Genomic DNA, 47,130 nt, shown 5'->3' with positions numbered 1-47,130 from the left:
TATTTTTTATGACAAAAATTCAAAGCCGGTGAAATTTTACTGATCGTAAAATTTCACCGGCTTTTTAGTTTAGGGAGGGGTTTTGTCCCAGCCTCCTTTTTTACGATATATATGTTAAACGACACGAATTAGGACATTATATGGTAAGATGAAGAAAATTTGTCGTAGTAGCACCAAAGTTTGGTGGGAGGTTTGTGGATGGATAGAATTAAAGAAGTAGATATATTGTTGGAAAAAGCTGTATTAGTTGGTGTAAATCTACGGAATGATGAGCATTTTGATTATTCAATGGAGGAGCTAAAAAATTTAGCTGAAGCGTTGAATGTTGAAGTTGCCGGCATCGTCACACAAAATTTAGAGCGCATTACGCCATCTCATTATGTTGGTACTGGAAAAATTGAAGAAATAAAAAACTTTTATGATGAAGCACAAGCAAATTTAGTAATCTTTAATGATGAATTATCACCTTCGCAAATCCGTAATTTAGAACGCGATTTAGAGACGAAGGTTATTGATAGAACGATGTTGATTTTAGATATTTTTGGACGTCGTGCTAAAACACGTGAAGCACAGATGCAAGTCGAGTTAGCGCAATTGCAATATATGCTACCTCGTTTAGTCGGCTTACATGCATCTCTCAGCCGTCAAGGTGGTGGCACAGGGGGTGGCTTTAAAAACCGTGGTGCTGGTGAGACAAAGCTCGAGCTCGACCGTCGGAAAATTGAGGATCAGATTTCGAAAATAAAGAAGGAGCTAGAGCATGTAAAGGAGCAACGAGAGACGCAGCGTAAACAACGACGTAAAAATGCGATCCCTGTCGTTTCCATTGTCGGCTATACGAATGCTGGTAAGTCAACTATTATGAATCAGCTACTTTCGAAAATAGGGCAAGAAGATCATAAACAGGTGTTTGAGAAGGACATGCTTTTTGCCACACTTGAAACATCTGTCCGTCAAATAGAATTATCTGATAAAAAGACATTCCTATTAACAGATACAGTTGGTTTCGTTAGTAAATTACCGCATCATTTAGTAAAGGCATTCCGCTCAACATTGGAAGAGGCTCGTGACGCCGACTTACTGCTCCATGTTGTAGATGTTTCCAATTCTGAGCACGGCTTTATGATGGATGTAACAAATGAAACGCTTAAGGCAGTTGGCGTTGAAGGGATTCCGACAATTTATGTGTATAATAAAGCGGATATAGCAAACGTTCCTTATCCTGTTATTAGTGGTGATAATATTTGGATTTCTGCGAAGCAAGGGATAGGGTTAGAAGAATTATTGCAAATGGTACGTCAGCATATTTTCTCTGCTTATGTAACATGTAATATGCTTATTCCATATGAACAGGGGAATATTGTCTCTTATTTAAATGAACATGCTTCTGTCTATGAAACAGCGTATGAAGAAAATGGTACGCTTCTAACAATAGAGGTAAAAGAAGCGGATTACGCAAAATTCCAACAATATGTCATTAAATAAGCAATCACATCATTGTTCTAAAAGCATGCTAGAAGCGCTCCTTGTTTCTAGCGTGCTTTTTTGTAATCGTAAAGCGAATTTATATCGTTGTGAATGAAATTATAGATAATGCTAGCTTATTTGTTAATAAAATAAATAATCTGACTATAAAGTATTTTAGAATAATTTTGTGGTAGTTTGTAATTTAGTAGATATCAAAAAGTGAGAAAACTTAGGAATAGCAACAGGTTTGCTATAATTCTACAAAAATCATTCTGAATTTAGAGAAAAGGTGTAATATTTCAACATTTTTTAAAACTCTTGAAAAAGTTTTTTAAACACTTTAGTATGGTGAAATAAAGTTTTTATCCTTACTTTTGGGTAATAATATTATTATTGAATAATGAAATCGGGAGAGGATATTTTTATGTCTACTAAAGATGAAATTGTAAAATCCGTCCCTCAAAATGGCTTTGTCGGACACCCTAAAGGGCTCTTTACATTATTTTTCACTGAATTTTGGGAACGATTCTCATACTACGGTATGCGAGCAATTCTGATTTTCTTTATGTATTATGAATTGCATGAAGGCGGCTTAGGTCTAGATCGTGGACTAGCAAACTCCATTATGGCCATCTACGGATCACTGGTTTACATGTCAGGGATTATCGGTGGTTGGATTGCTGACCGAATACTAGGTACACGTAGAACCATTTTCTATGGTGGCGTGTTCATTATGTTTGGACATTTCCTGCTAGCGTTACCTGGTGGCGTAAGCATGTTATTTGTTTCAATGTTCTTTATTGTCATTGGGACAGGCTTATTAAAACCGAACGTTTCAAGCATTGTCGGAGATATGTATGCTGATACAGATAGTCGTCGTGATGCAGGTTTTTCAATTTTCTATATGAGCATTAACATGGGATCATTCATTGCACCATTAATTGTCGGAACAATTGGACAACAGTATAATTTCCACCTAGGCTTTGGTGCAGCAGGGATCGGAATGCTGGCTGGTTTAATTATTTTTAAATTAACAGAAAAAAAATATTTAGGGTTAGCAGGGTTACAGGTAAACAACCCGTTACTGCCTGAAGAACGAAAAAAAGTCTTTACACGATTTGGGATTATAGCGCTACTTATTATTATTGCTGGGGCAATTGGTATCAAAACTGGCGTACTAACAGTGAATGTTTTTGGTTTAATTATTACGATACTAGGTATTGTAATTCCAACGGTGTACTTTATTTATATGTATCGCAGTGAGAAAACAACTAAGGATGAGAAGTCTCGCATACTCGCTTATATTCCTTTGTTTTTATCGGCTGTAATGTTTTGGGCAATCCAAGAACAAGGGGCGACTATTTTAGCAACGTATGCAGATAGTCGTACACGATTGGATATTGGTAGTTTTCATATTCCATCTTCTTGGTTCCAATCGTTAAACCCTTTATTCGTCGTTACAATGGCTCCTTTGTTTGCCGTTTTATGGATGAAGTGGGGAGATAAGCAACCATCTACACCGCGTAAATTCGCTTATGCATTATTCTTTTCAGGATTGTCATTCTTAGTGATGATGCTTCCAGCGTATTTATCTGGTGGTACAGATTTAGTAAGTCCATGGTGGTTAGTATTATCATTCTTTTTAGTTGTAGTTGGGGAGTTATTATTATCGCCAGTAGGGTTGTCAGTTACTACAAAATTGGCTCCGAAGGCTTTTGCTGCACAAACGATGTCACTTTGGTTTTTAACAAGCGCAGCAGCGCAAGCAATCAACGCACAACTTGTAAAAGTCTATGAAGTGGTAAGTGAATTCACATACTTCGGTTTCTTAGGCTCATTATCAATTGTTTTCGGGATCATAATATTAGTACTTTCGCCATTCATTTCAAAAGCTATGCGAGGTATTAACTAATCAAAGATGTGAGTACAGTTATTCAAATAACTGTATTTGCATCTTTTTTGTATGAAGAGAAATCTTGTTGATACTTTGCACATCACATAACGTGTAGTTGATTTCCGTTCCGGTTGGCGCTTTGCCGCTGCCGCTTCGCTTTCGCGCAGAAAAAAACATTTGCCGCTGCCGCTACGTTAGCACTGCGCTTTCGCAAAAAAACATCTGCAGGTCTAAGCACAAAGCCGATTTCGGACGCAATTATGTCGAGGCATAATTAATCAAATATCATCCCTAATCTTCGAGGATGAGCCTTAAATTTAACTTATGTAGGCATATTATTATAACCTTTAGCGAAAATCAGCATCTTCTAATTATTAAAAGTGGATAAAAGATGATTAATCAATGTACTTTATGACTCGATATAATAAATTATCTACAGTCTGAACGTAATAAACTGTATCATGTAGGTAATTTTCTGAATGCGGGAATATGTTTTTTGTGTGAAAAGATTTCATTTTCGTTATAATAATCTTAATAGTATGATAATTTAAGGAGTTGGATGCTATGAAGGAAGCTTTAAGTCGTTTGAGGCCAAGATTAATGGAGATTTTCACGTATTTGCACGCGAATCCAGAAATAAGCTGGCATGAGGTAGAAACAACAAATTATATTGTTGATTTACTAACGCGTGAAGGTTTTTCACCAATACGCTTTAAAAACAGTACTGGACTTTATGTTGACGTAGGAAGTGGTAGTCCTAAAGTCGGTTTGCGTACGGACATTGATGCGTTATGGCAGGAAGTAGATGGTGAATTTCGTGCGAACCACTCCTGTGGCCATGACGGACATATGACGATGGCAATTGGTGCTCTATTACTTTTGAAAGAGCTTGCTCCTTCATTCAACGGTACAATTCGTGTGATTTTTCAACCAGCTGAAGAAAAAGGAACTGGCGCTTTATCGGTTTTAAAAGAAGGAATCATTGATGATTTAGACTTTTTATTTGGTGTCCATGTAAGACCTGTTCATGAGCTTGAAGACGGTACTTATTGTGCCGCATTGCATCATGGAGCCTCTCGATTGCTTGAGGGGGAAATCATTGGAGAAGATGCCCACGCAGCAAGACCGCATCTCGGCGTGAACGCCATTGAAGTAGGAGCAACTATTATTGAAGATTTAAGAACACTTCATACAGATCCAATGGTTCCTGTATCAATTAAGATGACCAAATTCCATGCTGGAGGAGAATCCGGCAATATTATTCCTGGAAATGCAGCGTTTACCATCGATATACGAGCTCAGCAAAATGATGTAATGGATGCCCTTGCACAGGGAATAAAAAGGGTTATTGATTCTTCCAAGATCTTGCATAAAGTACAGATTGAATTACGTACAGTAGCAAATGTAGTAGCAGCTGAAGTAGATCCAACTGCTCAATATATTATGGAGCAGGCAATCGTGCAAGCAACTGGGTTGTCGAATTTAAGAAAGCCAGTTCATACACCTGGAGGAGAAGATTTTCATCACTATACTGTTCAACGCCCGCATTTAAAATCTACGATGTTAGGCTTAGGTTGTGGGGTGACACCAGGCCTACATCATCCAAAGATGAAATTTAAGCAGGCGAGGCTTGTGACGGGAGTTGAAATTCTTACAAGAGCGGTATTGTTAGCATTGGAGTCGGGGAACTCAAAGGAGGGATCAGCATAATGTTAGAGAAAGTACGTATTCAAAAAATAATAGCACCTACTGAAATTGCAGAAGTACAAATTTTGAACGAAAGTATATGGGGGAGTCAGGCTATTCCCTCACATCAATTGTTAGCAGCTGTACAAAATGGTGGATTAATCCTTGGAGCATATTTAGAAGAAAAGCTGATTGGCTTTAACTACTGCTTTGTTGGCTATCGACATGGAAAAATGTATTTACACTCACACATGATTGGCGTGGAGGAAACATATCGTGAACAAGGTGTAGGTGAATTATTAAAGCATGCCCAACAGGAATATGCAAAAGAACATGGGTTTCAGCTTGTGATTTGGCTATTTGATCCGCTAGAAGCGTGTATGGCTAATTTATCATTTTTAAAGCTCAATGCCTTTAGTTTTCAGTACGAAAATGATTACTATGGTCCGCTCGAGGATGACTTTAACGATGGGCTACCTTCAGATCGAATCGTTGTTGAATGGTGGATTGAACGCGATCGAGTGGAGGATTCCCTAGATGAACTGGAAGAAGAAGCTGACGAAATTGTACCGTGGTCTTTAACGGTAGATGGCTTACCGGTGCTCGATGTTGATGGTGAATTTCAGCAAGAGCAATCGTATTATAAGGACGCCTATTTATTACCCATTCCTCAATTTTTACAAAAGATGAAAGTGGAAAGTCCTAGGCTTGCGGAGGACTGGCGTTATAAAGTACGTACTATTTTAACGACATTGTTTGAACAAAATTATGCAATTGTTCGAGTGAAAAAGAATAAGGAATATGTTCACAGCTATCTATTAGTCAGACGCTCCTTATTAGCTTTATAATAAGGATAAGGAGTGAAATCGTGTGAAACTAGAACAGATTACAGTGAGACATATAAAAATGCCTATGAAAGCACCGTTTACAACGAGTTTTGGCACAATTGATGAAAAAGAGCTCTTACTAATAGAAGCGATAGATCAATCAGGAACTGTAGGATGGGGAGAAGCTGTTGCCTTTGTAGCGCCGTGGTATACAGAGGAGACGTTAAAAACAACATGGCATGTGCTTGAAGACTTCTTAATCCCCATCTTGTTACATAAAGAGGTCGGGCATCCAGATGAAGTCAGTGCTTTGTTCTCTGCTATTCGTCGTAATTGCATGGCGAAATCCTCTATTGAAGGGGCTATTTGGGATATTTACGCTCAACAAACGAAGCAATCACTTGCTCAAGCGTTAGGCGGAGTTAAGGAACAAATAGAGGTAGGTGTTAGCGTAGGTATTCAATCTTCCACAGAGGCATTAATTGATTTATTAAAAGGCCATGTCAATAAAGGTTATAAACGAGTAAAAGTGAAAATTAAGCCCGGTCACGATGTAGGAGTTATTCGTGCTATTCGTGCTGAAATGCCAGAACTGCCATTGATGGTAGATGCTAATTCTGCGTATACATTGAACGATATGGATGTATTGCAGCAACTGGATGCATTTAATCTATTAATGATTGAGCAGCCGTTAGCAGTTGATGATATTGTCGATCATGCTAAGCTACAGCGAAAGTTAAAAACGCCTATTTGCTTAGATGAAAGCATCACCTCCTACGAAGATGCTCGAAAAGCTATAGAGCTAGGTAGTTGTGGTGTTATTAATATAAAAATAGGACGTGTAGGCGGTTTAACGGAAGCAAGAAGAATTCATGATTTATGTAAGGAAAATAATATCCCTGTTTGGTGTGGCGGTATGTTAGAGGCAGGAATCGGACGAGCACATAATATTGCATTAACAGCGCTCTCTAATTTTGTGTTGCCTGGGGATACTGCAGGCTCTAGTCATTATTGGTATGAGGATGTCATTACACCTGAAGTAATTGTAGAAGATGGTTATATTCGTGTGCCACAAACGGCTGGAATTGGATATACACCTAATATGAAGGTAATTGATAAGCAAACAATCAGTAAGAAGGTCTATCAATAATAGGTTCATCACCAAAGCGAGCATCGTGAATGAAGCGGCTCATCGGACGCCCCCAGGAAGTTCTGCTCTGTGTGAAAGCGAAGCGTCAGCGGCAAATGTTTTTTTCTGCGCGAAAGCGAAGCGTCAGCGGCAAATGTTTTTTTCTGCGCGAAAGCGAAGCGTCAGCGGCAAAGAGCCCAGTCGGAACGGAAATCAACCACACGTTTTGGTGATGACCCCAATAATAGGATAAACAGGGAGAGAACTGATTGAAAAAAAGTTTGCAAATCGGTGGTGCCTATGTAGGGATTATTGTCGGTGCGGGATTTGCATCAGGACAGGAAATCGTACTATATTTTACGAGCTATGGCTTTCAAGGGCTTTATGGTGCACTTATTGCTACAGTTGGGTTTGCCTTAGTAGGAATGTGCATTGCTCAAATTAGCTCAAGATTACGTACGACATCGCACAAGGATTTAATTTATCAAATTTCAGGTAATGCTGTAGGTTTGGTGATGGATTATTTACTGTCGCTTTTCTTATTCGGTGTAGCAGTAATCATGTTTGCAGGAGCGGGTGCTACGTTACATCAAATGTTTGGACTACCCGTTTGGCTTGGGAGCATTTGTATGATTGTACTTACTATAGCGACAGTTATGATGGATGTGAAGAGCATTATAAACGTTATTGCAATTGCTACGCCCTATCTGCTAGCAATTGTCTCGATAATAGCGATCTATTCATTAGCTACGATGGATTTAACCTTTGTCGAACAAGCTGTTATTGCACAACAAGCACAGTTAAGTTCTAAAAGCTGGTGGGTTACTGCTTTACTGTATTTGTCTTTTAATATCGGTGTATGTTTTTCTCTTTTAACTGTTATGTGTGGGTCTATTCGCAATGAAAAAGTGGCAGGGCTGGGAGGTATTATTGGTGGGATTTTGCTTGGAGCTTTAATTCTACTTATTAACCTGTCTCTTCTTGCAAAAATGAATGTTATCGTTGGCGTTGATATACCAATGTTAGCTTTGGCAAATGAAATTCATCCTCTTATTGGTCTATTGATGTCCTTTTCTTTATTAGGGATGATTTATAATACAGCAGTGGGGATGTTCTATTCATTTATGGTGAGATTTTTAAACCCTAATAAGGCCAGTTTTAAGGTAACTGCCGTTTTTATCGGTAGTTTGGCCTTTTTAGCAAGTCTCGCGGGTTTTACAACGCTTGTAGCTAAGCTATATGCTGTGATGGGATATGTCGGTTTTGTATTAATCGTGTTAATTATTTTTGCGTGGCTAAAAGGCGGTCGACGAATAACTTAACTTCTTTGGAGCACATCTCCCGCTTCTATGGTGGTGAGATGAATGGGGTTTTAAGTCACTTTTTAATGGTGTCCAAACATCCGCTTAAATAGAAGAACTCAGTCTAAAAACGCCACGTCACCTGTGGCAATACATCCATTGGCCCAAAGCCTCCGAACGCAATTATGCCGAGGTTTAATTGCTTTGATAAGGTAATTGAGAAGGAATTAGTATTTTATTCTCAATTACCTTTTTATTTGTGTAAAAAATGTGGAAATTTTTAACTTTAGAAATAACGCTGAAGGCAAATTTTTCGTTGAGAATTCTTGTTTGTAAGGATTCTCAAATAAAGCGAGAATAATTCTCAGTTGTAGGTTGACTGAGAATGGAAACACGCTTATAATGAGAATCGTGAGTAATGATAATCATTTTCAATGATTACGAGCAAAAATGAATCTACCGGGGATTACAATGAAAAAAAGATATCTTTTTACAGCAACTGTTGTTCTGTCTATAGTTTCACTATTTATCGGTGTAGTTGATATAAAACCGAGTGATCTATTAGATTTTGAATCAGAAGAAACTAGACTATTTTTTATCAGTCGTATACCGAGGCTTGTAGCAATTTTGTTAGCAGGTGCAGGTATGAGTATTGCTGGTTTAATTATGCAAAGCTTAAGTAGGAATAAGTTCGTGTCACCAACGACAGCAGGTACATTAGATGCTACAAAGTTGGGGGTACTAATTTCGATGATGTTTTTCACAAATGTCACGTACTTTCAAAAAATTTCCTTCGCTTTCATATTTGCTTTAGCCGGCACATTATTGTTTATGCAAATATTAAATCGAATAAAGTTTACAGATGCGATCTTTATACCGCTTATTGGCTTAATGTTTGGGAATATCCTTTCGTCAATTACGACGTTCTTTGCGTATAAGGCGGATATTATCCAAAACATTTCTGCATGGTTACAGGGAGATTTCTCATTAATGATGAAAGGTCGTTATGAGCTTTTATACATAAGTGTACCCGTGCTGATTTTAGCTTACATTTATGCGAACCGCTTCACAGTGGCAGGAATGGGTGAGGATTTTGCAAAAAACCTTGGTCTTTCTTATAAATTCGTTGTGAACTTAGGTTTAGTGTTAGTAGCACTTATTTCGACGACAGTGGTGCTAACAGTTGGTATGATACCGTTCCTTGGTTTAATCATTCCAAATATAGTTTCGCTGTTCAAAGGGGATAACCTCTCTAAGACATTGCCTCATACAGCATTACTAGGTATGTCGTTCTTATTATTCTGCGACATTGTAGGGCGTGTACTGATTTTCCCTTATGAAATTCCGATTAGTATGACTGTCGGTGTCATCGGAAGTGCGATCTTCCTAATTATGTTGTTTAGGGGGAGAGCATATGCGTAGCCGTACAAAAATGTTGATTTTACTAGGTTTGGCTGTAGCATCTATTTTACTGTATGTATTTTATGAGCTTAATGGTAACTATCATTATGCGTTTCCACGCCGCCTTATTAAAGTGGTAGCGATGTCGTTAACAGGAATTGCGATTGCATATTCAACTGTAGTATTCCAAACGATTACACATAACCGTATTTTAACGCCAAGTGTAATGGGACTTGATGCATTATATATGATGGTTCAAACGTTCATCTATTTCTTCTTTGGCTCTATGTCGATATTCGTTATTAACGCCAAATACAATTTCTTACTAGCTGTTTTAGCGATGGTTGTCTTTGCGGTAATATTTTATCGAGTATTGTTCAAGGAAGGAAAACGTCCGATTTATTTCTTGCTGCTTGTCGGTATGATTGTCGGAACGTTTTTAGGAAGCGTAACTACGTTCTTCCAAGTTCTAATAGACCCGAATGAGTTTTTAAGCTTACAAAGTAAAATGTTTGCAAGCTTCAACAATGTCAATTCGGATTTAGTATGGCTTGCTGGTGTTGTCATAATCATTACCTTTGTTTATGGCTGGCGTCACATGAACCAATTAGATGTAATGTCTCTTGGACGTGATACAGCAATTAATTTAGGGGTACCGTATGACAAGCTTGTACAGCGTATGCTCATATTATCTTCAGTATTAATTGCCGTTTCTACAGCTCTTGTTGGGCCTATTACTTTCTTTGGCTTAATCGTGGCAAATTTATCGTATCAATTTTTCAAGACGTACAAGCACTCTGTGATAATCGCAGGTTCTTGTGTAATGAGTATTGTAGCTTTGGTCGGTGGACAGTGGGTGGTCGAACGTATTTTTAATTTCGATACAACACTAAGCGTTATTATAAACTTCGTAGGTGGCGTGTACTTCATCTACTTATTATTGAAGGAAAGTAGGTCAGCGGGATGATCCAAGTAAAAGAAATCTCTAAGTTTTTTGGGAAAAAACCGGTCATTCAAGATGTCAGTGTGGACGTTGCACCAGGAAAAATTACGTCTTTTATTGGACCGAATGGCGCAGGTAAATCAACATTGCTTTCAATGGTAAGCCGTTTACTTAATGCAGACACTGGAGAAGTATTACTCGATAAATCAGATGTACGTCGTTGGAAATCGGATGATTTTGCGAAGCGAGTATCCATTTTAAAACAGTCAAACTATATGAATGTTCGCCTAACAATTCGTGAGCTTGTTTCATTTGGGCGTTTCCCTTATTCGAAAGGGAATTTGAAGCCTGAGGATGAGCTAAAGATAGATGAAGCAATTCAATATATGAATTTAAAGGATATTCAGCACAATTATTTGGATGAATTATCTGGTGGTCAACGTCAACGTGCATTTATTGCAATGGTTATTGCGCAGGATACAGACTATATTTTGCTTGATGAGCCGCTTAACAATTTAGACATGAAGCACTCTGTGCAAATCATGAAAATTTTGCGAAAGCTCGTTGATGAGCTAGGGAAAACAGTTGTCATTGTATTACACGATATTAACTTTGCTTCCGTATACTCTGATCATATTGTCGCATTAAAAAATGGACGTGTTGTCAAAGACGGTCCAACAAATGACATCATCAACTCTGATGCGCTTAAGGAAATTTATGATATGGATATCCCGGTTCAAGAACAGAATGGTTGTCGCATTTGTGTATATTTTAACTCTTAAAAAAATAATAGATGGAAATGTCCATCTGAAAAATAAAGGAGCAATTTTACAATGAAAAATTGGAAATTACTTACTGTGTTAATGGCAATGATGCTATTAGTACTAGCTGCTTGCGGTTCTAAAGACGAAGCAAAAAAAGAAGATAAAGGTTCTTCAACTGATAAGCCAGCTGAAGAGCAAAAGGAAGAAGCTACATCTTACCCACTTACGATCCCAGCTATCAAAGATGGTGAAGATACTTTTAAAGAAGTAACGCTTAAAGAGCAACCAAAGAATGTTGTTGTATTTGACTATGGTTTCCTTGATACTTTAGATGCTTTAGGTGTTAAAGTTGCAGGTGTTCCACAAAAATCAGTTCCAAAATACTTAGGTAAATATGCTGGTAAAGATTATGTTAATGTTGGTGCTTTAAAAGAGCCTGACTTTGAAGCAATCTCTTCTATGAATCCAGACATTATTTTCATCTCTGGTCGTCAAGCATCTGCTTACGATGAATTATCTAAAATTGCGCCAACTGTATATGTAGGTGTAGATGATCAAAATTTCGTGGAATCATTCAAAGAAAAAACTGAATTAGCTGGTAAGATTTTTGGTAAAGAAAAAGAAGCTGCTGATGCATTTGCTGCATACGAAGCAAAAGTAGAGGAAGTTAAAGCTAAAACAGCTTCAGCTAAAGAAAAAGCTTTAATCGTTCTAGGTTCTGAAGGTTCATTATCTGCATATGGTCCTGGTTCACGTTTCGGTGTGATCCATGATGTATTTGGTGTAAAACCTGCTGATGAAAAAATTGAAGTTTCTACACATGGTTCTAACGCATCATTTGAATATGTACGCGACACAAACCCAGATATTTTATTCGTAGTTGACCGTGATGCTGCTGTAAATCCAGAAGGCGAGTCTGGTACAAAAGCTGCAATTGAAAACGAAATCGTTGGTGCTACTAACGCTGCGAAAAATGGTAAAATCTTTTATCTAGATCCACAAGTTTGGTATTTATCTGGTGGCGGTTTAACTTCTGAAACTCAAAAAGCTGAAGACGTTTTAAAGGCGTTTAAATAATATGTTTGTACAAATTAAACGTATTGTCGTAACGGAAGGGAATTCGGATAAAGTTGTTGAGCGTTTTGGCGCCAAAAAAGATGGTCCGTCATTGCTTGAACAACAGCCAGGCTTTATCGATAAGCAAGTACTTGTAAAAAAAGTACGACGTGGTGATGAGGAAGTGCTAATTATGGTTCGATGGGAATCAGAAGAAGCGTGGAAAAACTGGGAGAAGAGTCCCGAACATATTGCTGGTCATAAAGCAAATGCGGGTAAACCTAAGCCAGATCATATCATCGAAAGCGGCCAAGAAGTTTATTATGTAAAAGGTTAATAATTAGAGGTGTCTCAAAGTTCATTTGAGGCACCTTTTTCTTATGAATAGTAGAATCATTGCATTGTCCGATAGAAATGCAATGATAGATAGTCGAAGCGACGGAAAGGAAGGCTGGAGCGACGGAAAGAACCGCCAGATCGTCGGAAAAAGTCAAAGAACTATAAAATGGCATAAAGAACGATATTAAGGAAGAAGGGCGAGGCACATAACTATATCTGTGCCATACCCAGTCTAATATTAATGCTTAATGGACGTTCTATTCCATGAATTTAATGTTGTAGTAATATTTAGAGAAAAACCATTGTCATTAATGGAAACCCCGGTGAAAGTGGCAGTCGATTGTTGTGGTGCCCATTTTGCTTTTTTTACAGCAGTAATGTCCCTTAAGGAGGACATTGCCATTTCTGAATTAAAAAGATAAGTAGGTAAACCGACTGTTTCCCCAATTTTAATAGCATTTCCAATGGACGAAGTGCTAGAGCAATTGCCTCTTGCATTTATAATACTAAAGCTTGGTGACATATAGAGTACAGGTGTATGTATGTTTAATTCGGAGGTAAATGGACTTACTAAAGGCAATATAGACAGGCTTTCTTCGGATACTCTTATAATTCCGTATTGTTCTATAAAACTGTCTAGCCTTTGCTGAAAAGTATCTTCAAATCCAGGAATATTGCAAATAAAATTTGAAAATGTAGATTTGCTTTTATACTCTGCTAATGTTTCTTTAAAAACCTGTTGCTCAGCATCAATAATAATTTGCTCAATATATTGTTGTTCTTTCGAAGGTTTTTTAATAGTGATTTCTTCTTCAGAGATTAAAATTGTACAGGAAAAATTAGCTGTAAGTAATAAAACGTTTTCATTTACTTCATTTTTCATTTCAATCACTCCCAGTGTTTCGAGAATTTCCTTGTTAATAGATTATGCGAAATGGAGGGGATTTCCATTCTGAGTAGGCGTTCAATGTAACTCTAAGCCCGAGAAGCGGCCGTCTTCTCCCCAATCAACTTATATACATAGTATACAATCTAGTTTCTCATGAGCTTTATAATTCAAAGATTAGTGTACGAACAGAATACAAATTGATCTTAGCTTACTATAAGCGTATCATCAGTGAGGACGCCATTTCAATGGTGAGTTTACGCCAAAAAATGGCGGGCAATAATATAACTCCGCCATTTATTTTACTATTCCTAAATAAAGAAATGGCGTGCTTTCCACGAATACCGCCACTTTTTGGCGGTATTTTGTGTTAATGATATATTGTAAAATATTACCTCGTGATTTCGGTGTCTAGTATTATTTCCCATTAATCTGTATAATATTTATTAATATACTTAAGGGAGGAGAGGACTATTGCAGGAGCTTGACGAACAAATTAATGAAGCATTGGACATTCTAATTGAAAACGAGATATTGATAAGTCATGAACTACGGTCGATGCTAAAAAAATTTAAAGAAGAAAAAAAGGCAGTTGGCTATTCATTTGGCAAGCTTTGTTATTGGCATTATGAAGCATTTACAGATTGTCTGAACGAAGACATTTATAAAGTTGCCGCAGCTATCGAACTTTTAATTTTATCGTTTGATATAATCGACGACTTGCAGGACAAGGATTCAGACTACAGTTGGACTAAAACACCTGAACTATCATTAAATGCTGCTTTAGCTATGCTAGTTATGGCTTCTAGAACTATACGTGAGTCTACCTTTGAACATAAAAGTACTGCTATTCAAATACTAGAGGATTATGCATTACGAAGTATAAACGGTCAGCAACTAGATTTACTCAATACTTGTAGGGATGAGCAATCCTATATACAAATGATTGAACAAAAGTCGGGTTCTTTAACAGCAATGGGTTGCTTAATTGGCGAAGTGCTTGCAAAAGGAGAGAAATCTTCTGAGATTGAGGAGTATGGGAAATATATAGGTATTATCCAACAAATTAAAAACGATATTCAAAGTTTAAAAACTTGGGGACCTAAAAATGATTTACTAAATAAAAGATACTCATTGCCTATTATTTATCTTTTATCGCAGGGAAATGATGTTTCAAATTCTGTTGTAAACTATTATAATGATGATATAGTTGCATTTTTGGATAATAATGCTACGGAAAATGAGTTGACAAATGGTGGCGCAATACGTTATGCAATTACTATTAAGAATGTTTACAAGTTTAGAGCATTAGATACTCTTGAAAATGTAGCTATAAATGAAGTATGTAAAGATTACCTAAAAAAACTAATACATTGAGGAGAGGTTAATATGATTAATGTCATTCAACATCTAGAAAAAAACCCTGACTTAGTTGCACTCTTAAAAGAACAAAAAGCTTCATTAATTGGAGTTTCAGCTATGGAGCAAAGAGCGATACTTGACTCGTTTGAAGAAGACGTACGCTTAGAAAATGGATTTTGGAATTAAAAATATTTAAACGTATATGGTTTCTGCTTGCTGTAAGTACTTACATATTGCTGGGATCTTACCTACTGTATATTACTTACAGCAAGCATTATTTGGGTATAGATTTAAAAGAAGCGAATGGGGAATGGGTAGTAACTAGTTCGTACAATAAACAATTAGAGGATGGAATTCGAATTTCTGAAGGAGATGTAATTTTAAGTGTAAATAACCTTCATACCGAGGATATCCCTAATATAAAACATGATCATTTATTACGTACGGCAAGCTTGCTAACAATCATGAAGCCTAACGGACAAATAATGGATGTGAGCGTTAGTAGATTTGATTTACCAGAGCAATATTTTCATTACATATTGGTAATACCTTCTTGTTACTTTTTTTTAACATTAATTATTGTGTTTTACTTATATTTAAAACAAAAAAATACATCTCTTTTATGTTTACTTATATTATTTATGCTCACTGTTTCTCTGGCTTATGTTAGCATTGGTGCATCCGGCAGTCTAAACAGTATTGGTGTAATCGTTAATCGTGGTAGCATGTTACTATGCTTAGTGTTATTACTCCACTTCTTAAGGAATTATTACACATTTTTAAAAACAAATTGGTTGCTTTCTAATAATATAAAATTATTTTATATACTTCCTGTGATAGCGATGATATTGGGCGGTATTGGTATTATATACCCTGCTGTTAATAATTTACTTTCGAATATTGTACTAGCTATGTTCTTCGTTTTCCTTATTATCATACTTAGTATTTTATTGCTAAGCTATTTCAAATATAAATCGCCTCAGTTAAAAATTTTATTAATTAGTATAATGATTCCGTTTCTGCCATTCCTTTTTCTATATGCGCTCCCTTACATTTTATTTCATCAATATATACTTTCTGCTGAAATTAGTGCTCTTTTTTTATTGTTAATTCCGTTTAGTTTTATTTTTACGCAGTTAGCAGAGCGGCTATTTGATATCGAATATCATATTACTAGATTACGTTATTATGTAATCTTTTCATTGATTTTTACTTTGTGGTTTATAGTTGGATTGTATTGGATTGCAGGAAAATATTTAACGATGACCGTCATATCAGGTGTTTCATTTTTTACTTTTACATCGTTAGTTGTTCTTTTTTACATAAAAGAGAAAGTCGATTATCGAAAACGAAAAATCTTATTTTCGACAAAAGGGGATTATATACATCAGTTATATACAGCTGTAGATAAGATTGGTAAAACAATAAAAATAGATAATCTTCTAGAAAAATTTGTGCAAGAGGTTTCTCTCCATCTTGAGCTCGAACATGTATTTGTATTAACTTATGACTATGACACAAAGCAATTTACATCAACGGTTGAGGGTAATCTTCCGATTAATCCAATGTTAATGGAAGATTTAAAATTAGGGGAAATTAAAAAATTTGATCAAGTCTATCTAGCTTTCCTCCATCAAGATGCTCATTATAAAAGAGCGTTAGTATTGCGACATAATAATTCAATTTATTTGAAAGATGAAGAGCTTCTATGGCTTGAATTGCTCTTATTATATGTAAATAATTTTATTGAAAATACAAAGATGGTAGAAGAGCTGTTAGAGGAATTAAAGCATATGAGGCAAGCAGATGATAGTCAATTACCTTGGTTAAGCAAATTATTATGGTTAAGGTTTGAAGAGGAAAAATATCAATTAGCTCAAGAATTACATGATACAAATTTGCAAGAGCAGCTCCATATTGCCCGGGAGGTTGATGTCCTAGTCAATATGAAGGATGCAACAGATATCCAGCCAAAACTTGCGAAAATTCATCAACAGATGGTTACATCTTTACATGATTTAAGAGCTTATTGCGAAAATTTGAAGCCCCCATTATTAGACACATTAGGATTGAATGCCGCATTAGAAAAGCTTATTCGCAAAGTAATAGAAAGAGCTAGTTTTATGTTAATTTATACGATCGATCGCCTTTATTTAGAAGATGAGCGTATGAATTTAATGATTTATCGACTATTTCAAGAATTACTCAATAACGCGTTAAAACATTCCTATGCAACAACAGTTGAAATTCATTTGCGGGAAATGGACGATGGTTTCGAAATTATTTACAGCGATGATGGTGTAGGCTGTAATATTGGGGATATAATTGTCGCAGAATCGATGGGAATTCAAGGTATGCAAGAGCGTGTAAAGGCCTTTAACGGGCAGTTTTACATCGATTCACAGGTTAGTGAAGGAATGTCTATTAGAATTACAGTAAAAGAAGGAAGTGATACACTTGATTACGATGCTCATAGTGGATGATCACCCTATTGTGTTAGAGGGAACGAAAAACCTATTTCAAGAAAATGAAGATATTATAGTTGATACAGAAAGCGATGCAACTCGTGTCATACAGAGAATTAAAAACAAGCCATATGATATCTACTTAATTGATATAAATATGCCGTTAGAAAATGGCATTAATGTAGGACGTAACATTAAAGCTATCCAGTCAAATGCTTCAATTATTCTTTATACTGGTGATGATATAACTGATTATTATCCACTTATTTTAGAAAGGAAAATAGAAGGTATTTTAGCTAAAACAGCATCTAAGGAGCAAATTTTACGAACTGTTCGAGCCATTGCAAATGGTGAAATTGTTTTACCTCAAAATTTCTTGGATTTTCTGGATAATAAATTTCAATTGCAGGATGCCAAACTCGATATTCACTTAAATGAAAAAGAAAAGAAAATTTTAAGATTGATTGCGGAAGGGCATACAAATAAAGCAATTGCGATAGAGTTAAATATTCCTCAGCGAACAACCGAAAGATATTTAACTCAGCTGTTCTCTTTATTGAATGTAGATTCACGGACAGAGGCTGTAAATCTTGCAGAAAGAATGAATTTACTATAGATTGTCTGTATGTTATACTAAACTTTCGTTGGTATATTTTCCAATAAAAAGGGAAAGTTTGGGTAGTTTCGCAACACTATATATTTACCTAGTTAATTACACCTGAATTTCAATTCTAAATACCTATATTTTTTAATAACACCGCCAAATTATGGCGGTGTTTTTTCTATGTCCGCCAAATCACGCCGAAAATTGGGCTAAAAACCGCCAAAAAATTGGCGTAAACCCAACGTTGAAATGTCGGTGTAAGTACTGGTACGCTTAAGATAATCGTGGTTAAGTAGATTTGCTATAGTAGGTAATACTATATAAGATTTCGTTTAAAATAAGAGCCTGGCTATCTATGAAGAAAGTAGAGATTGTAGATTTTTTTAAAGTTACTAGCTAGTCAACGTACTTCACCATAAAACTTTATATAAAGGTAGGCGTGTATTTTGAAAGTAGAACTTGAAAATTTATTTTCTATAGATGAATCTAGTCAAGATCAAGTTATTAATGTTTATAATCGCTATGGTATTTTTATAGGTGCACCTAAAATAAGAAAAAGAAATTTAAAGGCATCTTTTAATCCTATTTTTACATTAAATGAAGACGTAACATATGAACATGTAGCAGCACTCTACAAATCATTGGAACACGAATTAGGAATTGTTTCAATCGGAGAACGTTTTTACTTTGACTTTTCGGATAGCGAATATGAGCAAGCACCATTGTTCACACTAAACTCAACTGGTAACTCACCTGAAATGTTTATAGATGATAGAGGAACTTTATTTTCTATAAACACCCATTGCCAGCATTGTGGACTAATGGAAAAAGAGCAGCTTTCTCCATTAGTGATAGATACAACAGAAATGAAAGGCCGTCATCTAGTTCATGTGAGCGGATATTGGGTTGCTTCACAGGAATTAGCGACATTAATGAAGCAAGAGGATATGAAAGGCTATGAACTGTTAGAAGTTATTCATCAAGGACCGAAAGAAGGGAAGCAAAAAGCTTTTCAAATTATACCTACACAAGTATTACCGGAGAGTAGTGCTGAAAGAGTTAAGTTGTATTTTGCGACCGAGCAACCTCCATGTCGTTGTGGATTAAGTGGGGTAATCAATGGTCCGGATATTTATAATCGTAAAGATATAACCAATATAGAAAATGATGTTTTCTTATCAGCAGAATGGAGTCATGACGGTAGATATTTATATCGAAAGACTTTGTTCAGTAGAAAGTTTAGAGAATTAATTTATAAAAACAATATATCTCGTGAAGTAAGAGGAGAGAAGGATAAAAACTTTGGGCCGAAGGATTGGTTATTCGATCCAGTATTATTAAAATAATTTAAACTGAAGATGAGGAAGTGTATATTTTGTTTAGAAAAATAATACCTATCGTTGCAATCTTATTTATCGTTGCATTAGCTCTTTCAAATTATTTTAATAGGGCAGAAGAAAAAACATTTGTCCTACCCCAAGAAAGAGGGGGCACATTGGGTTAGATAAAGATTTACCAATCTGACATTTACGGGGAGATAATCTTGTACCTAACTTCTTGGTGTTATCTTTGCATTGGGAATTGTACACGGGATAAAAAGCCAAATTCACCTCTAGTTAACGTAAATATGATATGATGTGAAAAATATAACAGCATATTGTTCTTGAGGTGAAGTATTATATGAAAAAGTGGGCTTATCCTTTAGCGGTATTAACGCTCATTATCTTTTTTGTGTTACGAGTTACTTTTCAAAGTGAATTCATCAATACTTTTGATACAAAAATGGCAGATTTATTTTTCAGTAATCGTTTTATAGAATTTTTCCACTATATAGGAGAACCGATATTTGTAGTATCCGTAGCTATAGTCTTAATCGTGTATTTAGCGTGGAAAGCAAAAAATAACCGAGGTATATTATTTGTTTTGTTAACGGTTGCAGGTGGAAATGTACTTAACCAATTATTGAAAAAATGGGTGCAGCGGCCAAGACCTGAGATTGAAGAACAATTAACATCCTTTAGTTTTCCTTCTGGACATGCTATGACCGGTATCTTGTATTTATTTACAATAGCTTATATTTTTTCGGAGAACAATAGCAAGGGACGTAAGACATTGCTTTGGCTTGGGGCAATTGTTTTAACTGTACTTATTGGTTTGTCTCGAGTTGCTGGAGCCCGTCATTTTGCTTCAGATGTATTGGCCGGATGGAGTATGGGCTATACGTGGTTTATCATTTGTGTTATTTGGTATGAACGTCGGAAGAGAATTATCAATAATGCCTCAGCATAATTGCGTCCGGATTCCGTGATATCCGCCGGAGGAGCGGATGTTTGGACACCCACTGAAAAGTAACTTAAACCCGCATTCATCTCACCGCCTATAGAGGTGGGAGACTTCTGTACCTGTCGCTACGCTTTCGGTACAGAAATTAAAGAGAAAAATAAATCATGAACATGAAATGGGAGCCATCTAATTGTAGGTGGTTCCCTTTGTTATGTAGAAATAAGAGCGATCCGTATTAACAGACCGCTCTTATTGCTCTGATCTCAATTACATGGAAACAGCCTTTTCTGCTTCCATAAGCTTTTTTACAGCTTCTAAGCAATCATAGAATGTTTCAAACGGCTTATAAGGAAGATGAAGGTCTTTACAGCGTTTAATAAGATGATCCCTGGCAAGTACTAAATCTGCCTGTTTTGCTGCCTCAAAATCAGAAAGTGAGTCTCCAATTACGATTTTAAAATGATTACTCTGTGCAACTTTTCGCATAACGCTTGGCTTGCAGCAACCGCAACCCTGTACATCAAATTTCGCACATTCTTCATCACAGCTATTTGGAAAAACGAGCTTAATTTGCTGTTCAGAAAAATCAGCACTGTTACAATATATCCCGGAAAATGGACCGTATTTTTTTAATAGTGGCTCAATGAAAAAATCGACACCTCCGCTAACAATATAAAACGGAATATGGTTCTCTTGTGCATAACGAACGAAATCACCAAAGCCCTCACGTATAATGGCCGAATCTAATAAATATTGGATCACAGCATTCTTTTGTTTAGTTGAAAATAGCGCGAACATTGCTGAAACGCCATCTTTAAAGGTTATAGTTTGTTCCATCATTGCTTTAGCAATTTTCTCAGATTCCTCTGGAACGAATTGAGTCATTAGAGAGACGATATTATCTGTTTCTGTTATAGTGCCATCAAAATCACAGAAAATAATCGGTTTCAAGCTACTTCCCCCCTTCAAGAAAAAACGTCTACTTTTGCAGTAGACGTTCAAATTTTACTTGTACTCCGTTTTCATCGGCTTTTGTTAAGATAATTTCATGCTCTGGAAATTGATTTTTCATGGCATTTACGAAATTTTGTGCAATAGCAGTAGGAATGATAGAAATCAGTGTTGGTCCTGCGCCGCTTAAAGCTGTTCCAAATGCCCCATTAGCCTTTGCTGCTTCATGAATCTCTTTATATTGTGGAATTAAATTGGCGCGGAAAGGTTCATGGAATAAATCAGCCTCCATATAACGACCTGCACGCTCGAAATCACGAACCATTAATGATGCAGCTAGCATATTTGCATTTGCAGAGGCCCTCACTGCATATGTTCGATCAAATTGTTCTGGTAAAACAGAACGGGATTCACTTGTTTTTAGTTCGACATCGGGCACATACACAACGAAGGAAGCATCTAGATCATTAACATGAAATGTATCAACAACGCCATTATCATCCATTGAAGAAATTGTTAATCCTCCTAATACCGAGGCTGTTGCATTGTCAGGATGTCCTTCGATTTGTGAGGACAAATTGAGTTTATCCTGTAAAGTTAAGCCTAAGTCACAGACTTGATTAGCTAGTTCAATTCCTGCAACGATGACCGCTGCACTGCTCCCTAAACCACGGGCTAATGGAAGTTCACTTGCCATTTCAACACGGCAGGCAGGTAGTTGCTTCCCGTATTGCTCCACAATTTTTTTTGCAATGACGTATAGTAAATGCTCTTCCAGTTCAAACTCTTTAGGACCATTATCATCGAGGTGGATAATTTCCCAACTATCCTGTAAAGACACGGTTAACTTTAAGTAAAGGGATAAGCCAAGCCCTATTGAATCAAAGCCTGGACCTAGATTTGCTGTGCTCCCAGGAACCGTGATCTCCCACATGTTACTCATAGTACGCCCTCGATATATTTTCGAATTTCTTCTTCATCGTTTTTAAGTGAAACAACATCTACAGTCGAGACATTCATGGCAGTATCAGGATCTTTCAATCCATTACCCGTAAAAATTGTCACAACTTTAGAGCCCTTCGCAATTTTGCCATTTTCAACTGATTTAATAACGCCAGCTAATGATGCAGCTGAACCTGGTTCAACGAAGATTCCTTCAGTGCCAGCAATTAATTTGTAAGCAGCTAAAATTTCTTCGTCTGTAACTGAGTCAATAATACCACCAGACTCATCGCGAGCTGCTTCTGCAAATTTCCAACTTGCAGGATTACCGATACGAATAGCTGTTGCCACTGTCTCAGGATTAGCAATAGGTTCACCTTTTACAATTGCTGCTGCACCTTCAGCTTCAAAGCCGAACATTTTTGGTAAACCAGAGCCTTTTGCTGCATCGTATTCTTTAAAGCCTTTCCAGTATGCAGTAATGTTACCTGCGTTACCAACAGGGATGCAAAGATAGTCTGGAGCTTTTCCTAAAGCATCTACAATTTCAAATGATGCCGTTTTTTGCCCCTCGATGCGGAATGGATTTACAGAGTTTACAAGTGCCACTGGAGTTGTTTCACTTACTTGACGAACAATATTTAATGCATCATCAAAATTACCGTCGATTTCGATAATCTTTGCACCATACATTGTTGCTTGGGCTAGTTTACCTAGGGCTACTTTTCCTTTAGGGATAACGACTATGGACTGGATTCCAGCGCGAGTTGCATAAGCTGCTGCTGCGGCTGATGTGTTACCAGTTGAAGCACAAATAACACATTTGCTACCTTCTTCAATCGCTTTTGCAACGGCAAACACCATACCACGGTCTTTAAAGGAACCAGTTGGATTTGCACCTTCAATTTTTCCATAAAGCTCAATGCCTAGTTTTTTAGATAGATTTACTAAATGTATAAGAGGCGTATTGCCTTCGTTTAAAGTTAGAGCAGGTGTATTTTCTGTTACGGGTAAAAATTGTTTATATTCCTCAATTAGGCCTTTCCACATAACGTTTACGATCTCCTTTTGTTCTCATAGGAAGAACAGTTGTTTTTGTATAAAAGACATTTTAACGCAAATTGCCCCATGTTTTCAATAGAATTTCATAAATTGTCTAAACAATTCGGTAATTTGAATTTTTGCTTGTCACTTTCTTGAAACAACTGTATAGTAAACTTACGATGTAAAGTCAGGTGTAAAGACAGGTGGTTAAAATGACGATAAATACAGTATCAACGGATAAATTTCAACAATCTATTTCTCGCAATAAGCTTTTAGGGGTAGCGGGGGTAGGCTGGCTTTTCGATGCAATGGACGTAGGAATATTATCGTTCGTTATCGCAGCATTAGCAGTTGATTGGGGATTAACACCAAGTCAGTCGGGTTGGATTGGTAGCATAAACTCAATTGGTATGGCTGTAGGTGCTCTTGTTTTCGGCGTGCTTGCCGATAAAGTGGGACGTAAACAAATTTTTATGTGGACGCTTGTATTATTTTCGATTGCGAGTGGCTTGTCAGCATTTACCACTACATTAGCTGCTTTTATGACACTACGCTTTTTAGTAGGCATGGGGCTAGGGGGAGAATTGCCAGTGGCGTCGACGTTAGTTTCTGAGAGTGTAGAAGCTAAAGAGCGTGGGCGAGTAGTTGTTTTGCTAGAAAGTTTTTGGGCGGCGGGATGGTTAATCGCTGCACTGATATCGTATTTTGTTATTCCTTCATGGGGATGGCGTAGTGCTTTATTGTTAACGGCAATTCCAGCAATATATGCAATTTATCTTCGTTGGAACCTGCCAGATTCACCGCAATTTACTGTAAAGGCTGCGTCTAAGAAACGTAGTGTTATGCAAAATATTCGAGAAGTATGGTCGAAAAAATATGTACGCTCGACACTTATGTTATGGGTGCTATGGTTTACGGTTGTTTTCTCGTATTACGGTATGTTTTTATGGCTACCGAGTGTTCTGGTTGGTAAAGGCTTTGATATGATTACGAGCTTTAAATATGTTCTCATTATGACGCTTGCGCAGCTACCAGGTTATTTTACAGCTGCTTGGTTTATAGAAAAATTTGGGAGAAAGTTTGTACTTGTTTCTTATTTAATTGGTACAGCAGTGAGTGCGTTCATTTTTGGTAATGCGGAAACACTAGTAGTGCTATTAACATCTGGGATGTTTTTATCGTTCTTTAACTTAGGAGCATGGGGTGCGCTTTATGCTTATACACCAGAGCAGTATCCTGCAATTATTCGTGGAACGGGTGCAGGAATGGCAGCAGCTGTTGGGCGCATCGGTGGTATTTTTGGACCTTTGTTAGTAGGCTCTTTATTAACTGCAGGTTATGATATTGGTTTTATCTTTGCTATTTTCTGTGGAGCAATTATTATCGGTGTTGTTGGGGTAATATTCTTAGGTCGAGAAACGAAACAAATTGAATTAGAATAACAAAAATAATCATGTCTTGGATGAACTATAATCCAAGACATTTTTATCAATTGATTTACATAAAAATTAGAGGTTATTAATTTTTATACAAATATTTTTAAAAATCTGTTAAAATCACACAATAAGGTTCGTCACTGAAAATGGGGATGACATTTGGTTAAAACGTATAGTACATGGATCAATTGATTGCAGGCTAGGATTTATTGGTGATCACCATGGCTACAGATGTAACCTTGGAGCGAGCTTCGTTAGGAAAGCTTACAGTCGCAACTGAAATCAACGCTTGTCTTATAAGGTTGATTCAGCGATAAACTTTGATAATGGAAATAGAACGATTTTTTGTCTTTCCTACATTAGCGAGTTAAAGCATTGAAGATTTTTCAGAAAAGTCGTTGTATTCAGATTGTAATCGTGATACTGTATTTTTAACTTCTTTCAGCAATTATTTTCTGTACCGAAAGCGTAGCGACAGATACAGGTATCTAAACGTCCGATGAAAGAAGTTAAAGCCTCCAGCCGATTACGGATGCATTGTTTATCTGTGCGAAAGCGAAGCGACAGCAACAAATGTTTTCTGTGCGAAAGCGAAGCGACAGCAACAATTATGTTGAGGCATAATTGATCCGAATTTAGAGTCAGTAGGAAACAATCTCCGTTCGTGATAATTTCATTGAAAGAAAGGTTGTTAGAAATGAGCATTAATGAAGAAATAGAAAGAAGATTTGTTAGGCTGTCAAAAGGCCAGCGTAAAGTTGCGCAATTTGTTATGAGTAACCCTACAGTTGTAATAGGTAATGGAGCAGCAGAAGTTGGTAGACAAGCGAATGTTAGTGAATCAACAGTTATTCGTTTTTGTTATGCGATGGATTTGATGGGCTATGTCGAGCTTCAAGACAAGGTCAGAAGCTATTTAATGACTCAAAATGGTGGTGAGAGTCCTCAACCTACATATTTTTCAAGTAAGCGGAATATTCCAAGTTTCGGTAAGGTGATGCAACGCGATATTCAAAATATTCAAGAGACGATTCATTTGATTAACGATAATATGCTTCAAAAAAGCTCAAAGTGGATGCATGAAGCAGAGAACGTTTATATTTTAGGTACTCGTCAAGCTGCGTCCATTGCAAATTGGTTATCGTATACAATGAAAACTTTACGTCCAAATGTAAAACAGCTTCGCTCAGAATCCGAGGATATCGTACAACAAATTAACAGTATAGGGGAGCAGACGACATTAATAGTTTTTGCAGGGGACAAGTATTCAAACGACATTCAAACGATTGTAGAAATTGCCAAGAAGAAAAAAGCTAAAATTATTGCTATTACTGGTTCGGCGTTGTCTTCTATTCGGGAATATGCAAGTGCATTATTTACACTAAGTCTGAAAAAGCAATCTTCATTGGATGTTATTCCAGTAGTATTTTCGTTTTTACATGCGCTAATTGAGGAAATGGTTAATCAGGATAAAGCACAATATGAGAAATACCAGCAATCATATGAGCAATTAGAAAATAATTTGTTATTCTTAGATGCAGCAAGAGAGAAGCAAGTTTTCTAAACATTTTACAACGCGTAGAAAACGTAAAATCTGATTTATGCTACACATAAAAAAGATGTCCAAATAAGTTTTAGACATCCTTGAAAAAGAAGCTTATAAAATTTTACTTAAGCTATATTCGTTAATAAAGGTATCATTTAATTTAATAGCATTTTGTCGGATACCTTCTTGCTGAAAATCTAATTTTTTAAACAGCTGTAAAGCACAATCATTATGTTCCATAACAGATGCTTCTAAGCGTGAAATATCCCGCTGTTTAGACCATTGTTCAACTGCTTTCATCAGCTCTGAACCAATACCTTGTCGTTGATGCTCTTCCTTAACAGCTAGGCGGACTGATGCAACATGCTTAGTTTTAGAATGTTTATAGCCATGGATAACGGCATAACCAGCAAAATTACCATTTAATATACAAAGTAAAATTGTACGGTTTTTTAATTGTTTCCAATTGCTTAAATCTTTACGTAGCTGTTGAACTGTGAGGTCTAATTCATTTTCCCTGTTATACATGAAGTCAGTTTGTTGGAAAATTTCTTCTTGCAAATGAATAAATGATCTGGCATCTGATGCTTCAATTGCTCGAATTATGTATGCAGATGGGTTTTCGTCATCTTTAGAAATATTACTCGTAGTCTTCATTTGTGTACGCGAGAAAGATACACTGGTACCGAGTTTAACATCAATGACATAGTAGCCTGCATTTGTCCATGACAAATAGTGAGAGAGAGGGGGCTTTGTTTTCTTCCACCAGCTCCTATTCAAGTAAGCTGCATTTGGCAAGGCTTGTCCCATAATGTTTTCGAGTTCGCTAAATGATAAAGTAATTTCTTGTTGTAAAGCTACTTCAAAATAATTTGCTAAAGGAATATACTTTTTTTCCATCTTCTTTGTCATCGTGATCCCCATTTCCTGTATATCCTAATATATATATAGACTACCTGATAATAGCATAAAATTATGGTTTCTTAAATACGAAAACACAACTATATATCTATTTATAGTAAAAAAATTTTATAAACTACGTATTATTACTATTAAGTGTTATAAATAGGATGTTATTAACAGATAAATATATTAAATTCAATAATAACCCATAATTAGTTTTAATGGGTGATTTTTGGACTACCACCGTGAAGTGAGGTTGATTTTCCGTTCAGACTGTGCGCTTTCCTCGGGGCGTCCATTCTTCACCTCAATTAACTAATTCACATGACATAGATTTCAACAAGTAGTCTCCTAGAGTTTCCAACTTTTGTAGCTTCTTTTATGGTAGGGAAAGTAAGTAAGAGATCAACTATTTTATAATAGTAAATCTTAACTTCTTTCAGCGGTTGTCCAAACATCCGCTGCCGCTACGCTTTCAAGCGATAAACATTTGTTGACCTAAAGGCGTCACTCCTTTCCGATTCCGAACGCAACTATGCCAAGGCATAATATTGGTAGTAGATCCTTTATAGATAAACTTTCACTTTATATCATGTTTGCTCATAAGGTATGGTAAAATAAAATATAAATGTTATTGCCATTTAGGAGGAATAATTTCAATGAGTAAAGTTTTAGTTTTTGGTCATAAAAATCCAGATACAGACACAATTACATCTGCAATTGTATATGCATATTTAAAACAGCAAATTGGCGTTGATGCTGAAGCGGTACGCCTTGGAGAAGTAAATAACGAAACTCAATTTGCTTTAGATAAATTTGGCTTTGAGGCACCTCGTTTAATCTCATCAGTAGTTGGAGAAGCAGAAAAAGTAATCCTTGTAGACCACAATGAATTCCAGCAATCTGCTGATGGCATTGAAGAGGTACAAATTACGGAGGTTATTGATCATCACCGTATTGCCAACTTTCAAACGGCTGATCCACTATACTACCGTGCAGAACCTGTAGGCTGTACTGCAACGATTTTAAACAAAATCTTCAAAGAGCATGGCGTAGCAATTCCTGCAAACATTGCTGGATTAATGCTTTCTGCTATCGTTTCTGATACATTATTATTCAAATCACCAACTTGCACTGAGCAAGATGTAAAAGCTGCTGAGGAGCTAGCAAAACTTGCAGGTGTTGATGCCGCTGAATACGGTTTAGCAATGCTTAAAGCAGGTGCTGATCTTTCAGATAAATCATTAGAAGATCTTTTATCATTAGATGCAAAAGAATTCCAATTCGGTGAATATAAATCTGTAGTAGCTCAAGTAAACGCTGTCGATATTAACGATGTACTTGGTCGCCAAGAGGACTTAGAAATTTTATTAAATAAAAATGTTGCGGAAAATGGTTTAGATTTATTCTTCTTTGTTGTAACAGATATTTTAAACAATGATTCAACAGCAGTTGCAGTTGGACAAGTAGCAGAGGCTGCAGCAAAAGGATTTGGTGCGGAGCTTGTGAATAATCGCGTTCTTTTACCAGGTGTTGTATCTCGTAAAAAACAAATCGTTCCAGTTTTAACTGAGGCATTGAAATAATGAGGAAGAGGTTGCCCTGAAAAAGGCAGCCTCTTTTTTTAATCTAGTTTTAATGGGTGTACAGCAGGACCTTCAAGAACTTCTCCTTTGGCATTAAAACGCGAGCCGTGACACGGGCAATCCCATGTTTCGTCGGCTTCATTCCATTTTGTTTTACAACCTAAATGCGTGCAAGTTGGTGTATTTGCGTGTTTCACATAACCCGCCACGAACTCCTTGGCTACAAAGCCTCCTACCTTTAGCATTTGCATAAACTGAGCCCCGAATTTTGTACGTGCTGGAGAATAAAGAGGCACTGCACCATCCTCATTCCTTGCTCCTGTTATTAGGGATGATAAGATATCCCCCGCTACAAAAGAATTGGAAATTCCCCATTTTCGATAGCCAGTTGCAATGAAAACATTAGGCAAGGATGGTGTAATTCTGCCAACATAAGGGACCATATCAGGTGTTTCAATGTCCTGCGCGGACCAGCGATAGATTGCCTCCTGATCGAAATGTGCCTTCATTTCATTTTGAATGGCCTCATAATAGGGCTCCGTATTAGTCGTTTCACCTGCAATATGATTAGCTCCGCCTAACACTAGATAGTGCTCGTCGTTAATAGTAGCTGTCCGAATAGAGCGAGTAGGATTATCTACGCATAAATATTGACCTTGTAGTGTATCGGTAATTTTACTAGCAACCATATAGGAGCGACTATTAGAAAGTTTAAAAAGCTGAAGTCCTCTAAAGGCTTCGATTGGATAGTGTGTGCACAAAATAAGCTTGTTGTATTGAACCGACATATTGTTTGCGGTATGTAAGCTATTCTGAGGTATATTTAATTGCTGAACACGGGTATTTGTGTAGATTTTTGCGCCCATTGATAATGCTTCTTTCACAAGGAAATTACAAGCTTCTACAGGGTGTATTTGAGCCTGTTGGGACATACTAAGTGCTTTTGTAACTGGGAAGGGAAGCTCTGTATCAGAAGTGATTTTCGCCTTAATATTTAATACTTTATAGGCATTCCATTCTTTTAATAATTGGGCATAGCCTTCTTTTGTTTGACAATAAAGCAAGGAATCTACTTGTTGAATACTTTCTTTAGGGAGTAACTGTAATGCTTTCTCTACAGCTATTTGGTTGAGCTGATAATAGAGTCGTGCCTCATCTACAGAAAGTTTTTCAATAAGGTTGGCATAAACTAAGCTATGCTGTGCAGTTAATTTTCCTGTTGAATTACCAGTTGTACCATGACCGATATGGGAATTTGCTTCAAGCAAGACCACATCTACTCCTGATTTTGCTAAGACATATGCTGTATATAGTCCAGTCAATCCTCCACCAATTATACATACATCACAAGTTGTTGATGCAGGGAGCGATGGTAGCGAAATGGGATTAATTGTTCCGAGCCAAAGAGATTGTGTCATACATAACCCTCACATTGTTTTTACGTACAGTATGTAGATTGATTTGAAAATTTATGCAATCAAGCTTAAAAATTGCCTTGCTGTATTTACTATCGCTACAATGTAGCAAAAGGAGCGTGACTACTTATGAAAATTGAAATCTGGTCAGATTATGTATGTCCATTTTGTTATATTGGTAAAAAGCAACTAGAGCAGGCGATTCAGGATACGGGTTTTGCAGGGCAGGTAGAGCTCGTTTATAAAAGCTATCAACTTGACTCAACAACACCCGTGGATACGAATGTGTCTACGTATGAAGCATTGGCGAAAAAGTATGGAATGTCGCTAGAAAAAGCGAAGGAAATGACGCAAGGTGTTGCTGCTCGCGCTAAAGAAGTTGGTCTAGATTTTAACTTTGATAATTCAATGGAGGAAAATACATTAAAAGCGCATCGTCTAGTAAAATGGGCACAACAACAAGGCGATATTACAGCACTTGTCGAAGCACTATTATACAGTTATTTTATTGAAGAAAAGCGTATTGGTCAGGATGATGTATTAATCGATATTGCTGAGCAAGTAGGTCTGAACCGTGAAGAAGTTGCAAAGGTTCTATCTAACGATGATTTTGAAATAGACGTAGAGACTGATATACAAGAAGGGCTACAGCTTGGCGTAAGGGGGGTACCGTTCTTTGTGTTAAATCGTAAGTATGGTATTTCTGGGGCACAACCTCAAGAAGTATTTGAAGAAACTTTACGTAAAGTTGCTGAGGAAGAGGGCTTACTACCAGGATTAAAGATGGCAGGCTCAGAAGATGGGGGAGTATGTACCGATGATAGTTGTAAGTTTTAATTCTGATGGAGAAAGGTAACAACAAATGTTTTTTTCTGTGCGAAAGCGAAGCGATAGCAACAAAGCGCCCAGTTGGAATGGAAATCAACTTTACGTTATGGTGTAAATATTGAATCAACTATATTTCGGTCAAAAGTCTGAGTTTACTAACGTTGACTTTTTTCGTAAATTTTTTTAATATACTTATATATCTTGAATTCGAGATATTAAACTTTGGTTTTAAGGGAGAATTTATATAATGAATGTATTAGTAGTAAAAGCTAACAACCGACCAGATGGTATTTCAACAAAAATGTTTGACACATTTATGGAAAATGTAGAAGGTGTAAATGTAACGACTTTTGACGTATTTGCAGAAGATATGCCTTATTTCGGTCAAGATCTTTTCAATGCTTTTGGTAAAGTTCAAAGCGGTGAAGCGTTAACTGACATTGAATCACGTCTTTTAGCAGCAAAACAAAAAGCTATGGATGCTTTAACTGCAGCTGATGTTGTTGTATTTGCTTTCCCACTTTGGAACTTAACAATCCCAGCGAAATTACAAACTTTCATTGACTATGTATTCCAAGCTGGTTATACATTTAAATATAATGAAAACGGTCAATTAGAAGGCTTAATGACTGACAAAAAAGTAGTTATTTTAAATGCTCGTGGTGGTTACTATTCTGCACCTGAAGCACAACCAATGGAAATGTCAGTTAACTACATTAAAAATGTTGTTGGCATGTTCGGTATGGAAATTATCGAAGAGGTTATCATTGAAGGTCATAACGCGTCACAAGATAAAGCACAAGAAATTATTGCAAATGGCCTAGAAGCGGTTAAAAAAGTAGCTCAATCTTTACAAACTGTAAATGCATAATAAAGTAATTTTTAATAAAAGTTCTCTCTAAATTGAGAGGACTTTTTTTATTGCTTTCTTAGAGGTATGGTAATGATGAAGAGGTCTAAAATATTGATAGTATGCGCTTATTGTAGATTTACATTTAATAACATCACATTGTGTGAAATAAAAATGAAATGATATTAATCTATCGTTTTTGAGTAAAGTGTTTTGTTATTTGGTTAAAAATACATACAATTAGGACTATTCGTTCAGTTAATAAAGTAATTAGTATAATATAATAGGAATCGTAGGAAAATATTAGAGTTTTAAGGAGGGTTTTTCATGAATAAGAAATTAATTACTAAATTCTTGGCTATGTTACTTGTTCTATTCACGGTCTTACCATTTGGACTATCCGCAAATGCTGCATCAAACGATGTAACACGCGGGGATTATGTGAAAGAATTAGTAGAAAGCTTAAATGTAGAGCTAGGTGATGGTTCCAAAATTGCCTTTACTGACGTCTCTAAGGATTTAGCCCCGTATGTAGAAAAAGCAGTAGAATTGAAGCTTATTAAAGGTAAAACTGCGACATTGTTTGGTCCAAATGATAAATTGACACGTCAACAAGCATTTGTTATTTCTGCTCGTGGATTAGTCAATGAAAACGCTCCGCTTTCTGTATTAGATCAGTTTAAAGATGCAGATCAAGTTGCAACAACACATAAGCAAGATATAGCAAATGCCGTTGCTGCAAACATATTACAAGGCTTTGAAGATAACACAATTCGTCCTGATGATTATGTAACAACTGAGCAAATGCAAAGTATTATTGAACGCTTTGTAGCCGAATACAAATTACCTACAACTAAAGTAGATCTTCAAATTTTAGGAACAACAGATATTCATACAAACCTTGCAAATTATAATTATTTCTTAGATACTGAATCAGCTGATATAGGTTTAGCAAACACAGCAACATTAATTGAACAAGCCCGTGCTGAGAATCCAAACACATTATTATTTGATAATGGCGATTTAATTCAAGGAACGCCACTAGGATCTTATAAAGCGTTGGAGAGCGTTTTAAAGCCAGGTGAAGTTCATCCAGCGATTGCAGCACTAAATGCACTGAAATATGATGGTGGAACTTTAGGGAACCATGAGTTCAACTATGGTTTAGAGTTTTTAGATGAAGTATTAAATGATGCAAAATATCCAGTCGTAAATGCAAACACCTACGACGCTAAAACAAAAGAGCGTATGTATACACCTTATGTAATTCTTGATAAAGAGGTTGTCGACAATAAAGGTAAAAAGCACACACTTAAAGTTGGCGTTACAGGTATCGTACCTACTAAAATTGTTGAATGGGATGCTATTCATTTAGCAGGCAAAGTTGAAATGCAAGAACCAGTTGAAGCGGTGAAAGAGGTTGTACCAGCAATGCAAAAAGCAGGTGCAGACGTAATTGTGGTACTTTCACACTCAGGTATTGGTGAGGATACTTACGTAAAAGGTAACGAGAACGTAGGATACCAAATTTCTGAGATTGAAGGGGTAGACGCTTTAATTACAGGTCACTCTCATTTAACATTTCCAGGTGACTATAAAAATCTTAAAAATGTTGATCAAGAAAAAGGGACAATTAACGGAGTACCTACTGTAATGGCAGGAAGCTATGGTAGCTATCTTGGAGTCATTGATTTAAAACTAGAACAACAAGGCTCTAAATGGGGTGTAGTGAATGGGCAAGGCTCTATCCGTTCTATTAAACAAGAAGGCTTACAACCATCTAAAACAGTTTTAAATGTAATTAAAGAAGCGCATGAAGGTACGTTGAAGTATATACGTCAGCCTGTTGGTGAGACAACTGCACCAATCCAAAGCTACTTCTCGATGGTTCAAGATGATCCTTCTATTCAAATTGTGACACAAGCTCAAAAATGGTTTATTGAAAAAGAGTTAAAAGGTACTGTTGATGAAAACACACCAATACTTTCTGCTGGTGCCCCTTTCAAGGCAGGCTCTCGTAATAACCCTACAGATTACACAAACATTCCTGTAGGTCCGCTTGCGATTAAAAATATGGCAGACATCTATTATTACGATAATACTGTTGCAACGATTAAAGTAACAGGTGCACAAGCAATTGAATGGTTAGAAATGGCTGCTGGTATTTTTGCAACAATTGATCCAAATAAAACGGAAGAGCAAAATATTATTGACCCAGAAGCACGTTCTTACAATTTTGACGTATTAGATGGTTTAACCTATCAAATCGATATAACATCTCCGGCGAAATATGATAGTCGAGGTATTCTGGTAGATAAAAAAGCAAATCGTATTAAAAACGTACAATACAACGGTAAACCAATCGATTTAAATCAAGAATTTATCATCATTACGAACAATTACCGCGTGGGTGGTTCTTATGGTACCACATTTAAAAATACAGATGGCTCTAATATAACAAACTATGCTTATGAAAACCGTCAAGCTGTCATTGATTACGTTATGGAAAATAAAACAATTAATCCTGCTGCGGATAACAACTGGTCATTTGTACCATTCCCAGCCAATACAAAAATAATTTACAACTCTGCTAAGGATGCACAAAAAGCCATTCCTGCAGGTAGTAATATCGAATATTTAGGAGATACAGAAGGCGGCTTTGGTAAATATTTAATTAAGTAATAATGAAATGTTAAAAGGAGAGTGCGTTGTTAAACGCTACTCTCCTTTTTTTGTCGCTCAAATGCATGATAACGTGTTCCTTGAAATGATAATAAGCCAAAATCATCTTCTGCAAGCTGTCCATAATCACGACCATTCATTTTTAATTCTAGACGATCGCCACTTTGTACTTCGAACGTTACATAGTACGATGTATAGGCACTAGAGTTACCAGAACCTCCACTAGTATTCGAACGTTTTGTTACGACTTTAGCGGGTACTGTTAATAATGGTTCATTGTTGTTTTTCGTCCATTGTAAGATATTTTTAATAATAGTAAATGCTATAATACCGAACACGATAAAAAACATTATTGAAATAATACTAGGTACAAAAGTGAATTCATCAAACCCAACCATAAAATGGCCTCCAATCTATGAAATATTGTGCCTGAAGTCGTTATAAAGGCGGATGTCACGGAATTCAGAAAGGAATCAAGCATAAAGCCGATTCCGGACGAATTGTTTATCTGTAGCGAAAGCAAAGCGACAGCTACAATTATGCCGAGGCATAATTGATTAGTTAAATCTCCATATATAGCAAACTTCTTATCTTCTAGTTTTTCAATATATGTATATCCTCATATGTCGTACAGAAAAGCCAATAGTTGAATGACTAAGATCATCGTTAGAAAAGACGGTTAAACCAATATCTTACAAGAATGATAAAATAAACAATTCGGATATTCAATGAGTTTTTAGAAAAAATGAGAGAATATTACATTGATAAAAGTTCATTTTGTGAATGTTTAAAATGAAACCTTAAACCGTATGACAGTTTTGTTAATATAACATCTGAACCGTACGTTACCTTTTCTTTACAAAGGGTTACAACAATGGAAGGAGTCATAATAATAAAATCATGCGCATCTATATAGAAGTAAGTTGCCATTTTCAATGCAAATATTAAACGACCCTTACTCTCCTCTAATCGAACGGTCATGGCTAATTTCTATGGCATCATTAGTTATAAGGACAAAGTTAGATAAGGTAGTAGTTACCTACTTTAACGTTGAATCTAAATCAAATCCAAAAATGCTCATAAGTTACAATTAGTAATTAAATTAAAAAAAGTAAACAAATTATCGTTAGTAAATAAGTTACTTTAAATTTACTTTTTTAAAAATAATCGTTACAATAGAGTACATAAGAGGTGAAAAAAATGAATGAGTCAAATTTATGTCCGCGTTTAGCTAAAGCAATGGATTTAATTGGGAAGCGCTGGACAGGGCTAATTTTATATCAATTATTAGACGGACCACAGCGCTTCAATGAGATAGAGTCTTCATTACCTGTAAGCGGTCGTTTATTATCCGAACGTTTAAAAGAGCTAGAAAAAGAAGGGCTTGTAGAACGAAAAGTATATTCAGAGGTACCGGTACGTGTTGAGTATTCTTTGACGGATAAAGGTTGGGCATTAGAAGGAGCAATTCGTAATATCGAATCATGGGCATCTAGTTGGCTTTAAATTGTGAAGTCAATCTCGAAATTTCTGATGGATAGATAAACATTGGACATATGTAATACTAATGACTATGAATTTTCTTTATCCTATTCATCATCTCTGCTGGGACTCTCGCTACCCGTTAAGGCGAGAAAAAAATAACCTTCATTTTACTTGTCAAATTGGGGTTCTAAATCCATACTAGTGTAGAGTAAGAAGGACGTTAGAAAGGAATTAGCTCTCATGACAAAAGAACAATGGGCAGCGGATTTAGCACAGAGCGTTAATCCGGCCAATATTAAGTTAGATGAATCATTACAACAATATACTATGACAAAATTAGGCGGTAAAGCGGATGTTTTCGTTCTCGTTGAAACAGAGGAAGAGGCAGCGACAGTTATTCGCTATGCCCATAAGAATAATATACCTTTATTAATGTTAGGTAATGGATCTAATATGGTCGTTCGTGATGGCGGTCAACGAGGGATCGTTGTAACATTTTCATTTTTAGATGAGATTCGCATTAATGGCGACCATGTTTACGCGCAAAGCGGTGCGCTTATTAAGGATGTATCGAAACTGGCTGCGGCAGCATCTTTAACAGGTTTTGAATTTGCATGTGGTATTCCTGGTTCAGTTGGTGGAGCTATGGCAATGAATGCAGGTGCATATGGCGGTGAAATTAAGGATATTATTATTTCTTCGAAAGTATTAACAAAAGAAGGCGAAATTTTAATATTATCGAAAGATGAACTTGAACTTAGTTATCGTCGTAGTATCATTGCCAAGAAGGGGTATTATGTAATATCATCCGAATTTCAATTAGCAAAAGGTGTACAGGAAGAAATTGATGCAAAAATTGCTGATTTAACGTTTCAGCGAGAATCTAAGCAACCGTTAGAATACCCATCTGCAGGAAGTGTTTTTAAGCGCCCACCAGGTCACTTTGCTGGCAAGCTTATTCAAGATAGTGGCTTACAAGGAAAAGGCGTAGGTGATGCAGAAGTATCAACGAAGCATGCAGGCTTTATTGTTAATAAAGGTAATGCGACGGCTACTGACTATATTGCAACAATCCAAATGGTACAACGAGTAGTGAAAGAAAAGTTTGGCATCGACTTAGAAACAGAAGTAAAAATCGTTGGTGACGACTTATAGGATACTACGCCCTTCGCTAATGGTGGAGGGCGTTTTTATGAGGAGTGAAACAGAAAATGAAGTTTATATCATGGAATGTTAATGGAATTAGAGCCTGCTTAGGTAAAGGGTTTTTAGATTTCTTCAATCATGTAGATGCAGATTTTTTCTGTATTCAAGAAACAAAGTGTCAGGCTGAACAAGTGGAGATTCCTCTTGAGGGATATGAGCAATATTGGAATTATGCAGAGAAGAAAGGTTATTCAGGTACAGCCATCTTTACAAAACATACCCCACTTGCAGTACGTTATGGTGTTGGTGACGATGAATCGCAGGGAGAGGGGAGAATTATTACACTAGAGTATGAAGATTTTTACTTAGTGAATGTTTATACCCCGAATTCACAGCGTGATTTAGCTAGACTACCTCTTCGTTTAGAATGGGAGGATCGATTAGCGTTATATTTAAAAGAGTTAGATTCTAAGAAGCCTATAGTCTACTGCGGTGATTTAAACGTTGCACATATGGACATTGATTTAAAAAATGCGAAGTCTAATGTTGGTAATTCAGGTTTTACATATGAAGAACGTGAAAAAATGACGGAGCTATTGGCAAGTGGTTTTGTAGATTCATTCCGCTACATGTATCCAGATACAACGGATCACTATACATGGTGGTCTTATATGAATAAAGTACGCGAGCGTAATATCGGATGGCGTATTGACTACTTTATTGTTTCTGAGAGACTAAAGAACAACATAAATGAGGCTAGCATTCATTCACATATTATGGGTAGTGATCATTGTCCGATTGAATTACAGCTAAATAACTAGTTTTTAAGAATCGTATTTTCTAAAAGGAGATACGATTTTTTTATACTGCAACGCAATTAATGACACCCGCTGAAAGAAGTTATTTTAAAAGGATTTGAAAGCGGGCAAAAGAATATATTGCAAAAAGGGGGTCGGGATATGAGAAAGTTTACGTGGAAAAAGTGGCTACTGGCTATAGCGGGATTTTTAGCTGTAGTAGCTATTGTCGCATTTATTGGATTTACATGGTTTATGAATAAATCAAAACCAGTAATTGCTGGAGAGCTTTCGTTGAACGTGCTAGATGAAGATGTAACTGTCACAAGGGATGACAAGGGTATCCCTCATATTTTTGCAAAGACAGATGCAGATTTGTATCGTGCACAAGGCTATGTTCAAGCGCAAGATCGACTGTTTCAAATGGATTTAGCGCGAAGACAAGCAAGTGGTCGTTTGTCGGAAATAATCGGTGAGGCAACTATTGATACTGACAAACATTTCCGAACGTTTAGCTTGCGTGAGGCAGCTGAAAAATCATTATCTATCTATGATACAGAAAGTAGACAGGTACTTGAGTGGTTTGCAGATGGCGTCAATGCTTTTATTACACAGGCTAAGAAAAATAATACATTAAGCTATGAATTTGCATTACTAGGCTACGAACCGGAGGAATGGTCCGTTGTGGACTCTCTTACTATTGGTAAATATATGGCCTATGACTTAGGCGGTAATTGGAATACGCTTGCGTTCCGTCATTGGGCTTTACAAAACTTTGGTGAAGAAAAAGCTAAAGAATTATTTATAAAGTATCCTGAAAACGCTTCATCTATTATCAAGGCAAATAAAGAAAATCCCGTAGCCGTGGCAGGGCATTTTAAGACAGAGCTGTTGCCAAATGAATTTAACGGCAGTAATAACTGGGTTGTATCGGGGAAGAAAACAAAAAACGGTACGCCAATTTTAGCAGATGATCCACATTTAGGGTTAAGTACACCATCTATTTGGTATCAAATGCATCTGCAATCTCCTGAGCAAAATGTGAGTGGCGTAATCTTTGCGGGTGTCCCGGGCATTATTTTAGGTCACAACGATAACATTGCATGGGGTGTAACAAATGTTGGACCTGATGTACAGGATTTATATATTGAAATACCAAATCCGAATAATCTGACACAGTTCCGCTATGATGGCAAGTGGGAGCAAGCAGAGGTGCGTAATGAACCGATAAAGGTAAAGGACGGAGAAACGGTAGATTTTAATGTCGTTGTCACACGTCACGGCCCAATCATGACAGGTTTAGCTTTTAAAGATACTGAGCCTACAGCACAGTTTTCGATGCAGTGGACGGCACTGCAACCAACGCCAGAACTTCGTGCAGTGTTAGGCTTTAATAAGTCAAAATCCTGGAGTGAATTTGAAAAAGCATTAGAGGATTTTAAGGCACCAGCTCAAAATTTCGTTTTTGCATCAAAGGATGGCACAATTGCGTATAAAGCGAATGGTCAAATTCCGATTCGAAAACAAGGGGACGGGCAATTGCCGGTACCGGGTGATTCTAGTGACTATGGGTGGGAGGGCTTTATCCCGTGGGATGAGCTTCCGACTGTAGTAAACCCAGATGAAGGCTTTATTGCAACAGCGAATAATGAAGTTATTGGGGAAGAATATCCTTATCATATAACAGATTTCTGGGCACAGCCTTATCGTTATGAACGGATTAAGGAAGTTTTAGCGGCGAATGACTCTTTAACAGTGGAAGACATAATGAAATTACAAATGGATCAGCATAACCTATATGCTCGTGAGTTTTTACCATATTTATTAACATCAATAAAAACACAAGATCAGGATGAAAAATATAAAGATGTTATTAAATTATTAGAGAATTGGGACATGGTAGATGCAAAGGATTCAGGGGCGCCATTAGTGTTCCATACATTAATGGAAAAGTTACAGGAAGTGTTATTTAAGGATCAGATGCCAGAAGATATGTATGACTTAATGTATGGGAAATTTAATATTACAGACCAGCTTTTACGTACAGCTTATGCCGATAAGAATAGCATATGGATTGATGAGCAGGGTGGAGTGGATGCAACAGTTTACAAGGCGTTAGAGCTCACTGTCGCACAAATAGAAAATCACTTCGGCAAAAACGTATCGAAATGGAAATGGGGTAACTTCCATCAGCTTACCTTTGACCATACATTAGGTAAAGCTTCACCGATTTTTGCAGCATATTTTAATGCTAAAAAGGTTCCTATTGGTGGTTCAAAGGTTACTGTTCAGGCTGCTGATAATGACTTAGCTGGAAATGTTAATCATGGAGCATCATGGCGCTTTGTTGTTGATGTTGGAGATTTAAGTTCAGCCTATCATATTGTTGGTCCCGGACAGAGTGGACATGTAAAATCAGCTTGGTATCAAGATCAAGTAATGGATTGGGCTAATGGAGATTATCATCAAACGTTTGTGAGAAAAGAAGATATTAAAGGTAAAACGTTGCGATTAAAAGCCAAATAGGATGAAAGGCTATAAGAATCTAATGCGTTTTTATATTATGACAATAAAAATTCCTTTCTATTTTCGAGTAGAAAGGAATTTTTTTTTGTTTTAAATGGGTTTGAAACTATTTATTTTTCACATTGAAGTGATAGATTTTTTGCTTGTATATAAAGATATTTTTTAAAGCTGTGATATAAATCATTTACATTCAAATATTCGTTTGAATATGATGGAATATTATGTTATATTGAAAACAATCAAACAAACATTTGAATGAGGTGATGAAAAATGGCAAAAGAAGTATGTGAAATAACACATGTTGATGAAGAAGCTGTCATTAAGGTACAACAGCAAATGCCAGATCTATCAAGAGTAGCAAAATTTTTAAAGGCATTATCCGATGAAACAAGACTTAAAATTGCGTATGCCTTAACGGTCAAAGATGAATTATGTGTTTGCGATGTTGCTTCCATTATCGGCTCTTCAGTAGCAACAGCATCGCATCATTTACGATATTTGAAAGATAATAATTTAGCGAAATCATATCGTAAAGGAAAGCAAGTGTACTACTCTTTAGCTGATGAGCATGTGTATCAAATTGTAACGATTGCCTACGAACATGTGAAAGAGGGGATTGTAAATGACAGCGACACCAACTAAACAAGAATACAGGCTACAAAACTTATCCTGTGCAAGCTGTGCAGCAAAATTCGAAAAAAACGTGAAGGCTATTCCCGAAGTCCAGGATGCACAAGTGAATTTTGGTGCTTCTAAAATAATGGTTATTGGTAATATTGACGTTGACCAGCTTGAAGAAGCAGGTGCCTTCGACGGCATAAAAGTATCCCAATCAACAGTAAGAACAATTGAAAAATCAACACCTTTTTATCGAAAAACAGAAAATATATTAGCTGGAATCTCCTTGCTATTCATAGTGCTTGGGTATGTGTTTGGAGCAATGCGAAGTGAAACTGAGCCACTCACTATTGGGATGTTTATTATCGCGATTCTAGTTGGGGGAATTGGCATTTTTAAAACAGGTTTCCGCAATCTAGCGCGCTTTGAATTTGATATGAAGACGCTGATGACCATTGCGGTAATCGGTGCAGCCATTATAGGAGAATGGGAAGAAGCGGCTGTAGTTGTCTTTTTATTCGCTGTAAGTGAAGCACTTGAAGCGTATTCAATGGATAAGGCGCGTCAATCAATTCGTCAGCTAATGGATATAGCTCCACCAACAGCAACGATAAAGCGAGCACATGGCGAACATTTCCATGAGATGGAGTTACCAACGGAGGAGATTGAGATTGGTGACATTTTAATCGTTAAACCTGGTCAGAAGATTGCTATGGACGGAATTGTAGTTAGTGGATTGTCAGCAGTGAATCAGGCAGCGATTACAGGTGAATCTATTCCGGTCAGTAAAACAGTCGATGACGAAGTATTTGCAGGAACATTAAATGAAGAAGGTGCCCTAGAGGTTCGTGTGACAAAGCGAGTAGAGGACACAACAATTTCAAAAATCATTCATCTTGTTGAAGAAGCTCAGGCAGAAAAAGCACCTTCGCAGCAATTCGTTGATCGCTTTGCGAAATACTACACGCCTGCAATTATGATTGTAGCTTTACTTGTAGCGGTTATCCCTCCTTTATTTATAGGTGATTGGCAACATTGGATTTACCAAGGATTAGCTGTCCTTGTTGTAGGCTGTCCATGTGCATTAGTCGTTTCTACACCAGTTGCTATTGTTACGGCAATCGGGAATGCAGCTAGACAAGGTGTTCTTATTAAAGGCGGAATTCATTTAGAGCAACTTGGTCATATAGAAGCAATAGCATTTGACAAGACAGGAACACTTACAAAAGGTCAACCTGCTGTAACGGATATTTTTACATCGCAAAATATGTCTAAGGATTATGTTTTACAGCTAGTAGCGGCCGTTGAAAAGCAATCACAGCATCCATTAGCTAAAGCAATTTTACAGGCATTGCATGAGGAAAATTTAACAGAGTTTATACCAACAGACTTTCAATCCGTAACAGGAAAGGGTGCCTACGCAACAGTAGACGGTCAAATAATCTATGTAGGAAGCTTAAAATGGATTGCTACATTAACGACTGTTGATGAAATGATAAAAGAACAGGTTGAAAAACTTCAACAACAGGGGAAAACAGTTGTAGCAGCTGTTAGTAATAATCAGTTTATAGGGATGATTGGTATTGCTGATCAATTACGTCAAGAAAGTAAAGAAGTGTTGAATAAATTAAATGGTTTAAAAGTGAAACATAAAGTTATGCTAACAGGTGATGCAAAGCCAACAGCACAGGCAATTGCAACTTCCTTAAATATGACAGATGTGAGAGCAAGTTTATTACCAGCAGAAAAATTAATGGCCATTAAAGATTTACGTGCACAGTATGGTGCAGTAGCGATGGTAGGAGATGGTGTTAATGATGCACCTGCACTTGCCTCAGCCGATGTCGGTATTGCAATGGGAGGTGCTGGCACTGATGCAGCACTAGAAACTGCGGATATCGCATTAATGGGCGATGATTTAACGAAGCTTCCTTATACGATTGGCTTAAGTAGGAAAACATTACGCATCATAAAAGAGAACATTATATTTGCCTTAGCCCTAAAATTAGTTGCTTTGTTACTCGTTATCCCGGGATGGCTAACATTATGGATTGCTATCTTTGCAGATATGGGTGCTACGTTACTAGTTGTGTTTAACTCATTGCGATTAATCAAAACTAAGAAATGGTGAATAAGATATAACCTGAAGGAAGGGTGCAGGAAATGAAATCATTCAAAGGAGCTAGTAATATGTTTTGATATAGATGCTACTAGCGTTTCTTGAAAAAAAGCTTCGTTAACGTTATTATGGTTTCAGGAATAATGTAACAATTAAATATAAATGAGGCGAAGGTTTGAATATGTCAGATCCTATTTTAGTAAATGTTACAGAGGAAATTGTACGTGGTTTAGTAAGTTTTCTACTACGAGGACCGGAATATCAAACATTTTGTAAATGTGAAATCTGTGAACTTGACACAGTGGCACTTACACTAAATGCATTGCCTAGCAAGTATGTTACATCTATGGAAACCCGAGATGAAGCATTTAGAATGATGAATACTCCTGAAAATATTGAACGAATCAATAAAGAGATTATTCATGCATTACATGTGGTAAATAAGCATCCTCGACATAAGGAAGAGCCAACTTCTATATGAAGTTGGCTCTTCATGTTTTTGAAAAACAAAATAGTCGGGGAAATCTTAGTGAATGATGTGATGATTTAAATGAGGGTGATTTCCGTTCCAGGCTACTCACTTTCCAGTGGGAGAGTGACTCCGCTATTATTGCCGCTGCCACTGCGCTTTCGCACAGATATAACCCAATTGCTAATGTTTCGTTTTATCTCAATAAATTAGAGTAAAATGCCAGAAAATAAACGCTATGTGAAATGGTTGATTGTAGTGGAGACTGGGCGACTCCTTGGGGATCAGCGTCACAGATGAGACCCTGGAGCGAGCAACGCGAGTGAAGCGGCTCATCGGACGCCCCCAGGAAAGCGCCCAGTCGGAACGGAAATCAACCCCTCGCTTTGCCAAAGACAATACTTATTTAAAGATACCATAATATTCATCGCCACAAATTTTCCAACAACACGGGAGCCAACATATGAAGTTGGTTCTTTTTAGGTTGCGCATGTATTGTTTTTCTGGCATATGTATTTTCAGTTAACTTTTAAGGCAAGCTTGTAGTAAACTAGAGAGTAAGAAAAGGAAAGAGAGGGAAAAGGATATGCCAACACCTAGTATGGAGGACCATATCGAACAAATATACTTATTAATTACAAATAAAGGGTATGCTCGTGTGTCTGACATTGCTGAAGCATTATCTGTTCTTCCTTCTTCTGTTACAAAAATGGTTCAAAAATTAGATAAAGATGGTTATTTAGTTTATGAAAAATACCGTGGCCTTACATTGACGCCTAAAGGAGAAAAGCTTGGAAAACGTCTTGTACTGCGCCATGAGCTTCTAGAGCAATTTTTGCGAATCATTGGTGTAGATGAAGAGCGAATTTACGATGATGTTGAAGGAATTGAACATCATTTAAGTTGGAACTCAATCGATCGAATTGCGGATCTTGTGCAAGTAATGGAAGAAAATCCGGACATCGTTAAAAAACTAGAGGCATCTAGAACACATCATAATTTCTAAAGTTTTTGTGAAAATGATGGTAAGAGGGAAAGGAAGACAATATGAACGAATTAAAATCAGGTGAAGTTGTTACGTTAACTGTTTTAGAACAACAAGCATCGAAATGGATCTTAACAAATGGAGTTGACGAACTACCCTTAAATGCTTCAGAGGTAACAGAGCCACTTGCAATAGGTGACCGCCTTGAAGTATTTTTATTTGCGGATCGTCGTGGCGATTTAGCGGCTACAACAGCTATTCCGGCTTTCGTACAAGGGGAATATGGCTGGGCTCGTGTGCTAAAAGTAGTCGAGCACGAAGGGGCTTTTGTAGATATCGGTACTTCACGCGAGGTGCTAGTAAAAGCTGAAGATTTACCTGCAGTAAAAGAGCTTTGGCCAGCACCAGGCGACCATTTATTTATGACATTACGCACAGATCGCAATGGTGATTTATTTGGACGTTTAGCAACTGAAGAAAAAATTTCGGAATTATATGAAGGTGCATTTGAAGAATTGCACAATAAAAACATTAAGGCGCGTCCATATCGTTTATTACCAGTGGGCTCATTTTTATTAGGTGTGGAGACCCCGTACCGTATTTTTGTTCATGAGTCAGAGCGTAATGCAGAACCTCGTCTTGGACAAGACGTAGAAGTTCGTATTATTGATGTGAAAGATGATGGTTCAATGAATGGTTCACTTTTACCACGTAAACATGAGCGTCTGTCAGATGATGCACAAAGAATTTTAAATTATCTACAAGAGGTAGGGGGCAAAATGCCATTTGGCGATAAATCCTCACCTGATGAAGTGCAAGAAATGTTTAAAATGAGTAAAGGTGCATTTAAACGAGCGTTAGGTACGCTTATGAAAGCTGGTAAGGTGAAACAGCAGGACGGTTGGACAGAGGAAATTTAATTTCTTTCAGCAATTATTATGTAGCAAAAGCAAAGCGTCAGCTATAGATGTTTTATGTGACGGGCAGTTACAATTGTTTTTTTGTTATAAGATGAAATTAAAGAAAATGACGAGAGCTGCTTTGAAACCTTCTCGTCTTTTTTTCGTACTAATTATTACTTACCTTCTTTTAGTGTGAGGTCAAACATCTGCTGAAAGAAGGTCAAGCCTCGGGCAGATGTCGCGGAATCGGAAAGAAATTCTTTTTGCAAGCATAAAGCTGAATCCGGACGCATTGTTTATCTGTAGCAACAGCGGCAAATGTTTACTGCGCGACAGCGGTAAGTATGCCGAGGCAGAATTGATTGGCAAACATTATACAGGCCAAATGAGTTATCTAACGAAAGGGGTCACACAATTTGAAAAACACGTGGATAAAAATACTAACGGCGACTATGTTAGTATTTGGCGTGATGGCACCAGCAACAAGTTTTGCAGCTGATAATACGCCACCTAAAGCAATTGATGAAAAACTAGGAGCACCAATCGTCGTATACGGTGCAAACTTATCCGAGACTGAAAAAGAGTCTGTTAAAAAGTCATTAAAAGTCAATGAAGAGCCTGAAGTTGAAGAAATAACAGTTTCAGGTCAAGACTTAACTAAATATATTAAAGATAGTAATTCTAGCTCTCGTATGTATTCTTCTGCCAAAATTACGCGCAAAAATGCAGGAGAAGGCTTAGTTATTGAAATTGTTACACCGTCAAATATTACACAGGTTACTTCTGAAATGTATGCCAATGCCATGCTAACTGCAGGTATTGAAGATGCAATAGTACAGGTGGCTGCGCCTAAGGCAGTAACAGGCCATTCAGCGCTAGTGGGAATATATAAAGCTTACGAAGTAACAACAGGTGAAAAGCTAGATACTGATCGTACAGATGTTGCAAATGATGAACTATCAGTAGCAACTACTCTAACGCAATCGGCAGGCGTGGACGATGCTAAGGTTGCGGAATTACTAACGGAAATCAAAAAAGAAATTGCAGAATCGAAGCCAGCAAGTAAAGAAGAAGTTGAAAAGATTGTGCAAGAGCAATTAAACAAGCTTGAAATTAATTTAAGTGACAAGGACCGTCAATTGCTAGTTGATTTGATGAATAAAATTAGTAAACTAGACATTGATTTTGGTAAATGGTCTAAACAATTAGATGATATTAGCAATACGATTAAAGATAAATTTGGATCACTGATGGAAGATAAAGGATTCTGGGAAAGTGTGAAAAATTTCTTTGCTAATTTAAAGGATACAATTGCATCATGGTTTAATTAATTCAGAAAAGAATCTGTAACACTTTCTCTTGATTACTAGAGAAAGGTAACAGATTCTTTTATTTTCATGAGGGCACTGAAAAACTTACGTTTTCATAAAAGCGAACCTTTCTCAGATAAAAATAAGGCACTTCTTGTTCGATTTTGAACAGGAAGCGCCTTA

The 47,130-nt window shown here is 36.9% G+C and carries 40 protein-coding genes; 33 read left to right on the top strand and 7 right to left on the bottom strand.

Features of this window, described 5'->3' with window-relative positions:
* The first annotated feature begins 198 nt into the window (after positions 1-198).
* From hflX to ACIPKN_RS25210, 11 genes are all read left to right on the top strand, one after another.
* Positions 199-1,485 (top strand): GTPase HflX, encoded by a 1,287-nt coding sequence (gene hflX, locus ACIPKN_RS25260; RefSeq protein ID WP_132361507.1) that lies wholly within the window; start codon positions 199-201, stop codon positions 1,483-1,485.
* Between the two features lie 406 nt (positions 1,486-1,891).
* On the top strand, positions 1,892-3,379 hold the full coding sequence (locus ACIPKN_RS25255) for a peptide MFS transporter (protein WP_400941505.1): 1,488 nt from the start codon (positions 1,892-1,894) through the stop codon (positions 3,377-3,379).
* Positions 3,380-3,925: 546 nt separating this feature from the next.
* A complete protein-coding gene (locus ACIPKN_RS25250) occupies positions 3,926-5,071 on the top strand; it encodes a M20 peptidase aminoacylase family protein (protein ID WP_400941503.1) in 1,146 nt (381 codons plus the stop codon).
* Complete coding sequence (locus tag ACIPKN_RS25245) at positions 5,071-5,895, top strand: GNAT family N-acetyltransferase (RefSeq protein ID WP_142508551.1); 825 nt, start codon at positions 5,071-5,073, stop codon at positions 5,893-5,895. The genes ACIPKN_RS25250 and ACIPKN_RS25245 overlap by 1 nt, the downstream gene beginning before the upstream one ends.
* A gap of 22 nt (positions 5,896-5,917) precedes the next feature.
* The gene (menC, locus tag ACIPKN_RS25240) at positions 5,918-7,024 is read left to right on the top strand and encodes an o-succinylbenzoate synthase (protein WP_400941500.1); all 1,107 of its coding nucleotides are present in this window, start codon (positions 5,918-5,920) and stop codon (positions 7,022-7,024) included.
* A 248-nt stretch (positions 7,025-7,272) separates the two neighbouring features.
* Entirely contained in the window at positions 7,273-8,325 is a 1,053-nt protein-coding gene (locus ACIPKN_RS25235) for a YkvI family membrane protein (protein WP_400941497.1), read from the top strand.
* A 450-nt stretch (positions 8,326-8,775) separates the two neighbouring features.
* Entirely contained in the window at positions 8,776-9,726 is a 951-nt protein-coding gene (locus ACIPKN_RS25230) for an ABC transporter permease (RefSeq protein ID WP_142508548.1), read from the top strand.
* Positions 9,719-10,672: an iron chelate uptake ABC transporter family permease subunit gene (locus ACIPKN_RS25225; protein ID WP_400941495.1), complete on the top strand. Its 954-nt coding sequence runs from the start codon at positions 9,719-9,721 to the stop codon at positions 10,670-10,672. The genes ACIPKN_RS25230 and ACIPKN_RS25225 overlap by 8 nt, the downstream gene beginning before the upstream one ends.
* The gene (locus ACIPKN_RS25220; protein ID WP_142508546.1) at positions 10,669-11,430 is read left to right on the top strand and encodes an iron ABC transporter ATP-binding protein; all 762 of its coding nucleotides are present in this window, start codon (positions 10,669-10,671) and stop codon (positions 11,428-11,430) included. Before ACIPKN_RS25225 ends, ACIPKN_RS25220 begins: the two co-directional genes overlap by 4 nt.
* Before the next feature lie 51 nt (positions 11,431-11,481).
* Positions 11,482-12,489, top strand: coding sequence for a siderophore ABC transporter substrate-binding protein (locus ACIPKN_RS25215; protein ID WP_400941492.1), 1,008 nt, complete (start codon positions 11,482-11,484; stop codon positions 12,487-12,489).
* A 1-nt stretch (position 12,490) separates the two neighbouring features.
* Positions 12,491-12,805 (top strand): antibiotic biosynthesis monooxygenase family protein, encoded by a 315-nt coding sequence (locus ACIPKN_RS25210; RefSeq protein ID WP_142508544.1) that lies wholly within the window; start codon positions 12,491-12,493, stop codon positions 12,803-12,805.
* A 240-nt stretch (positions 12,806-13,045) separates the two neighbouring features.
* On the opposite strand, the gene ACIPKN_RS25205 is transcribed toward ACIPKN_RS25210, so the two are convergent.
* The gene (locus tag ACIPKN_RS25205) at positions 13,046-13,690 is read right to left on the bottom strand and encodes a hypothetical protein (protein ID WP_323654664.1); all 645 of its coding nucleotides are present in this window, start codon (positions 13,688-13,690) and stop codon (positions 13,046-13,048) included.
* Positions 13,691-14,167: 477 nt separating this feature from the next.
* Between ACIPKN_RS25205 and ACIPKN_RS25200 the strand changes: the two genes are divergently transcribed.
* From ACIPKN_RS25200 to ACIPKN_RS25175, 6 genes are all read left to right on the top strand, one after another.
* Entirely contained in the window at positions 14,168-15,070 is a 903-nt protein-coding gene (locus ACIPKN_RS25200) for a polyprenyl synthetase family protein (protein WP_400941488.1), read from the top strand.
* Positions 15,071-15,082: 12 nt separating this feature from the next.
* On the top strand, positions 15,083-15,241 hold the full coding sequence (gene comX, locus ACIPKN_RS25195) for a competence pheromone ComX (RefSeq protein WP_400941486.1): 159 nt from the start codon (positions 15,083-15,085) through the stop codon (positions 15,239-15,241).
* A 47-nt stretch (positions 15,242-15,288) separates the two neighbouring features.
* Positions 15,289-17,538 carry a sensor histidine kinase gene (locus tag ACIPKN_RS25190; protein ID WP_400941510.1) on the top strand — a complete coding sequence of 750 codons (2,250 nt, stop codon included), beginning with the start codon at positions 15,289-15,291 and terminating at the stop codon, positions 17,536-17,538.
* A complete protein-coding gene (locus ACIPKN_RS25185) occupies positions 17,522-18,136 on the top strand; it encodes a response regulator (RefSeq protein WP_400941508.1) in 615 nt (204 codons plus the stop codon). The genes ACIPKN_RS25190 and ACIPKN_RS25185 overlap by 17 nt, the downstream gene beginning before the upstream one ends.
* Positions 18,137-18,570: 434 nt before the next feature.
* Positions 18,571-19,470: a hypothetical protein gene (locus ACIPKN_RS25180; RefSeq protein WP_400941484.1), complete on the top strand. Its 900-nt coding sequence runs from the start codon at positions 18,571-18,573 to the stop codon at positions 19,468-19,470.
* Between the two features lie 334 nt (positions 19,471-19,804).
* Positions 19,805-20,413: a phosphatase PAP2 family protein gene (locus ACIPKN_RS25175; RefSeq protein WP_400941481.1), complete on the top strand. Its 609-nt coding sequence runs from the start codon at positions 19,805-19,807 to the stop codon at positions 20,411-20,413.
* Between the two features lie 261 nt (positions 20,414-20,674).
* On the opposite strand, the gene ACIPKN_RS25170 is transcribed toward ACIPKN_RS25175, so the two are convergent.
* From ACIPKN_RS25170 to thrC, 3 genes are read right to left on the bottom strand one after another with little or no spacing between them, the layout of a single operon-like run.
* Positions 20,675-21,358 (bottom strand): 2-hydroxy-3-keto-5-methylthiopentenyl-1-phosphate phosphatase, encoded by a 684-nt coding sequence (locus tag ACIPKN_RS25170; protein WP_400941479.1) that lies wholly within the window; start codon positions 21,356-21,358, stop codon positions 20,675-20,677.
* A 28-nt stretch (positions 21,359-21,386) separates the two neighbouring features.
* On the bottom strand, positions 21,387-22,301 hold the full coding sequence (gene thrB / locus ACIPKN_RS25165) for a homoserine kinase (protein ID WP_400941477.1): 915 nt from the start codon (positions 22,299-22,301) through the stop codon (positions 21,387-21,389).
* Positions 22,298-23,350 (bottom strand): threonine synthase, encoded by a 1,053-nt coding sequence (thrC, locus tag ACIPKN_RS25160; RefSeq protein WP_142508535.1) that lies wholly within the window; start codon positions 23,348-23,350, stop codon positions 22,298-22,300. The genes thrB and thrC overlap by 4 nt, the downstream gene beginning before the upstream one ends.
* A 206-nt stretch (positions 23,351-23,556) precedes the next feature.
* Here thrC and ACIPKN_RS25155 point away from each other — a divergent pair, with 206 nt between their 5' ends.
* Together ACIPKN_RS25155 and ACIPKN_RS25150 are read left to right on the top strand one after the other, a co-directional pair.
* Entirely contained in the window at positions 23,557-24,786 is a 1,230-nt protein-coding gene (locus ACIPKN_RS25155; protein WP_400941473.1) for an MFS transporter, read from the top strand.
* A gap of 691 nt (positions 24,787-25,477) precedes the next feature.
* The gene (locus tag ACIPKN_RS25150; RefSeq protein ID WP_400941471.1) at positions 25,478-26,344 is read left to right on the top strand and encodes a MurR/RpiR family transcriptional regulator; all 867 of its coding nucleotides are present in this window, start codon (positions 25,478-25,480) and stop codon (positions 26,342-26,344) included.
* A gap of 93 nt (positions 26,345-26,437) precedes the next feature.
* On the opposite strand, the gene ACIPKN_RS25145 is transcribed toward ACIPKN_RS25150, so the two are convergent.
* Positions 26,438-27,238: a GNAT family N-acetyltransferase gene (locus ACIPKN_RS25145; RefSeq protein ID WP_400941468.1), complete on the bottom strand. Its 801-nt coding sequence runs from the start codon at positions 27,236-27,238 to the stop codon at positions 26,438-26,440.
* A 650-nt stretch (positions 27,239-27,888) separates the two neighbouring features.
* On the opposite strand from ACIPKN_RS25145, the gene ACIPKN_RS25140 reads away from it, so the two are divergent.
* On the top strand, positions 27,889-28,815 hold the full coding sequence (locus ACIPKN_RS25140) for a manganese-dependent inorganic pyrophosphatase (RefSeq protein WP_400941466.1): 927 nt from the start codon (positions 27,889-27,891) through the stop codon (positions 28,813-28,815).
* 38 nt (positions 28,816-28,853) lie between these two features.
* Here the strand turns inward: ACIPKN_RS25140 and ACIPKN_RS25135 are convergent, their stop codons facing one another.
* Positions 28,854-30,233, bottom strand: coding sequence for an FAD-dependent oxidoreductase (locus ACIPKN_RS25135; protein WP_400941464.1), 1,380 nt, complete (start codon positions 30,231-30,233; stop codon positions 28,854-28,856).
* Positions 30,234-30,359: 126 nt separating this feature from the next.
* Here ACIPKN_RS25135 and ACIPKN_RS25130 point away from each other — a divergent pair, with 126 nt between their 5' ends.
* The 3 genes from ACIPKN_RS25130 (at position 30,360) to ACIPKN_RS25120 (ending at position 34,590) form a co-directional block, all read left to right on the top strand.
* Complete coding sequence (locus tag ACIPKN_RS25130; RefSeq protein WP_400941462.1) at positions 30,360-31,067, top strand: DsbA family oxidoreductase; 708 nt, start codon at positions 30,360-30,362, stop codon at positions 31,065-31,067.
* Between the two features lie 238 nt (positions 31,068-31,305).
* Positions 31,306-31,929 (top strand): FMN-dependent NADH-azoreductase, encoded by a 624-nt coding sequence (locus ACIPKN_RS25125; protein ID WP_400941460.1) that lies wholly within the window; start codon positions 31,306-31,308, stop codon positions 31,927-31,929.
* Positions 31,930-32,235: 306 nt separating this feature from the next.
* A complete protein-coding gene (locus ACIPKN_RS25120; RefSeq protein WP_400941457.1) occupies positions 32,236-34,590 on the top strand; it encodes a bifunctional 2',3'-cyclic-nucleotide 2'-phosphodiesterase/3'-nucleotidase in 2,355 nt (784 codons plus the stop codon).
* Between the two features lie 29 nt (positions 34,591-34,619).
* Here ACIPKN_RS25120 and ACIPKN_RS25115 read toward each other — a convergent pair whose 3' ends face one another.
* Positions 34,620-34,988 (bottom strand): DUF2500 domain-containing protein, encoded by a 369-nt coding sequence (locus ACIPKN_RS25115; protein WP_400941455.1) that lies wholly within the window; start codon positions 34,986-34,988, stop codon positions 34,620-34,622.
* Between the two features lie 802 nt (positions 34,989-35,790).
* Between ACIPKN_RS25115 and ACIPKN_RS25110 the strand changes: the two genes are divergently transcribed.
* From ACIPKN_RS25110 to ACIPKN_RS25065, 10 genes are all read left to right on the top strand, one after another.
* Positions 35,791-36,096 carry a winged helix-turn-helix transcriptional regulator gene (locus ACIPKN_RS25110; protein ID WP_142508525.1) on the top strand — a complete coding sequence of 102 codons (306 nt, stop codon included), beginning with the start codon at positions 35,791-35,793 and terminating at the stop codon, positions 36,094-36,096.
* 219 nt (positions 36,097-36,315) lie between these two features.
* Entirely contained in the window at positions 36,316-37,230 is a 915-nt protein-coding gene (gene murB / locus ACIPKN_RS25105) for a UDP-N-acetylmuramate dehydrogenase (protein ID WP_400941452.1), read from the top strand.
* 56 nt (positions 37,231-37,286) lie between these two features.
* Entirely contained in the window at positions 37,287-38,042 is a 756-nt protein-coding gene (locus ACIPKN_RS25100; RefSeq protein WP_400941449.1) for an exodeoxyribonuclease III, read from the top strand.
* Positions 38,043-38,180: 138 nt separating this feature from the next.
* On the top strand, positions 38,181-40,544 hold the full coding sequence (locus ACIPKN_RS25095; protein ID WP_400941447.1) for a penicillin acylase family protein: 2,364 nt from the start codon (positions 38,181-38,183) through the stop codon (positions 40,542-40,544).
* 270 nt (positions 40,545-40,814) lie between these two features.
* On the top strand, positions 40,815-41,186 hold the full coding sequence (locus ACIPKN_RS25090) for an ArsR/SmtB family transcription factor (protein WP_400941445.1): 372 nt from the start codon (positions 40,815-40,817) through the stop codon (positions 41,184-41,186).
* A complete protein-coding gene (locus tag ACIPKN_RS25085) occupies positions 41,167-43,293 on the top strand; it encodes a heavy metal translocating P-type ATPase (RefSeq protein WP_400941442.1) in 2,127 nt (708 codons plus the stop codon). Before ACIPKN_RS25090 ends, ACIPKN_RS25085 begins: the two co-directional genes overlap by 20 nt.
* Before the next feature lie 169 nt (positions 43,294-43,462).
* Entirely contained in the window at positions 43,463-43,762 is a 300-nt protein-coding gene (locus ACIPKN_RS25080; RefSeq protein ID WP_371873368.1) for a late competence development ComFB family protein, read from the top strand.
* Positions 43,763-44,336: 574 nt separating this feature from the next.
* Complete coding sequence (gene mntR / locus ACIPKN_RS25075; protein WP_132361580.1) at positions 44,337-44,756, top strand: transcriptional regulator MntR; 420 nt, start codon at positions 44,337-44,339, stop codon at positions 44,754-44,756.
* A gap of 41 nt (positions 44,757-44,797) precedes the next feature.
* Complete coding sequence (locus tag ACIPKN_RS25070) at positions 44,798-45,655, top strand: CvfB family protein (RefSeq protein ID WP_142508518.1); 858 nt, start codon at positions 44,798-44,800, stop codon at positions 45,653-45,655.
* A gap of 398 nt (positions 45,656-46,053) precedes the next feature.
* Complete coding sequence (locus tag ACIPKN_RS25065; protein ID WP_142508517.1) at positions 46,054-46,968, top strand: DUF1002 domain-containing protein; 915 nt, start codon at positions 46,054-46,056, stop codon at positions 46,966-46,968.
* Positions 46,969-47,130: the final 162 nt, after the last annotated feature.

Source organism: Lysinibacillus sp. NPDC086135, from assembly GCF_044746345.1.
Classification (GTDB): Bacteria; Bacillota; Bacilli; order Bacillales_A; family Planococcaceae; genus Lysinibacillus.
This window is presented reverse-complemented; position numbering and strand designations above follow the sequence as displayed.

What these genes read in the sequence shown, in the direction of transcription:
- hflX (WP_132361507.1), top strand. Translation starts at nt 199, where the DNA reads ATGGATAGAATTAAAGAAGTAGATATATTGTTGGAAAAAGCTGTATTA.
- ACIPKN_RS25255 (WP_400941505.1), top strand. Translation starts at nt 1,892, where the DNA reads ATGTCTACTAAAGATGAAATTGTAAAATCCGTCCCTCAAAATGGCTTT.
- ACIPKN_RS25250 (WP_400941503.1), top strand. Translation starts at nt 3,926, where the DNA reads ATGAAGGAAGCTTTAAGTCGTTTGAGGCCAAGATTAATGGAGATTTTC.
- ACIPKN_RS25245 (WP_142508551.1), top strand. Translation starts at nt 5,071, where the DNA reads ATGTTAGAGAAAGTACGTATTCAAAAAATAATAGCACCTACTGAAATT.
- ACIPKN_RS25230 (WP_142508548.1), top strand. Translation starts at nt 8,776, where the DNA reads ATGAAAAAAAGATATCTTTTTACAGCAACTGTTGTTCTGTCTATAGTT.
- ACIPKN_RS25225 (WP_400941495.1), top strand. Translation starts at nt 9,719, where the DNA reads ATGCGTAGCCGTACAAAAATGTTGATTTTACTAGGTTTGGCTGTAGCA.
- ACIPKN_RS25220 (WP_142508546.1), top strand. Translation starts at nt 10,669, where the DNA reads ATGATCCAAGTAAAAGAAATCTCTAAGTTTTTTGGGAAAAAACCGGTC.
- ACIPKN_RS25215 (WP_400941492.1), top strand. Translation starts at nt 11,482, where the DNA reads ATGAAAAATTGGAAATTACTTACTGTGTTAATGGCAATGATGCTATTA.
- ACIPKN_RS25210 (WP_142508544.1), top strand. Translation starts at nt 12,491, where the DNA reads ATGTTTGTACAAATTAAACGTATTGTCGTAACGGAAGGGAATTCGGAT.
- ACIPKN_RS25205 (WP_323654664.1), bottom strand. Translation starts at nt 13,690, where the DNA reads ATGAAAAATGAAGTAAATGAAAACGTTTTATTACTTACAGCTAATTTT.
- comX (WP_400941486.1), top strand. Translation starts at nt 15,083, where the DNA reads ATGATTAATGTCATTCAACATCTAGAAAAAAACCCTGACTTAGTTGCA.
- ACIPKN_RS25185 (WP_400941508.1), top strand. Translation starts at nt 17,522, where the DNA reads ATGCTCATAGTGGATGATCACCCTATTGTGTTAGAGGGAACGAAAAAC.
- ACIPKN_RS25175 (WP_400941481.1), top strand. Translation starts at nt 19,805, where the DNA reads ATGAAAAAGTGGGCTTATCCTTTAGCGGTATTAACGCTCATTATCTTT.
- thrB (WP_400941477.1), bottom strand. Translation starts at nt 22,301, where the DNA reads ATGAGTAACATGTGGGAGATCACGGTTCCTGGGAGCACAGCAAATCTA.
- thrC (WP_142508535.1), bottom strand. Translation starts at nt 23,350, where the DNA reads ATGTGGAAAGGCCTAATTGAGGAATATAAACAATTTTTACCCGTAACA.
- ACIPKN_RS25155 (WP_400941473.1), top strand. Translation starts at nt 23,557, where the DNA reads ATGACGATAAATACAGTATCAACGGATAAATTTCAACAATCTATTTCT.
- ACIPKN_RS25150 (WP_400941471.1), top strand. Translation starts at nt 25,478, where the DNA reads ATGAGCATTAATGAAGAAATAGAAAGAAGATTTGTTAGGCTGTCAAAA.
- ACIPKN_RS25145 (WP_400941468.1), bottom strand. Translation starts at nt 27,238, where the DNA reads ATGACAAAGAAGATGGAAAAAAAGTATATTCCTTTAGCAAATTATTTT.
- ACIPKN_RS25140 (WP_400941466.1), top strand. Translation starts at nt 27,889, where the DNA reads ATGAGTAAAGTTTTAGTTTTTGGTCATAAAAATCCAGATACAGACACA.
- ACIPKN_RS25135 (WP_400941464.1), bottom strand. Translation starts at nt 30,233, where the DNA reads ATGACACAATCTCTTTGGCTCGGAACAATTAATCCCATTTCGCTACCA.
- ACIPKN_RS25130 (WP_400941462.1), top strand. Translation starts at nt 30,360, where the DNA reads ATGAAAATTGAAATCTGGTCAGATTATGTATGTCCATTTTGTTATATT.
- ACIPKN_RS25125 (WP_400941460.1), top strand. Translation starts at nt 31,306, where the DNA reads ATGAATGTATTAGTAGTAAAAGCTAACAACCGACCAGATGGTATTTCA.
- ACIPKN_RS25120 (WP_400941457.1), top strand. Translation starts at nt 32,236, where the DNA reads ATGAATAAGAAATTAATTACTAAATTCTTGGCTATGTTACTTGTTCTA.
- ACIPKN_RS25115 (WP_400941455.1), bottom strand. Translation starts at nt 34,988, where the DNA reads ATGGTTGGGTTTGATGAATTCACTTTTGTACCTAGTATTATTTCAATA.
- ACIPKN_RS25110 (WP_142508525.1), top strand. Translation starts at nt 35,791, where the DNA reads ATGAATGAGTCAAATTTATGTCCGCGTTTAGCTAAAGCAATGGATTTA.
- murB (WP_400941452.1), top strand. Translation starts at nt 36,316, where the DNA reads ATGACAAAAGAACAATGGGCAGCGGATTTAGCACAGAGCGTTAATCCG.
- ACIPKN_RS25100 (WP_400941449.1), top strand. Translation starts at nt 37,287, where the DNA reads ATGAAGTTTATATCATGGAATGTTAATGGAATTAGAGCCTGCTTAGGT.
- ACIPKN_RS25095 (WP_400941447.1), top strand. Translation starts at nt 38,181, where the DNA reads ATGAGAAAGTTTACGTGGAAAAAGTGGCTACTGGCTATAGCGGGATTT.
- ACIPKN_RS25090 (WP_400941445.1), top strand. Translation starts at nt 40,815, where the DNA reads ATGGCAAAAGAAGTATGTGAAATAACACATGTTGATGAAGAAGCTGTC.
- ACIPKN_RS25085 (WP_400941442.1), top strand. Translation starts at nt 41,167, where the DNA reads ATGACAGCGACACCAACTAAACAAGAATACAGGCTACAAAACTTATCC.
- ACIPKN_RS25080 (WP_371873368.1), top strand. Translation starts at nt 43,463, where the DNA reads ATGTCAGATCCTATTTTAGTAAATGTTACAGAGGAAATTGTACGTGGT.
- mntR (WP_132361580.1), top strand. Translation starts at nt 44,337, where the DNA reads ATGCCAACACCTAGTATGGAGGACCATATCGAACAAATATACTTATTA.
- ACIPKN_RS25070 (WP_142508518.1), top strand. Translation starts at nt 44,798, where the DNA reads ATGAACGAATTAAAATCAGGTGAAGTTGTTACGTTAACTGTTTTAGAA.